At 47.6% G+C, this 57,671-nt stretch carries 53 protein-coding genes and 1 pseudogene (2 of these 54 only partly in view); 37 read left to right on the forward strand and 17 right to left on the reverse strand.

What is annotated here, in order from left to right:
- Positions 1–1,761, forward strand: the 3' portion of a protein-coding gene (locus QT397_13270) for a hypothetical protein (GenBank protein WNZ58261.1). It extends 783 nt beyond the left edge of the window; 1,761 of the gene's 2,544 nt are visible here — the last part of the coding sequence; its start codon lies beyond the left edge, outside the window; its stop codon occupies positions 1,759–1,761.
- Here QT397_13270 and yciH read toward each other — a convergent pair.
- The gene (gene yciH, locus QT397_13275) at positions 1,758–2,081 is read right to left on the reverse strand and encodes a stress response translation initiation inhibitor YciH (protein ID WNZ58262.1); all 324 of its coding nucleotides are present in this window, start codon (positions 2,079–2,081) and stop codon (positions 1,758–1,760) included. The two genes, QT397_13270 and yciH, sit on opposite strands and share 4 nt — an antisense overlap.
- A 166-nt stretch (positions 2,082–2,247) precedes the next feature.
- Here yciH and QT397_13280 point away from each other — a divergent pair, with 166 nt between their 5' ends.
- Complete coding sequence (locus QT397_13280) at positions 2,248–3,081, forward strand: ion transporter (protein ID WNZ58263.1); 834 nt, start codon at positions 2,248–2,250, stop codon at positions 3,079–3,081.
- Positions 3,082–3,144: 63 nt separating this feature from the next.
- Here QT397_13280 and QT397_13285 read toward each other — a convergent pair whose 3' ends face one another.
- Positions 3,145–3,609, reverse strand: coding sequence for a PaaI family thioesterase (locus tag QT397_13285; GenBank protein WNZ58264.1), 465 nt, complete (start codon positions 3,607–3,609; stop codon positions 3,145–3,147).
- Between the two features lie 110 nt (positions 3,610–3,719).
- Between QT397_13285 and QT397_13290 the strand changes: the two genes are divergently transcribed.
- The 11 genes from QT397_13290 (at position 3,720) to QT397_13340 (ending at position 16,744) form a co-directional block, all read left to right on the forward strand.
- The gene (locus tag QT397_13290; GenBank protein WNZ58265.1) at positions 3,720–4,862 is read left to right on the forward strand and encodes a serine hydrolase domain-containing protein; all 1,143 of its coding nucleotides are present in this window, start codon (positions 3,720–3,722) and stop codon (positions 4,860–4,862) included.
- Positions 4,862–5,089 (forward strand): SlyX family protein, encoded by a 228-nt coding sequence (locus tag QT397_13295; GenBank protein WNZ58266.1) that lies wholly within the window; start codon positions 4,862–4,864, stop codon positions 5,087–5,089. The genes QT397_13290 and QT397_13295 overlap by 1 nt, the downstream gene beginning before the upstream one ends.
- Positions 5,090–5,703: 614 nt before the next feature.
- Positions 5,704–6,351 (forward strand): OmpA family protein, encoded by a 648-nt coding sequence (locus tag QT397_13300; GenBank protein WNZ58267.1) that lies wholly within the window; start codon positions 5,704–5,706, stop codon positions 6,349–6,351.
- Between the two features lie 2,184 nt (positions 6,352–8,535).
- On the forward strand, positions 8,536–9,549 hold the full coding sequence (locus QT397_13305) for a helix-turn-helix domain-containing protein (protein ID WNZ58268.1): 1,014 nt from the start codon (positions 8,536–8,538) through the stop codon (positions 9,547–9,549).
- Positions 9,550–9,699: 150 nt separating this feature from the next.
- Entirely contained in the window at positions 9,700–10,785 is a 1,086-nt protein-coding gene (locus tag QT397_13310) for a PQQ-dependent sugar dehydrogenase (GenBank protein ID WNZ58269.1), read from the forward strand.
- Positions 10,786–10,984: 199 nt separating this feature from the next.
- Complete coding sequence (locus QT397_13315; protein ID WNZ58270.1) at positions 10,985–11,449, forward strand: hypothetical protein; 465 nt, start codon at positions 10,985–10,987, stop codon at positions 11,447–11,449.
- A gap of 309 nt (positions 11,450–11,758) precedes the next feature.
- Positions 11,759–12,325 carry a hypothetical protein gene (locus QT397_13320; GenBank protein ID WNZ58271.1) on the forward strand — a complete coding sequence of 189 codons (567 nt, stop codon included), beginning with the start codon at positions 11,759–11,761 and terminating at the stop codon, positions 12,323–12,325.
- An 81-nt stretch (positions 12,326–12,406) separates the two neighbouring features.
- On the forward strand, positions 12,407–12,775 hold the full coding sequence (locus QT397_13325) for an STAS/SEC14 domain-containing protein (GenBank protein ID WNZ58272.1): 369 nt from the start codon (positions 12,407–12,409) through the stop codon (positions 12,773–12,775).
- Positions 12,776–12,811: 36 nt separating this feature from the next.
- A complete protein-coding gene (locus tag QT397_13330) occupies positions 12,812–13,615 on the forward strand; it encodes a class I SAM-dependent methyltransferase (protein ID WNZ58273.1) in 804 nt (267 codons plus the stop codon).
- A gap of 220 nt (positions 13,616–13,835) precedes the next feature.
- On the forward strand, positions 13,836–15,356 hold the full coding sequence (locus QT397_13335; protein WNZ58274.1) for an amino acid permease: 1,521 nt from the start codon (positions 13,836–13,838) through the stop codon (positions 15,354–15,356).
- A 14-nt stretch (positions 15,357–15,370) separates the two neighbouring features.
- The gene (locus tag QT397_13340; protein WNZ58275.1) at positions 15,371–16,744 is read left to right on the forward strand and encodes a glutamate decarboxylase; all 1,374 of its coding nucleotides are present in this window, start codon (positions 15,371–15,373) and stop codon (positions 16,742–16,744) included.
- Between the two features lie 53 nt (positions 16,745–16,797).
- Here QT397_13340 and QT397_13345 read toward each other — a convergent pair whose 3' ends face one another.
- The 3 genes from QT397_13345 to QT397_13355 all read right to left on the reverse strand — a co-directional run bounded on the left by QT397_13345 (position 16,798) and on the right by QT397_13355 (position 20,405).
- The gene (locus tag QT397_13345; protein ID WNZ58276.1) at positions 16,798–18,354 is read right to left on the reverse strand and encodes a multicopper oxidase domain-containing protein; all 1,557 of its coding nucleotides are present in this window, start codon (positions 18,352–18,354) and stop codon (positions 16,798–16,800) included.
- 154 nt (positions 18,355–18,508) lie between these two features.
- A protein-coding gene (locus tag QT397_13350; protein ID WNZ58277.1) for an IS3 family transposase occupies positions 18,509–19,647 on the reverse strand; the annotation gives its coding sequence in 2 pieces (ribosomal slippage) (positions 18,509–19,398 and positions 19,398–19,647; 1,140 coding nt in all).
- Positions 19,648–19,718: 71 nt separating this feature from the next.
- The gene (locus tag QT397_13355) at positions 19,719–20,405 is read right to left on the reverse strand and encodes a hypothetical protein (protein WNZ58278.1); all 687 of its coding nucleotides are present in this window, start codon (positions 20,403–20,405) and stop codon (positions 19,719–19,721) included.
- Positions 20,406–21,113: 708 nt separating this feature from the next.
- Here QT397_13355 and QT397_13360 point away from each other — a divergent pair.
- Positions 21,114–23,006, forward strand: a complete 1,893-nt coding sequence (locus QT397_13360) for an aconitate hydratase (protein ID WNZ58279.1) — start codon at positions 21,114–21,116, stop codon at positions 23,004–23,006.
- A gap of 312 nt (positions 23,007–23,318) precedes the next feature.
- On the opposite strand, the gene QT397_13365 is transcribed toward QT397_13360, so the two are convergent.
- Entirely contained in the window at positions 23,319–24,332 is a 1,014-nt protein-coding gene (locus QT397_13365) for an ELM1/GtrOC1 family putative glycosyltransferase (GenBank protein ID WNZ58280.1), read from the reverse strand.
- A 648-nt stretch (positions 24,333–24,980) separates the two neighbouring features.
- Between QT397_13365 and QT397_13370 the strand changes: the two genes are divergently transcribed.
- A complete protein-coding gene (locus QT397_13370) occupies positions 24,981–25,730 on the forward strand; it encodes a sporulation protein (protein WNZ58281.1) in 750 nt (249 codons plus the stop codon).
- A 294-nt stretch (positions 25,731–26,024) separates the two neighbouring features.
- On the opposite strand, the gene QT397_13375 is transcribed toward QT397_13370, so the two are convergent.
- Positions 26,025–26,384, reverse strand: a complete 360-nt coding sequence (locus QT397_13375; GenBank protein ID WNZ58282.1) for a helix-turn-helix domain-containing protein — start codon at positions 26,382–26,384, stop codon at positions 26,025–26,027.
- Between the two features lie 110 nt (positions 26,385–26,494).
- On the opposite strand from QT397_13375, the gene QT397_13380 reads away from it, so the two are divergent.
- The 3 genes from QT397_13380 (at position 26,495) to QT397_13390 (ending at position 28,709) form a co-directional block, all read left to right on the forward strand.
- Positions 26,495–26,905, forward strand: coding sequence for a GFA family protein (locus QT397_13380; GenBank protein WNZ58283.1), 411 nt, complete (start codon positions 26,495–26,497; stop codon positions 26,903–26,905).
- Positions 26,906–27,735: 830 nt separating this feature from the next.
- Positions 27,736–28,035: a YciI family protein gene (locus tag QT397_13385; protein WNZ58284.1), complete on the forward strand. Its 300-nt coding sequence runs from the start codon at positions 27,736–27,738 to the stop codon at positions 28,033–28,035.
- Between the two features lie 380 nt (positions 28,036–28,415).
- Complete coding sequence (locus QT397_13390; GenBank protein WNZ58285.1) at positions 28,416–28,709, forward strand: YciI family protein; 294 nt, start codon at positions 28,416–28,418, stop codon at positions 28,707–28,709.
- A gap of 54 nt (positions 28,710–28,763) precedes the next feature.
- Here the strand turns inward: QT397_13390 and QT397_13395 are convergent, their stop codons facing one another.
- A complete protein-coding gene (locus QT397_13395; GenBank protein WNZ58286.1) occupies positions 28,764–29,498 on the reverse strand; it encodes an SDR family oxidoreductase in 735 nt (244 codons plus the stop codon).
- A 108-nt stretch (positions 29,499–29,606) separates the two neighbouring features.
- Between QT397_13395 and QT397_13400 the strand changes: the two genes are divergently transcribed.
- Positions 29,607–30,209 (forward strand): TetR/AcrR family transcriptional regulator, encoded by a 603-nt coding sequence (locus QT397_13400; protein ID WNZ58287.1) that lies wholly within the window; start codon positions 29,607–29,609, stop codon positions 30,207–30,209.
- Between the two features lie 49 nt (positions 30,210–30,258).
- Here QT397_13400 and QT397_13405 read toward each other — a convergent pair whose 3' ends face one another.
- Together QT397_13405 and QT397_13410 are read right to left on the reverse strand one after the other, a co-directional pair.
- Positions 30,259–30,807 (reverse strand): DUF934 domain-containing protein, encoded by a 549-nt coding sequence (locus QT397_13405; protein ID WNZ58288.1) that lies wholly within the window; start codon positions 30,805–30,807, stop codon positions 30,259–30,261.
- Complete coding sequence (locus QT397_13410) at positions 30,791–32,452, reverse strand: nitrite/sulfite reductase (protein WNZ58289.1); 1,662 nt, start codon at positions 32,450–32,452, stop codon at positions 30,791–30,793. The genes QT397_13405 and QT397_13410 overlap by 17 nt, the downstream gene beginning before the upstream one ends.
- A gap of 431 nt (positions 32,453–32,883) precedes the next feature.
- Between QT397_13410 and QT397_13415 the strand changes: the two genes are divergently transcribed.
- Positions 32,884–33,696 carry a hypothetical protein gene (locus QT397_13415; GenBank protein WNZ58290.1) on the forward strand — a complete coding sequence of 271 codons (813 nt, stop codon included), beginning with the start codon at positions 32,884–32,886 and terminating at the stop codon, positions 33,694–33,696.
- A gap of 351 nt (positions 33,697–34,047) precedes the next feature.
- Here the strand turns inward: QT397_13415 and QT397_13420 are convergent, their stop codons facing one another.
- On the reverse strand, positions 34,048–34,266 hold the full coding sequence (locus QT397_13420) for a DUF2970 domain-containing protein (protein WNZ58291.1): 219 nt from the start codon (positions 34,264–34,266) through the stop codon (positions 34,048–34,050).
- 4 nt (positions 34,267–34,270) lie between these two features.
- Complete coding sequence (gene metH, locus QT397_13425; protein ID WNZ58292.1) at positions 34,271–37,966, reverse strand: methionine synthase; 3,696 nt, start codon at positions 37,964–37,966, stop codon at positions 34,271–34,273.
- A 220-nt stretch (positions 37,967–38,186) separates the two neighbouring features.
- Here metH and QT397_13430 point away from each other — a divergent pair, with 220 nt between their 5' ends.
- The 11 genes and pseudogenes from QT397_13430 to QT397_13480 all read left to right on the forward strand — a co-directional run bounded on the left by QT397_13430 (position 38,187) and on the right by QT397_13480 (position 46,486).
- Positions 38,187–38,777 carry a TetR/AcrR family transcriptional regulator gene (locus QT397_13430; protein ID WNZ58293.1) on the forward strand — a complete coding sequence of 197 codons (591 nt, stop codon included), beginning with the start codon at positions 38,187–38,189 and terminating at the stop codon, positions 38,775–38,777.
- Between the two features lie 119 nt (positions 38,778–38,896).
- A complete protein-coding gene (locus QT397_13435) occupies positions 38,897–39,928 on the forward strand; it encodes an NADP-dependent oxidoreductase (GenBank protein WNZ58294.1) in 1,032 nt (343 codons plus the stop codon).
- A 33-nt stretch (positions 39,929–39,961) separates the two neighbouring features.
- Positions 39,962–40,642, forward strand: coding sequence for a type 1 glutamine amidotransferase domain-containing protein (locus tag QT397_13440; GenBank protein ID WNZ58295.1), 681 nt, complete (start codon positions 39,962–39,964; stop codon positions 40,640–40,642).
- 108 nt (positions 40,643–40,750) lie between these two features.
- Positions 40,751–41,341, forward strand: a complete 591-nt coding sequence (nfuA, locus tag QT397_13445; GenBank protein ID WNZ58296.1) for a Fe-S biogenesis protein NfuA — start codon at positions 40,751–40,753, stop codon at positions 41,339–41,341.
- A gap of 256 nt (positions 41,342–41,597) precedes the next feature.
- Positions 41,598–42,470: a patatin-like phospholipase family protein gene (locus QT397_13450; GenBank protein ID WNZ58297.1), complete on the forward strand. Its 873-nt coding sequence runs from the start codon at positions 41,598–41,600 to the stop codon at positions 42,468–42,470.
- A gap of 316 nt (positions 42,471–42,786) precedes the next feature.
- Positions 42,787–43,353: a patatin-like phospholipase family protein gene (locus QT397_13455; GenBank protein ID WNZ58298.1), complete on the forward strand. Its 567-nt coding sequence runs from the start codon at positions 42,787–42,789 to the stop codon at positions 43,351–43,353.
- A complete protein-coding gene (locus QT397_13460; GenBank protein ID WNZ58299.1) occupies positions 43,322–43,654 on the forward strand; it encodes a hypothetical protein in 333 nt (110 codons plus the stop codon). The genes QT397_13455 and QT397_13460 overlap by 32 nt, the downstream gene beginning before the upstream one ends.
- A gap of 239 nt (positions 43,655–43,893) precedes the next feature.
- Positions 43,894–44,769 (forward strand): patatin-like phospholipase family protein, encoded by an 876-nt coding sequence (locus tag QT397_13465; GenBank protein ID WNZ58300.1) that lies wholly within the window; start codon positions 43,894–43,896, stop codon positions 44,767–44,769.
- Positions 44,753–45,187, forward strand: coding sequence for a nuclear transport factor 2 family protein (locus tag QT397_13470; GenBank protein WNZ58301.1), 435 nt, complete (start codon positions 44,753–44,755; stop codon positions 45,185–45,187). The genes QT397_13465 and QT397_13470 overlap by 17 nt, the downstream gene beginning before the upstream one ends.
- Before the next feature lie 160 nt (positions 45,188–45,347).
- Positions 45,348–45,632: pseudogene (locus tag QT397_13475) on the forward strand (transposase).
- Between the two features lie 11 nt (positions 45,633–45,643).
- Positions 45,644–46,486 carry an IS3 family transposase gene (locus QT397_13480; GenBank protein ID WNZ58542.1) on the forward strand — a complete coding sequence of 281 codons (843 nt, stop codon included), beginning with the start codon at positions 45,644–45,646 and terminating at the stop codon, positions 46,484–46,486.
- A gap of 565 nt (positions 46,487–47,051) precedes the next feature.
- Here the strand turns inward: QT397_13480 and QT397_13485 are convergent.
- The 4 genes from QT397_13485 to hrpB all read right to left on the reverse strand — a co-directional run bounded on the left by QT397_13485 (position 47,052) and on the right by hrpB (position 51,448).
- Positions 47,052–47,414, reverse strand: coding sequence for a hypothetical protein (locus QT397_13485; protein WNZ58302.1), 363 nt, complete (start codon positions 47,412–47,414; stop codon positions 47,052–47,054).
- 272 nt (positions 47,415–47,686) lie between these two features.
- A complete protein-coding gene (locus QT397_13490; protein ID WNZ58303.1) occupies positions 47,687–47,830 on the reverse strand; it encodes a hypothetical protein in 144 nt (47 codons plus the stop codon).
- Complete coding sequence (locus QT397_13495; protein WNZ58304.1) at positions 47,827–48,681, reverse strand: hypothetical protein; 855 nt, start codon at positions 48,679–48,681, stop codon at positions 47,827–47,829. The genes QT397_13490 and QT397_13495 overlap by 4 nt, the downstream gene beginning before the upstream one ends.
- Positions 48,682–48,883: 202 nt before the next feature.
- Positions 48,884–51,448 carry an ATP-dependent helicase HrpB gene (hrpB, locus tag QT397_13500; GenBank protein ID WNZ58305.1) on the reverse strand — a complete coding sequence of 855 codons (2,565 nt, stop codon included), beginning with the start codon at positions 51,446–51,448 and terminating at the stop codon, positions 48,884–48,886.
- A gap of 125 nt (positions 51,449–51,573) precedes the next feature.
- Here hrpB and QT397_13505 point away from each other — a divergent pair, with 125 nt between their 5' ends.
- Both QT397_13505 and QT397_13510 read left to right on the forward strand, forming a co-directional pair.
- Positions 51,574–52,038 carry a cupin domain-containing protein gene (locus QT397_13505; GenBank protein ID WNZ58306.1) on the forward strand — a complete coding sequence of 155 codons (465 nt, stop codon included), beginning with the start codon at positions 51,574–51,576 and terminating at the stop codon, positions 52,036–52,038.
- Between the two features lie 200 nt (positions 52,039–52,238).
- Positions 52,239–53,189 carry an ATP-grasp domain-containing protein gene (locus QT397_13510; protein ID WNZ58307.1) on the forward strand — a complete coding sequence of 317 codons (951 nt, stop codon included), beginning with the start codon at positions 52,239–52,241 and terminating at the stop codon, positions 53,187–53,189.
- 153 nt (positions 53,190–53,342) lie between these two features.
- Here QT397_13510 and QT397_13515 read toward each other — a convergent pair whose 3' ends face one another.
- Positions 53,343–54,461, reverse strand: a complete 1,119-nt coding sequence (locus QT397_13515; protein ID WNZ58308.1) for a KamA family radical SAM protein — start codon at positions 54,459–54,461, stop codon at positions 53,343–53,345.
- Positions 54,462–55,472: 1,011 nt separating this feature from the next.
- Here QT397_13515 and QT397_13520 point away from each other — a divergent pair.
- From QT397_13520 to QT397_13535, 4 genes are all read left to right on the forward strand, one after another.
- Positions 55,473–55,802 carry a multidrug efflux SMR transporter gene (locus QT397_13520; GenBank protein WNZ58309.1) on the forward strand — a complete coding sequence of 110 codons (330 nt, stop codon included), beginning with the start codon at positions 55,473–55,475 and terminating at the stop codon, positions 55,800–55,802.
- A 315-nt stretch (positions 55,803–56,117) separates the two neighbouring features.
- A complete protein-coding gene (locus QT397_13525) occupies positions 56,118–56,624 on the forward strand; it encodes a DoxX family protein (protein WNZ58310.1) in 507 nt (168 codons plus the stop codon).
- 95 nt (positions 56,625–56,719) lie between these two features.
- Positions 56,720–57,157, forward strand: a complete 438-nt coding sequence (locus QT397_13530; GenBank protein ID WNZ58311.1) for a hypothetical protein — start codon at positions 56,720–56,722, stop codon at positions 57,155–57,157.
- A gap of 174 nt (positions 57,158–57,331) precedes the next feature.
- Positions 57,332–57,671: the 5' end (the start) of a hypothetical protein gene (locus QT397_13535; protein WNZ58312.1), read on the forward strand. Its footprint extends 407 nt past the window's final position; 340 of the gene's 747 nt are visible here — the first part of the coding sequence; it begins with the start codon at positions 57,332–57,334; its stop codon lies beyond the right edge, outside the window.

Here is a 57,671-nt window from a genome sequence, read left to right on the forward strand (position 1 = left end):
GAAGGTAAGGAGGTCTTGAAGTTAATTAATTCATTGGTCGATAAGCTAGGGCTGCCAAAGATCAGCCAAGTCTTTGTAAGTGCAGACTCCCATATTCTGTCCCAGCCGGGATTTCTCCAGGTTTTTAGGCAGAATTTACCACTTACAGTAGGGCTTGCCAGCGTCGCCTCATTGGATGGAAAGGAGGTCCTGGCACTCGTGGGTAGGGGGCTCGCCTTCTATCGCGGCCGTTTGCTCGGCGCACTTGGTTGGTTGACTTACGGCACCGTGCAGCGATTGGAACTGATGCAGTGGGCTTTTGAAAATGAGCGCAGTGTTGTTAGCCCGGAGAATGCCCCCGGAGCACTGGCCGGGCCATTTCACCGTATGCTAGTGACAGGTGGATATATTTTGCTCCCTATCTTGCAGCGCCTGGAGGCACTGCATTGCCGCTTAACCGCAGGCAGTGCCGTAATGCTACAGGAGAGGGCTGACGGTGTTGCGGCTCAGATAATAGGTAGTGATGCGTTGGCAGACTTCGCCAGGAAGTGGCATCGGTTAGTGCACGCAGATCTCTTAGTGACAGAAATTAATCGCGAAGCCCAGGCGCTGGGACGCAGTTGTGCAAATATTCCCGATGCCGTCCGTTGGATGCAGGAGAATCTGGATGTTGATACCTGCGATGTAGTTGAGGCTGCTATGACGCAGGCCAGGGACCCCTGGGATATTCAGCAGGCGATCGACAGTGAATGTGTAACGGTGTTGATTGAGCGGGAATTTGTGGGGCAGGTTAGATCTGCGATACCCCTGCAATCCATGTTTGTGGACTTTGCCGGGCTGGCAACCGCTGTGACGTCTGAAGTTGCTGGCAAAGACTGTGAGATGGTCGAAAACCGACTTTTACTGAGTTCAAGTAAGGAGTCAGAGGAGTCTGCTGAGGTACTGGACGAGTATTTCAATCGCCTGGCGCCCTTGGCCCTGATGCCTCTGCGCAGGCCATCCTCTGTGGAAATGCAGGCGCTGGATCTGCAGGGCACAATCGATTGGCTGCGCAGTAAACTGGTGGAGTTGCGTGATTTGCGTGGACGCCGGGAGGACTTGCAGGTCAGGGTTTTTACAATGCAGCTGGGAGCGGCGCTGATACGCGGTAAAATCCCTTTTACCGCTGAAGACTTTTGCTTGAAAGGGGCCAGCCTTGTAGGAGCTCAAGAGCAGATCGCTGTTAAGCGCGCTGAACTGGAGGAGTCACACAAGCAATTACAGCAGATTTATGGTGTTTTCTATCAGCGCCTGTGTCTATCCCTGGTAACTATGCCCACGGATCAGCGTCAGACAGCCAGGAATCAGCTGCGCCATTTGGCCGCCTACGATAGCTTGGCACCACATCTGGATCGGCTCGCCGGTTATAGCCACTCGCTGGCAATATTTGCCCAGCACCTATCACCAGAGTTGAATGAAAGGGAACTGCTGCAAAAATATACGGCGCTGTCTTTGCGAGAGACAGATGCCATAGTAGCGGCAGTGGAGAGTTCGGCTCTATTAAGAGAGCAAGGGGTGGCGGCGGCAATAAATTTGAAAGCTCAGGGGGAGCCTTTCAGGCAGCTGCCACAAGGGAGACAGGAAGTGCTGGATTCTCTGCAGGTTATGGAATCGCGTTGCAAACACATTCGCGCTGCGATTCTGGAACACTATCATATCCAGCTAGCCGCCTTGCTGAGTCAGTGTTTGGAGCGGGAAAAGCAGTTGCAGTTGAAGCCACTGCGACTGCTTAAGGCCGGCTAACCGCCGGCCAGTTTTACCGTGTGGTTGCGAGATTCCAGGAATGTTTTGATCTCAGTACGCTTGTCACCCTGAATCTCAATCACCCCATCTTTGAGGGCGCCACCGCAGCCACAGCGCTTCTTGAGCTCTGCCAGGAGCAGCTTGAGTTCGCTGTCAGTGCCTGGCAGCCCGCGCACGCAAGTCACCCCTTTTCCTTTGCGGCCCTTGGTTTCCCTTTGTATTCGAACTATGCCATCTCCATCTCGGCGCTTTTCTGTCCTGGATTCCTCTTTAATTCGACCGAGGTCAGTTGAATAGACGAGACGATTCTCCTTAGCCATGGTTGGGAATACTCCGTTGGTATTTGCTGAAAATGCCGGGAATTGTGCCCGAGGTGCGCAGGATGTCAAAGCCGCTGTAAACGATGTTGAAAATGGGGCGACCCCTGAAGCCTGAGAGGTTAGAATTTTGCCGCAATATGAAACAGCAGCGTAGTTGAGGTGATAGATGGCGTTGACGGGACGTCGCAAACTGCTCAATGAGGTAATTTTCGGAACCGAGACCCGGGCAGGGCGGAATTTTGATGTTTTTTTGATCTGGGCGATCCTGATCAGCGTGGGTTTGGTGCTCCTGACCTCCATAGGTACGGTGCGCGACCGCTATGAGCACTTACTCATCGGCCTGGAATGGGTATTTACTGGCCTCTTCACCATTGAATATATCGCCCGGATATATTGCACGGTGAATCGCCGCAAATATATTTTCAGTTTCTATGGGATTGTGGACCTGCTCGCAATTCTCCCCAGTTACTTGGCGCTTCTCTATACTGGCGCCACCTATCTTTTGGTGATTCGCCTGTTGAGGGTGCTGCGGATCTTCCGAATCCTGAAGCTGGTTCGCTACTTACGTGATGCCAACGTCTTGTTGCGAGCCCTCGGGCTGGCCCGGCGCAAAATCCTGGTGTTTTACTCCAGTGTTTTGGTTATGTGCATTATTTTTGGTTCCCTGATGTTTGTGGTGGAGGGGCCAGGCCACGGATTTACCAGTATTCCCACGAGTGTTTATTGGGCTATTGTGACCATCACAACCGTTGGTTATGGCGATATCTCTCCGCAAACGCCTTTGGGGCAGGGCATTGCTGCAATGACCATGCTGATTGGTTACTCAATTATTGCAGTGCCTACCGGCATTCTAACGGCGGAATTGGCTGGAGAAATGCATCGGGAGCGAGTGCAACAGCGCTGTGATAACTGCAGCCGTAGTGCCCATGACCCAGATGCGGAATACTGCAAATTCTGCGGCCATCGCCTGGAGGATATGGAAGAGAGCGAAGCGCTGTAAGTTATTCGCCCTTTGTCACCGCCGGCCAAAACAGGGCCGGCAGCCATTTATCAGCTTATGGTTTTACCACTCATCCGGGACGCGGACGGCTATGACTTCTGCCTTGGCGCAGAGGCGTCCATTGCTGGTGAGATTGCAGTGCAGAACAGTTTTCTTGGAGGAGCGCTGAACAATAGTGGCTTCGAGAATGACCGGTTTATCGATGGCAGCCGGTGCCAGGTAGCTAATATCCAGTTTGCCGGTGGCATACCAGATCTTGTCACCAGTGCCGACAGCTCGTCCGGCTTGCAGGTAACCATCGGCGATGGCTGTGCATACGGTATGGCAGTCGATAACCGTAGCGATAATTCCACCGTTTAAATATTGAGCAGGTCCAGCATTGTGATGGGAGCTGGGAAGGAACTCGCAGCGGGTTTGATCCTTCTCGGTCCAGTAGCTTTTAATACGCAGGCCCTGGTCATTGTCTGGACCACAGCCGAAGCAATGATTGCCCTGGATCTGATCTTGAATTGCGCTTTCCTGAGTCATATTTATCCCTCGCTATGAGCGCGCAATACTACCGATTTGCGCCGCAGAGTGGAAGAAACTACCCTTGCGGGCTTGCAACAGAGTTATCCGAATTATCTGGACGTAAATACATGGACATATACGGCTTTTGTGCCCCTGGTTTAGAGGCTCTTTACGATGCTTTTGCCAGAAATTTTCGCGAGTGCGGTGATACAGGAGCGGCCTTTGCCGTGCGCCAGCATGGAGAATTAATCTGTTCCTTATGGGCGGGAAGTGCGGATCGGGGTGCAGAGAGGCCATTTACTGAAGACACATTGGCCAATGTCTTCTCATCTTCCAAAGGCGTTCTTGCAGTTTTGGCGATGCAGCAAGTTGCCGCAGGCAAACTGGATTTGGATCGCCCGGTAGCGGATTACTGGCCTGAATTTGCCCCAGGCAAAGAAACTGTCACCGCACGCCAATTGCTGTGCCACCGCAGCGGACTTGTCGCTTTCCGTGAGCGGGTAAAAGACAGTTTGATTTACGATTGGCAGGCGGCTTGCGACCAGGTGGCTGGCAGCGAGCCTTGGTGGAAGCCCGGAAGTGCACAGGGTTACGCCCCATTTTTATACGGCTGGAGCTTGGGTGGATTAATTGAAAGGGTTGCCGAAAAACCCTTGTTGGAACTTTATCGGGAATTGCTAGCCAAACCCCTCAATCTTGATGGGGGCTTTGGGGCAAATGGACATCGTTCGCAGAGAATTGCCGATGTCAGCCCGCTGAAACAACCCTTACCAGAGCTTCGGGAAAATGCCATTGGCCGCGCCATAAAAGAAGACCGCAAAGGGCCTGTTGCGATGGCATTTAGCAACCCGGTGAGCTTGATGATGGGTACCAATAGCTCCGAGTGGCGCGGTGCTTTAATTCCTGCAGCCAATGGCCACTTCAGTGCGAGAGACCTGGCAGCGGTTTACGGTGAACTCACCTGTGACGAGCCGACTATTTTGCCCAAGCGGTTGATAGATGAAGCGGCAAAGGAGCAGAGTCATGGCCACGATAAAGTATTGCAGGCTGAGGTGAGTTTTGGTTGTGGCTTTATTCGCAGCAGTTCCGCGGCGGACTTGCGCTTTGGGGGTAGCCAGGGCTTTGGCCATCCGGGAGCGGGTGGTAGTGTCGGCTTTGCTGACCCGGAAAGAGGGCTGGGCTTCGGATACGTGACAACTCGTTTGGGGCAGAGCTTATTTATGGATCGTCGAGCGGTCGGTCTGGTAGATGTTCTTTACGGGTTGTTGTGATGACTGAAGAAATAAAGGCTCTGGTAGAGCGGGTCGATGAACTGGAGAGCCGTTTGGCTTTCCAGGAAGACACTATAAGCCAATTAAATGATGTGATTACTCGTCAGGATACGGATATTCGCACTCTACTCGCACATATGCGCGAGTTGGGCGAAAAGTATCGGACGATTGCTTTTGAGATGCAGGGGGCCGGCAAGCCGCTGGATGAAAAACCTCCGCATTACTAATTCAGTGGTTACAAAAGGGTTTTTATAGAAGTCCACAGGGGCTGGCACGAAATTTTTTTGTTACTAAGTGACAGACATAGAGGTATTCGCTGCCTCTTGGGGGTGACTTTAAAAACAAAAGCGTCTAAAAAAATTGCCTCAGTGGAGCGTGAGGCTATTGACAAACTTTTCCACATACGCAGTTGGTAAAATTTGCCCTCAAACAAGAAGATATCCACCGCTATTGGACGTCAAGGCAGATTTCTAACTTGTTGTTTTTAAAAGGAAAACTGAAGAGTTTAAAAAATGTGCAAAACGCTGTAGGCGAGAGTTTACGCCGGCTGGCGCCATGGATAGCTTATTAGTGCACAGTTTTATCCACAGATTTTGTGGAAGACCGGAAAGCTGATCACTTCTTGCTCGCTACTTTGTCCGTCATTGGTACGTAGTTATGAATAGTTAGTACGTAATGGGGACTAGTCAGTAGAACTGACAATAAATTCGCTTTAGTCTATGGAAAATTTCATTGGGTTGGTTCAGCCGCCAGTCAGATAGTGTGTTGAACAATACAGAGATTGCACAAGACATGTGTAGCTCAATACCCGTTACTTAAAAATGCGTTAGGAGAGCCAATAATGAAATATTGGGTAGCAGCCCTGGCACTGGGTTCGATGGTTGGTTGTTCCACATTGGACCCTTACACAGGTGAAAGTAAGACCAGTAATGCCGCCAAGGGGGCTGGAATTGGAGCTGTAACTGGAGCGATCGTTGGTGTCGCTACTGCCAGTAAGAAAGACCGTGGTAAGGGAGCCTTGACTGGTGCCCTGGGTGGCGCGGCGATCGGTGGTGGCATTGGTTACTATATGGATCGTCAGGAAATGTTGTTGCGTCAGCGCCTGGAAGGTACCGGCGTACGTGTTGAGCGTGAAGGTGATAATATTCGCCTGATCATGCCTGGTAACATTACCTTCGGTACTAACCGCGCAGATATTCGTACAGACTTCTATGACACTCTGGAATCGGTCACTGTTGTATTGCAGGAGTTTGATAAAACTGCAATTCGAGTCAGCGGCCATACCGATAGCACTGGTTCAGATGTGTACAACCAGAGCTTGAGCGAACAGCGTGCTAATTCCGTTGCTGGCTTCTTCAGCGGTCAGGGCGTTTCTGCAGGTCGGGTACAGGCGGTAGGTTACGGTGAGCGTTATCCTATTGCCAGTAATGACTCTGAAGCTGGGCGTCAGGCCAATCGCCGAGTTGAGTTGGAACTACTGCCTTTATAACGATCAGGTCAGATAATTTCTACCTTTAGTCGTTCTTTTGTTGATAGTGCCCAGATTGTTCGGTTTGGGCACTACACCCCTTCATAAATTCCCTTTATTATTCTGCTCAATTTCTTAACTATTCCCTTAATCCGCAATTTGTTTGTCCCTGCAAAGAGTTTCCGGCTTTGATCCCTGATTACTCAGAGGATGACGTATTGAGAGAAAGCTTTCTCACTTATCCTCTTGCCATCTTCAGAATCTTTTCCGAACTGTTTTTGTAGTTGCCGCTCAAACCATTCTATTTAGATCAAGGCTCATCTTTGGATTTCCGTGTTGTCTTGTTTTCAGACTTATATAAATCTAGCGACCCTAAGATTTAGCATTAGTTTGATTTCAGTAAATTTTTAGAGAATGTTTTGTGAGCCAAACGAGAGTGGTTATCAGTTCTTTGATGTCTCAGTTTGTTCGACTGCTAAAAATTAGACGTGCCAACATTTTTATAGAGATCATTTGCCAATCATATTTTCTACCTATGAATAATTGATTTTGTGGCCATGTATGCAGAGATAGATTTTCTTGCTTTTTGATTTTTAGAGCATTGGCCGTCAAGTAAGCAGGAAAGTCCGAAAATTAAGTTGTCTAGGGTTGGGTTGGCGCTAATAATAATTTCTTAGTTTTATTATTTTCTGGATTTGTACTTTATGTGATTTATATTTTTGACCAGCTTTTTATGTTGGTACACCTGTGCAAGTTGAGGTGGTGTGAGTCGTAAGTTTTTATTGTTTTTTCTGTCGCGGATATTTTTAGGTGTTTAGTTGGTGGAATCAGTTTTGATTGGTACCCCCAGGCAAAGGATCGCATAAATACTTCTAATTCGAAGGGTGTAGCGCCAGATTTTAGGGCTGTGTTAATAGTGGAGGTTGTTCCTTCCCTCATTCGCCACTTCGATTGGTAATTTAGTTGTTGGATGGATGGATGGATGGATGGATGGATGGATGTTTGTGTCTGTCTCGTCGGAGAATTAATTTGACACATTGAGGTGGGTAAAGAATTCCATAAGTATTATTTTTCATGGTTTCACTGCTGTAAATGGCTGATCTATACGCTGCAGAAATATAATAATGGTGATTGTGAACCTGGCTGGTTTTAAGAGGCGATAAAGTAAAATTTTGCAGGAAGCTTGTCCTTTTGGTTGGAAATGATGAGTCTTAAGATGTGGGCCTGTGATGATCGTCAAGCTTCATTACTTAAATGTTTTGTGAGATTCATATTGGGGCTGAGGGCTTCAAGCTCTTTTCATGAAGGTCTATGTCATTTTCAGTTCTTCACTAAAAGATTTTATCCATAAGATGGAAAGGCTATCTCGATAACTTTTGGTTGGTAATTAATAAGGGGTAGCGGTGATCTTGGCAGAAGGTGTTGGCTAAAAGTAGGTTCTGAGAAGAGTGCACAATGAGTTCTTAACTTAAAGCCTTGACTCTCCTCTTAAGGGAAGAGTTTAGAATTTTAGTGGCTCAGGTAAAGATAGGGGTCTCACTTAACATGCGGTAGATGTAGTAGCTGCGCCTAATTGCTGAATCGATCGTAAAGCTATTGATTGAGTGGTTGGATGTTAGAGTTGGTAAATAGTTCTTGGCTTTAGTGTTTTATTGCAATTTTATTACATTTAAATTTTTCTAGTAGGTTTTTGTTCTTTTTTTGTTTGTGATTTGGAGTTTTTTTAATTTTGGGTGATTTCTTTACACCCAGGCCCGGTCTGTGGGGTGGGGTGGAAAAATTGAGGCAGTGTTGTGGGTCCTTAATTGGCATTTTATTTAGATGTGTCAAAAAAACAGTCTTCAATCATTTGCTGGTGTGCATGCAAAAGACGCCAAAATTTTTAGGGTGGAAAATACTATTTATCGTTGTGTAAGTGAAATAATTATTGGTTCATCTGTACCAATTGAGGTTGTTAGTTTTATTGGTACAGCTTGTTAGTACAAGTGGGATGAAATTTGATCAGTTAAAAGGCCCCAAATTTTGGGTGACTGGTTATTCTTTAAGGTAATATCAATATCACTTTACAGAATATGCAAGGTTAGTACATCCTAACGCAAAGTCACTTAATTCCATCGAGTTATTTTGCCTTTTTACGCCAAGTTAGATTTGCGAGAAAACATAAAGAACCCTTCTGGGTTGATAAGTTAGTTGTAGGTGTTTGCCGTGAAAAGTAGTCTTCTATCGTCATACCAGGGCCTTAAAGAAAGTAAAAAGAGAACGATATCGATCATTATTTGCTCTGGTGCCCAGTGCCTGGATATCACAGGTCCAGCTGAGGTGTTTACGTTTGCTAATAAACAAATGGCCGATTTTGGGTATGGCGAAGATCAGCTGTATAAAATTGAATTTTTGGCTGCAAGCAAGGAGCCGAGGCAAGTAACTACTGGCCTGAAAGTACATCCAGATAAATGTTTTTACGAGGCCGATTCCATCCATACTCTTTTAGTTGGAGGTGGTACTGCGAAAAGTTGCCTTGATTTAACGGATGACAGTCTGTTTCTTGAGTGGTTGAAAGTTAAGGCAAAGGAAGTTGAGAGGATAGGGGTTAGCGGAAGTGGTACATTGGTACTTGCTAAGGCTGGAGTTTTATCAGGGCATCGGGCTACAACCCATGAAAAATACATCGGTGATCTAAAAAAATATAAAGATATTGAAGTAGATGACAAAGCGATTTTTGTGAGAGATAAGAAAATCTACAGTTCTGTAGGGCGAAGTGCAGGGATAGACTTGGCCTTAGCTATGGTTGAGGAGGACTTCGGTCGAAAACTGGCCCTTTTAGTTGCTCGGGAAATGATTTTGTACCTGAAGCGTGATGGTGATCAGAGTCAGTACAGTAGTTATTTGCAGGCACAATTAAAAAATAATAGGTTCTCCCCGTTGTTGGAATGGATAAACCTTAACTTAGAACAGTCTCTCAGTGTTGATTTTTTGGCCAAAAAACAAGCAATGAGCCCCCGAAATTTTTCTCGCTGCTTCACAAGCGAAATAGGTGTAACTCCGGCTCGGTATTTGGAGCAGGTTAGAGTTGAGAAGGCCTGTCAGTTAATATTGGAGGCAGGGATTAGTCAGGATGTAGTGGCAACCCAGTGTGGCTTTTCGTCGCAGGAACAAATGAGAAGGGCGTTTCTTCGGCAGAAAGGTATTCTTCCCAGTAAATACCGCAAACAGTTCGCTTGAAAATACTGGATTTCGTTGATTTTTGGCTTATCTTCGACATGGGGGGCGGCTTTTCAGGGTTTAAGCATGAATGCTCATGTATGCCTGAACCTCTGAGTTGATCAACATCTTCACTTTTAGTTAATATTTATATTTTGCAAGAATATAAATATGAAATACTTACTTTTGACCAGTTTGCTATTTGCAGCTTCTGCAAGTGCTGAGATAGACCTTGATTACCTCAAGGTACCCGAGGGCTTTAAGCTCAGCTACTTTGCAGAAGATGTTGAGACGGCTCGTCAATTGGCACGTTCTGAGTCGGGTACAGTATTTTCTGGTTCTTTCAGCGCGAAAAAAGTTTATGCTTTCAAGGACACAGATAATGATGGTGTAGCTGATCAGCGTTGGCTATTGATGGATGATTTAAAAGCGCCGACAGGTATTGCCTATAAAAATGGTGATTTATATGTGGCTGATGTCAATAAGATTATTCGCTTCCCCCAGATTGATAAAAATCTTGACAAACCGAAGTCTGAGGTTGTTTACGATCAGTTTCCAGCGGACAGGCATCATGGTTGGAAATTTTTGCGTTTTGATAGTGAAGGGCAGCTGATAGTGCCCGTCGGCGCACCTTGTAATATCTGTGATGCCAACGAAAATTACTCAAAAATATTTTCGCTGGACTTGCAATCTAAGAAAACAAAAGTGATTGCAAATGGGGTGAGAAACTCCGTTGGCTTTGATTTTCATCCGCAAACCAATGAATTGTGGTTTTCAGACAATGGTCGGGACATGATGGGTGATGATATCCCACCCTGTGAAATCAATAAGGTAAGCTTTGCAGGAGAGCATTTTGGCTATCCTTATTTCCACGGTGACGATATTGCAGATCCGGAATTTGGTCAGGGTAAGAAGGCCGCTGATTATTCCAAGCCGGTATTAAATTTAGATGCCCATGTGGCGCCTCTTGGAATTCACTTTTATCGCGGTGGGCAGTTTCCCAAGGAATACCAACAGAACTTGTTGGTTGCTGAGCACGGGTCCTGGAATCGAAGCAAAAAATCAGGTTACCGAGTAATGATGGCGACAGTTAAAGATGGTGAGGTCACGGATTACAAGCCGCTGGTCACTGGTTTTATGCGGGATGAAACCACCTATGGGCGCCCTGTTGCATTTTTAGAAATGCCTGATGGCAGCGTATTAATTTCTGATGATTTTGCCCATAAAATCTATCGCTTAACCTATACCGGTATTTAAATGGCCGATTTTATAGCTATCAGGGCTGCTCATTGAGCAGCCCGCTTGGTTATCCACTGTATTGGTTTTCACGCTAGAGGAATTTCTGCCAAATTTCCTCACCTCTTAGCTATCCTTCAGACTCTGTAAAAAAGAGTAAGCCGATCCTAATTACTTGTGCTATGTCTACTGCGATAAGAGCATAAGTAAGGAGAGGGTTGTGACGCAAAAAATATCCTGTGAGACATTTTCCAAAATCGTGAGTGTTATTTTATATCTCCTAGTGAGTAGCACGGCGCATGCGACTGAGGACATAGCTTCGGCATCTACTGCTCATTTGGAATTACGTTTTGCCCAAGCTGAGGTTGTGGCGCAAGTAGAAATTATTGATGTTCACAGGGATGTGGATAGCGCACTGTCTGAGGAGGGAATTACAGCCATATCAGGCTATATCTACTCTGCCGTTCCCAGCCAGGTTTGGAAGGGGCCAATGGGTGGAGAGATCACCTTCCGCCTGGGATTTGAATCCTGCGATTTAAAGCTGGAGCAAGGTGAAAACTATCTGATTTTTGCGAATTTGGATAGCTACGGAAGGTTACACCTGAGGAGTTGTGAGGCGGTTATTGCTGAGTCAGACGCCACCGCGATACTTGCCCAACTTAATAAGTTTATTAAACAGGGCTAAGAAGTTGCTTTCTTGCAGACCTGTTAGAACTATCAGTTGTAACTGGTTCTTTCTTTACAGCAATCCAACCTGCTACGAAGTGGCTCTCCCCCTTGAAGAACCCCAAAGGAGGGTTATTCTTATCAGTATTGGCGCGACCTTCTTTTACAGGCGCTGCATCTCATTAAGTTGCGCACCGTTGTAAACAGGCTGGAGTGTCAGGGTTTGGGATTGTTATCGAGAAAGTACACCGACCAGCACTGTGTAACCGGCTCGATTTTAATGATTAATGTCTTCTTTTGAGTTTGCCTGGGGTCGAGAGGTCCAGATATGAAGAAGTTACTGATTCCCCTGATCATTTTATTACTGATCATCGGTTATTTTATGTCGCGCAGCGGCGAGCATAAGGCTAAAGAAGCCTATAACTCGATGGAGCAGGAGCAGAAGAGTGAACAGATGAGGGGATCCTCTACCCCCTCTAGTGGAGGAAGTAGCGGTGGCTCAATGGCCCCAGCAGATACCTCGGATTCCCCTGATGGTATGGGCAATCCCGATTCCCAAATGCCCCAGGACTCTGACTCAACCGATCCCGCTCCTCCGGGGTCTTCAGATAACGGGAGCTCACCTGACGCTACTATGTCTGGGTCCGACAATATGGGTGCAGATGGCAACATGAGCCCGGATGCTAATGATTCTAGCGCCATGCCAGACGCGAGCAATAACTCGGGCGGCGACCTAAATCAGCAAGCGGATAAGGTCGTAGATGATGCTACGAAGGAAGCCAATGATGCTGTAGAGGGAGCGACTAACGATATGGATGCCTCTGCCGATGGCACTGAAACAGATACAGAGGCAGATACCGGTCAGGATGAGGGAATGGAAAGTAATGATAACTGACCAATAGTAATGACTCAGCTACATCGAGCTAAGCGAAAAGCAGGGCCGCACAGAAGTGTGGCCCTGCCGCATTCTCAAAATATGATTGAGCATATCTGGCATCAGGGTGATCGAATACTCGAGGTTAGACCAGTTGGGAAGTTAACCGTTGAGGACTTCCAGTTGCTAGCCGCGCAAGTTGATCCGATCATCAGTAAGCGGGGACGTATAGAAGGGTTGCTAGTCAATGCGGGAGATTTTGCTGGCTGGGAGAGCTTCGTCGCAATGATCTCTCATTTTCGCTTTATTCGAGAGCATCAACGACATATCCGCCGGATAGCCGTGGTTACCGATAATCCTATCCTCCGCTTTATGCCCAACCTTGCCTGTCACTTCATCAGTGCTGAGGTGCGTCCCTTTCCCGAAGAGGAGTCCGCTCAAGCTCTGGAATGGTTACAAAAACCGGGTTAGCATCGCCTCCCTTTTTCAATGTTACCTGGAGGGCAGGTGAGTCCATCGTTGGCTATTGTCGCTGCGGCGCCAGAATATGTTTCCGCAGCGGAAGAACTATCCGCTCAGTTAGATTACCCCCTCCTTGGAGCTATTTCTCCTGCTGATGTGGTCGACTTTCCCCAAGTGTTGTGTCTCGGAGAGCAACTGCAGTTATGTGCGACCGGGCGCAAAGCAGCCGGGCCAGTATGGGTGGATTTTGTTGCTGGAACACTTGCTCATCGCCGCAAGTATGGCGGCGGTAAAGCTCAACCGGTAGCAAAAGCTGTTGGTTTGCGTTCTGGCTTCCACCCCAAAGTCCTCGATGCCACCGCTGGTTTGGGTAGAGATGCCTTTGTTCTGGCGGCGCTGGGATGTGAGGTGCAGATGCTGGAGCGCAACCCGGTTGTTTTCCAATTGCTGAAAGATGGAATACGCCGGCTGCGACAGGCGTCTATCGGGGATGCTGAGTTGGCTGCAATTTCTGAGCGAATGAGCTTGGTGGATTGCTGTACGGCGGCGTCAGAGTGGCTCGCGCTGCAATCGGAGGAATCCATCCCTGTTATTTATCTGGATCCAATGTTCCCTGCGCGGGGGAAAGCTGCCAAGGTCAAAAAGGAAATGGCTGCCTTCCATCATTTGGTTGGGACTGATGAGGATGCGGATAGCTTATTGAGCCCTGCCTTGGCGGCCTGCTACTACCGCACAGTAGTTAAGCGCCCTAAGCTTGCCCCCTATTTGGCTGATATGAAGCCCAACCTTTCCTTGGAGGGGAAATCCGGACGCTTCGATATCTACACCAAACATGGGGTTCCAGGCTAACTGCCACATACCACTGCCCTAGCCGATTTCTCCTTGGGTGAAAGATGGTGTGGGCACCGACTTGCTATGAATTCTATGTTTCCATAAGTCCGTTGCTAAAAGGGCGGCTTATGCCTTGGTAGCGGCACCTCTGTTATCCCATCTATCCCGCAGGCTCCCACGATAGGCTTTGCTTCTTTGTACTGCCGCAAAAATATTGCACTCCAGGGAGGTCCCATCAGTGCGACCAAAAGGGAGCAGTGCATCGAGCACCCCGGATATTGCCAACAGAAAGATGTTTTCTGTGGCTGCTCTCGGGCTCCTAACTGCCGCAACGGTCGTTACCAGCTTGCGTACCCTGCCGATGATGGCGCAAGAAGAACTGACGATGTTTTTCTATATCGGCTTTGCGGCATTGTTGTTCTTGATTCCTGCAGGGCTCGTGTCGGCAGAACTTGGTAGCGCCTTTTCAGAGCGCACTGGGGGTGTCTATACCTGGGTTGGTGAGGCCTTCACCCCGAAGGTGGGTTTTGTCGCTATATGGTTGCAATGGATCGAGTGCATTGTTTGGTATCCCACAGAGTTGGGTTTTGCCGCAGCGGCGGTGGCTTATGCGGTGGGCGATAATACCATCGCCCAGAATACCTACTATATCGGTGGGTTTTGCATCCTTGCCTATTTGCTAGCGACCCTGATTGCTCTTACTGGAACCCGCTTTCTGGTAAAAGTGGCACAGTTTGGATTTCTGGTGGGTATCGTATTTCCCTGTTTGATTTTGATTATCCTGGCTGTTTGGTGGGTGGTGAGTGGTAATCCTATTGGCTGGGAGACCTTGACCGACCCGGAAGTAGCAGTGCGTCGGGATGGTTATGATCACCCGCGCTGGTTTCCCCATATTAACGGTTTGGGGGCTATTGCTTTTCTCGGGGGTATTTTACTTGCCTTTGCTGGGGTGGAAGCACAGGCCACGCATGTGTCGGAACTACGTGATACCCGTCGAGGATATCCAGCTGTAATCGCCATCGCCGCCGTTATTTCCATCCTGGTGTTCACTCTCGGCGCACTCTCTATTGCTGCAATTTTGCCCTATAAAGAGATATCTGTAGAAACTGGCTTATTTACAGCTTACGAAAGAGCTTTTGGGCAGCTACTTGGGGTTCAATGGCCCGTGCAAGCACTTTCCTGGCTAATTGGCTATGGTGCACTAAGTGGTGCCTTGGCATGGTTGGCTGGCCCCAGTCGAGGGCTACTGGCTACGGCCCAGGATGGGATGTTGCCGCCCTGGTTTCAGCGAGAAAACCGGGTGGGTGTACAAAAAAATATTCTCCTCGCACAGTTTGTAGTGGTAGCGGCAATCTCGTCCATTTATATTTTAATGGATAATGTATCTACAGCTTTTGTTTTGATTTCAGTGATGGCTATTAGCTTATATATCATTATGTACATAATGATGTTTGCTGCGGTTATTCGGTTACGGATCACGCAACCAGACTTACCCAGAAGTTTTCGTATCCCCGGAGGGCTGCCAGGGGTTTGTATTGTTGCTGGAATAGGCTTAATTTCCGTTGTTTTTGCCTTGGTAGTTTCATTTTTCCCGCCAGAACAGCTCACGATAAAAAATCCTGTAACTTATGTTGCTCTCAACCTGGCTGGAATTGCTATAGCGATCACCGTTCCCTTGTTAATTTTCTATTTTCACAATCCCTCCTGGCGGGGGGAGGGTGGCCATCAACAGCAGTCATTTTCTGATATTGATGAGTGAGCCGGAGGTAGGTAGTGAAAGAGCAATCTCCATTTGATAGGTTCTTTGACGAATACAATGAAGATATTCCAGAAAAGCACTTTCCCCGGTGTAGTATTTCAGCAGAGGCTGCCGAGGCTATCGTAACCAGTGAAACCTGGGCTGACGCAAAGCCTGCGATGAACTTATCTTCGTTTGTCACAACTTTTACTGAGTCAGAAGCATTTGAGGTCGCCAAGAAACATTACCTGAAGAACTATATTGATCACGACATGTATCCTCAGCTGTTTGCGATGGAAGCGCGAATGGTTCGCTGGTTACACAACCTCTGGAATGGACCTGAGGGAGTAGAGCCATACGGCGCAGCGACCATAGGCTCGTCAGAGGCCTGCATGTTGGCTGGTTTGGCGCACAAGTGGAATTGGCGTAAGAAGAGGCAGCAAGCCGGCAAAGACGGCTCAAAACCTAACCTGGTTACCGGAGCCAATGTGCAGATCGTTTGGGAAAAATTTATGCGCTACTTTGATGTGGAGCCGCGCATAGCACCGTTAAAGCCTGGTCATTACCGCTTTACCAGTGAACATCTGGATGAATTGGTCGATGAGAATACCATCGCTGTTGTCGCTATCGCCGGGCAAACCTTTACCGGTGAGGATGATGCATTTAGGGCGATTCAAAACTGGTTGGATAAGTATGAAGAGAGAACAGGAAACGATATCCCTATGCATATTGATGGGGCGTCGGGAGGATTTGTTAATCCATTTCTCTATCCGAATTACAAATGGGATTTTCGTTTGCCAAGAGTGAAATCTATCAATGCCTCCGGGCACAAGTTTGGCTTGGTGCCGCCGGGATTGGGGTGGATAATTTTTCGTGAAAGAGCAGTTTTTGATGAAGACTTGATGTTCTATGTTAATTACCTGGGTGGGGAGATGCCTACAGCCACATTGAACTTTAGCCGAAATGCATCGCCGGTTGCCTACCAGTATTACAACTTTATACGTCTAGGCTATGAGGGTTACAGGCAGATTATGCAGCACACCTTGGAGAATGCGCAGACTCTTCGTCAACTTCTGGTGGCCAGTGGGTACTTTGAAATAATGAATAAAACCCAGAGAATCCCGGTTGTTGCCATGACCCTGAATAAAAAATATAAGAATTTTAATGAATATGATATATCCAATAAAGTACGTGAACGGGGATGGGTTCTTTCTGCCTATTCGATGCCGCCAAACGCTCAGTCTGTAAACTCTCTGAGAATTGTTGTTCGCCCTCATCTCAATCAGAATGCAATCAGTGGCCTTGCAAAGGATATTATCCATGCTTGCGATTGGTTGAGTAAGCATTGTGGTAATGCAACTCCGCCCAAGTTACATGACCCGCAAAAAGTGGCCCCCAGTAAGTGTTAATTCTTACGGGACTTTAACGATCCTTGCATTCAATGACTGGATAGATAAGTGGGCTATTTTGGAATCTCAGAGGCATCTTTGACAACTCTAACATGCTGCATCATGCCCCCATCCTCATGATAAAGTAAGTGGCAATGCAGAGGATACTTTCCGGTAAAATCCTTGAAACGAGTACGGAATTTGACATGTCCATGGGGCGGTACTTGAAAGGTGTCGCACCAAAACGGTAGTTTGAGTGTGTGGTGCATGGGATCTTCTCCAGCCACCTCGATAACATAATACGGATTTACATGAATATGGATTGGGTGGGGGAATTCACTTTCATTAACCAAGGTCCACTCCTCTACTGCATCAAGCTCTACGTAATGATTAACCACTTCACACCCTTCGAATGGTGAATGGTCAATACTGACATTCAGCCCGCGATAATATTTTTGGGGGTCATCAAGCGTGTTGGCCTGGAAAGTGAGTCGACGTGTATTGGTGATCTCATCATCTGTAATAGGTTTCAGTAAGTCCACTTTAAAACTGCTGGGGAAGGGTGGGGGTGCACATCGGGCGGGTGGTTTGCTGGGGGCATAGATTGCCGTTCCGATTTCCTCCCCCTGGGCAATGGCAATAACAAAAAGTGGACTGTTGTTATGGTACTTATAATGCGGCATTTGTTGGAACTCAATCGCATTATTGTAAATGTAAAAATGAGCTCCCGGAGTGGCGGCTTCACTGATTTTTAAGAAAAGGGAGGCTCGATTAGCGGGGCCCAGGCTTACTCCGTCTTGTAGGCGGTAGTCATCAGTAGGGTTTCCATCAAACCCGTAGATATACATTTGCGCGAACCAAGGGCAATCGATATCTATCGATGTCCTGATGGTAGCATTGAGAAGTCTCAGATTGAGAAGCTCACCCACCGTTGCATGAATGATAGGGCAGTATTGTCCGTTAACGGTAATACAGTATTCACTATCTGGGAACTTAGCGACCTGGTGTTGATCCTCTACTTTTCCGTGCTCATCTACGGCAATATTCTGGAAGACAAGAATATGTTCCTTAACTCCCATTGCCTCAAATTCATCCCTTACGATTAGGGCACCTGCCATCCCGCTGCCGACTTGTATAGCGACAGAGCCGTGCTTATGGGGGTGGTACCAGTAGAGTCCTGGGGGTTGGTCCTTGGGAATGTCGTATTCGTAGGTATAACTTTCCCCTGGTTTGATCTTCATGCAGACATTGTCGGCCGGAGATTCTGGGGAGACGTGGAGCCCGTGAGTATGTAAGTTGTAGGTATTGAACTCATGGGGGAAGTTTATTGTAGCGGGTGTATTGAGGGGGTCTTCCTCTGGCAGCAGGTTGTTTGTCTGGATAGTAAGGTGGCTATCAGCGCGAATTTCAATGGTAGGGCCTGTCAGTGTGAAACCTGCTTCTTGAGTGATTGATGATGAAAATACACGGGTCCAGGTTGGTGTGTCATGGGTTTTGTAAAAACTGAAAATGTTATTCTTTTCGTACTGTACATCAAGTTTAAGTTCTAGTTTTCTATTTTCTTTATCCATTGAGTAAGCGGGTGGATTTTTTATTGGTTCTAGAAAGGAAATATGCTCTCTATTGCTCACTGTTAACTCCGAGGATTTTGTGGGAAGCAAGATTGGTAAGGGGTATTTTATGAACGAATATCAGTTTAGATTCTAAGGCTGGATTATTTCTGGATTTGCTCGCCATATGATTGTTAATTGAGAGTGTTGTGGTCAACTCCAACCGGACACTTCTTTAAGCACATTTCTCAAATTCGATAGGGGCTAGGTCTCCCAGTGTTGTATGTATTCTGCGTGAGTTGTAATAAGCAATATAGGCTCTTACATCTGCTACCGCATCCTCCCTTGTCGGATAAAGGTTTCCCGTTACCCACTCCCGCTTCAGGCTGCTGAAGAAACGTTCAGTCGGTGCGTTGTCCCAACAATTTCCCTTACGGCTCATTGAACACACCATCCCATGCTGACTCAATAACGTTTGGTAGGTATGGCTGGCATACTGACTGCCACGATCAGAGTGATGCAGGAGACCTTTTGGGGGCGAACGCAAATTGACAGCCATCATCAACGCACGAGTTACCAGGGCCGTTTCCATCTTGCGATCTAGATGCCAACCAATAATCCGGCGCGAATAGAGATCAATCACTACCGCCAAGTACAACCAGCCCTGCGAAGTCCAAATATATGTAATATCAGTCGTCCAAACTTGATTTTTAGCGCTCGGTGAGAACTCCCTATTCAGAAGGTTCTCTGCGACCGGCAGGTGATGTTTACTGTCTGTCGTCAGTGTAAATCGCTTCTTACGCTTTACTGCCAAGCCTAGCTTTTTCATGAGCTTGCGGACTCGATAGCGCCCGACTTCAAAGCCTTCTTTACGTAACAGCTTCATTAACCGACGACTTCCCAGGCTCTGTCTAGATTCTGCAAATAGGGCCTTCAAACGATGGCATAGTTGCCATGTTTGAGCATCTATTGAGCTATTACCACGGCAACACCAATCGTAATAACCAGTTTTACTTACTTGCATTACCCGGCAGAGCACCCTAACAGGAAAGCTGCCTTGCTGTTTTTCAATAAAGCTGTACTTTATTTCATTTCTTTCGCAAAGAAGGCGCTGGCCTTTTTTAGGATTTCTTTCTCCATCCGCAACTGCTTATTTTCACGTCGTAATCGCTCTAATTCTGCGCGCTCACCTACATCCAACCTCACACCGTCTTCTTCCTGCTTCAGTTCCTTTATCCAGCGTCGCAGGTTATTGGCTGTTGTTCCTACAACCTCTGCTGCTTTAGAAATTGAATACCCTTGCTCAGAGACTAGCGCTACGGCGTCTTTCTTAAATTCCGGCTTGAAATGCCGACGTGTACCTTTTGTTGTCATACTTCACCTCGCTTGGTAGTTTTACCATCTTAGCGAAGTGTCCGGAAGGATTAGACCACTACAGAGGCAAGTTAGGGTAGCAATAATCCTTCTGCAAAATTCATAATAATTCTCGCGACTTTGTTGGGGTGTGCCTGAGCAATAAAGTGCCCACCTGGAATATCAATGACATTGAGGTTGATGTATATCGCAGATATATCGATGGCAGCTTTTTTACTTACAAGTCGATCTCTATCCGGGCGGATATAGACGGCAGGGATTTCCAAATTTTGGGATGGTTTGGAGATAGAGGCGATATTATGAAGCCTTTGCTTTAGTTTGCCTCTGTTGGTATTTAGTAGGGCGTTATAGGTGCTGTCAATGAGTATGTCACTGCCTTTGCCATTGAAACCAAAGAAATTTAGTGTGATTTTGGTTAAAGATGGGCAGTCTATAAGCGAGATTGGAGCTAGTTGTGCCGCCTTGGATAGCAGCGAAGGAGAGCTTATAAAGCTAGCTATAAAGGTAATGCCTAAAATTTTCTCGGGAGCTAAAAGGGATAGCTCATATGCAACTCTTCCTGAATAGGATTCAGCAATAATGTAAGTCTTCTCATTGAGATAGCTCTTGGCGATTGATTGAGCTTGAGCCAGGTAACTATCCCCTGGGAGCTTGGAAAGGCAGATAGTTTCGGTTGTCCATTGTTTTGGTAGTGCCTTAATCAAACCTGAAAACAGTGTTCCTGTTCCATCAAGTCCTGGTAGAAGTAAAACTTTCAATTCCGAATATCCTGCTGGAATTTCCTATTAATTGAATATTAACATGCTTATGTTGAGTATTTCTCTATATATGACATTCAGCCAGGGTAATTCTTCTTGATGTTTGTACGGGACAAGCAATCTGGTAGTGCCGAAAGGTGAAGTTTTCTATCGTATGAGGCGGTTTGAGTTGCTGTGAAGGCTGTTGGGTGTGCATGTTTTAGATAAAAATAGTTTCTTTGATTTGAGCTTCTAAATATATTTAATTATTCTAATGGATATTTATTTATACTAATACGTTATTTCTAGTTATGTCGATAACGAAAACAGAATTGCTAGGCCAATAAGTTGTCTAGGTGGGTAAGTATTAGAGTTCGTTAGTGTAACTTAATGACAGGCCTAAACGTAGCTAGAAAGTTAATTGAAAGTCATTTGGTCAAAGGGAATATGGCTCCCCAAAGTGTTATCGAGCTTAAAATTGACCAAGGGAGCCTCTGAATAAACCTGTAATGCCTCTGCGGGTCTTGAAGGCTGCAGATGCTAGGCGCAGCTCGCCGCGAATGGCCGTAGCCCTTTGCAAGAGCTGCAACGCAGCAGCTGTGGTCTTCAAGGCCCGCCCTTCGGGGCTTGCAGAGCGATTCACACTCCGCGTTGCGACTTCTTGAAAGGTCTAGACATTCCTGCGAAGCCGCGCCTTGATTGTGAACCGCTCTGCATGCCAGAGGTATCATGGAGTTATTCAGAGGCTCCCAAGTCCTCAGTGAGGATGCCACCGGCACGTTAGTGATGTTGGAGCTTGAAGCTTTGGGGGCGAGGCAGGTGAAAGCAGAAATATGCGCTCAGTATGTGGATCACAATGTATTGAGGGCAGACCATAAGAATGGTGATGACCACGTGTTCCTGCAAAGTTCCTGTCGAAACTACGGGATATGGTACTCGCGACCAGGAAATGGTATTAGTCATCCTGTCCATATGGCTTGTTTTGGTATCCCCGGTAAAACCCTTTTAGGTGGGGATAGCCACTCATGTGCTGCGGGCTCGTTAGGTATGTTAGGAATAGGAGCCGGAGGAATTGAGGTTGCGCTTGCAATGATGGGATTTCCGCTCTCTCTGGTAATGCCAACTATTTTGGGGGTGCGTTTAGAGGGGGAGCTACAGCCATGGGTAAGCGCTAAAGATGTTATTTTGGAACTTGTACGTAGATATACATTGAGAGGTTGCTGGAACAAGATCGTTGAATATCACGGCCCTGGATTGGCAAACCTTACAGCAATGGATCGTCACGTAATCGCCAATATGGGGCAGGAAATGGGGGCCGTAACAAGTGTCTTTCCTGCTGATGATCAAGTGAGGCTTTTCTTGCGGCAGCAGTCGCGCGAGAACGACTTTGTCGAGTTGCTTGCCGATAAGGATGCAACCTATGATGAGGTTGCAACTTTAGACCTATCGAAAATTGAACCGATGATCGCTTGCCCCTCGCGGCCGGATAAGGTTGTTAAAGTTCGTGAAGTTGAAGGTAGGCCAGTTTCTCAGAGCTATATCGGTTCTTCGGCTAACCCTGGGTTGCGTGATTTTTCTATTCCCGCCCGGATGGTAAATGGTCTCTTTGTACCGCACGAGGTTTCTTTAGATATTAATCCCGCGTCGCGCCAACTACTTCATGAGCTGACTCATAATGGTGACCTTGAAAAACTGCTTGGTGCAGGGGCTTACTTGCATGAAACCGGCTGTGGTGGCTGTATCGGTATGGGGCAAGCCCCAGCTAGCGGGCACAATAGTCTTAGAACTGTGCCGAGAAATTTCCCTGGGCGTTCGGGAACTAAAGAAGATAGCGTCTATTTATGCAGCCCAGAGACTGCGACGGCCAGCGCCCTGAAAGGAAAAATAACTGACCCCAGAAATTTAGACATGGATTATCCGGTATTTGAAGAGCCTGAACATCTAATGGATATGCGGTCACTATTGGAGCCACCGCAGGAAATACCAGTGAAAGTTGAGGTTAGAAAGGGCCCCAACATCAAGCCTTTGCCAGTTCTGGAAAAAATGTTAAGTGTGATCGAAGGCCCTGCTCTTTTAAAGCTGGAGGATAATGTTTCAACCGATGATATTATTCCCGGAGGTGCGGATGCTTTGCCTTATTGGTCAAATGTCCCAGAGTTAAGCCGCTTTGCTTTTTCAAATGTAGATGAATCTTTTTATCAGCGGGCTTTGAGCACCGAGGAGGATATATTTCTTATTGCTGGCAACAGTTTAGGTCATGGGTCGAGCCGGGAGCATGCCTCAATTACTCTGCGATACCTGGGAGTGCGCTGCGTCATAGCCAAAAGTGTAGCTGGACTCTATCGCAAGAATCTTATTGACCACGGAATTCTCATTTTAACATTTTGTAATCCAAGCGATTTTGACGCATTTAGTAAAGATGATCAACTTCAATTTTATGATCTCTCAAGCTGTACAGGGGGTAACAAGATACTAGAGCTGAGAAATGTGACAAAAGGTATTAAGATTTGGTTGGAAAATGATCTTTCCCAAGAAGAAATTGAAATAATTAAATTTGGAGGCCGCATCAACTATATTAAGGGGTTGTTGAGAAGGTCTCTGGAAGATATGGGCTCATTTTAACAGTGTGCAGGGTGGTGTGGGGTTGGCTCTCCACGCAAAATACTTGCTTGTATTTTTTAGAACGATATTTTTAATTATGAATTGGCAGTTGATGTATAGATTAAAATTTAGGTTGGCTTTTGATGAAGTTCTACTCGCTTGATGAGGCTAGAGAGAATATTATTTTCTGCTAGTAGTTTTTGCTACTGCAATTGACTAGTTTGAATGTGCAGGATCTCTTGCCGTTAAAAGTTTGTCTCAGGTTATATATCAATAGATCTTTGTGTTAAAGTCCCTGTCGTCATGATGGTCAATTTAAGGGGTTGAGATCGCTCACCTACCATTGCTGCTGATGTCAAGCGCAGAGATAATTTCATCGTATCTTGCTTTAGAATGGTATCCATAATCTAAGTTGAAATCTTTTGATAGAGAATCATTAAAGGTCTTGGCCAGTTCGAAAATCTCCATCCTCTTTATATAAGTTTCACTGTAAAGTTTCTCAATGAGAGTTTTGTGGGCTCCGTAGATGTTATTCTCTTGGGGGACTAAAGTATATATAGGTTTAGATAGGGCAAGGGCCTCAGAAATCATTGATGAACTGTCTTCGGTTATAAAGACAGCTTCACTTGCACCGAGTATTTCTTCGAGGCTGGCATTGGGGGCCTCATAATCTAGCAAGTTGAAGCATGTATCAAATGGCATGTTGCTTTCAATTAGCTCAGCCACATATTTAGGGGTTCTTCTTGAGGTGCTAATTAGCCATGAAATATTTTGATAGATCGCTATTTTTTTTAGCTCTTCTATCAAGTCTATATAATCCTTCCGTGTGTATTTATAGCCGCTTCCATTGCCTCCGATAAGTAAAGTATAAAAGGGTTTGTGGTGTTTCTTCTTTAAGTTGTCGCCCAATGCTTTGCATAAATTTACATCTATGCGGCTAAATGGAAGGTATTGCCTAGATTTCTTAATGTCCTCTTTGGTAGATAGGGTTAGAGAGAAGTCGGTTTTCCTGAAGCTGTAAATATTTCCTATGGCAATATTCATGCATTGTGTTTTTTGGGTTAGTGCAACGTTCGCAGCAACGCTATTCCCACCAAATGAAATAATTAGATCTGGTTTTCTTTTGAAGGAGGGGTTTCTGTGAAAGAGCATGATAAATTTGTGTGCGTTTCTGGCGAGATGTCGAGTCAATAGTCTTATTGGTTTATTTAGGGCCTTTAAAACTGGTTTACTGGTGGTGATTTCATAAGAATATTTGCCCTTGGAGTGGCGGGAGAGTAGCTGGTATAGCCCCAGCGAAGGACTGAGATGGCCCGGTTTTCCATCGTAAATAATTAAAATGTGCATAACCTTGCTTAATGGTTTGAGAAATGTTTCTAGGGGGCTCTAAGTGAATAGGAGTACCCTAAATTGATTATTCTCAATTTTCTGTAGATGGAGTTTCTATACGTAGTGGCTGAGATGGAGAGTCTCAATTTGCAGATTTAAACTTACAATCTACCTTTAGTTTGTTATCGACTTCTGATGCTGCAGATAGTGGTCTAGCCCTTGCAGCATGATGTAGGTGTGAGAAGGTGTAATTTTGAAACTATTTCTGATCATATTTTTACTTCTTCGGTATAAATAGGGCTCAGATACTATGGTACTGCTGGAATTTTCTTAACAACAGTTAGGATTTTGCCGATATTCCAACGAAAAATGACACATTCAGAAAAAGTAAGTGGCCTTATTCAAGCATTAAATTTTTTACTGTTGGGGGAAATATGTAATAAAAATATCTCTTTTTAATCAGGCAAGCTCTCCCTGAACCTGGTAGAGGTAGGTATAGGTGTTATCAATTATTTATGTAGAAGTTCAAGACATAAATGAACTTATTGGGCCTGGTATTACCTAAATTGGATTTGTGTTAATGTTGGACACTATTTATTGGGCTAAGAAATAGGTTGAAGTCCATATTTTAAGGCCAGGTTGTTTGGTTAGGTGAGTACCCCAAGTATGTCTATGTTTCAAAAACTCAAAGCGTCAATAGGTATTGGTGCAGCTAAAGTTGATACAGTTCTACAAAACTCTGAGCAAGTTCAGGGTGGAATCATTGAAGGGGCTATCCATATCATTGGTGGTGATATCGACCAGCAGGTGGATGCTATAAGTTTAAAGCTCTGCACCGAGATCAAGGTGGAGACCGATGAAGGGGTAAGCCATGAGCGTTTTGTACTGAATGAATTACAGGTACAGGACCCTTTCACTATTGGCGCTGGAGAGAGCCGGGAAGTTCCTTTTCAGTTGGCGTTGCATGAAGAGACGCCAGTTACTGTTTTAAACACCCGTAGAAATAAAAGCTATGTGTGGCTGGAAACTTCCCTGGATATTGATTTTGCGCTGGATCCGAAAGACAGGGATCCCTTGCGGATAAGACCTTTACCCGTTGTAGAGAAGGTACTTTCCATGATCGAGGAAAGTGGCTTTAAAATGGTAAAAGCGGATGTTGAAAAGGGGCATTTGCGTGGAAGCAATTTTGTCTCCCGGTCTGGTTGCTACCAGGAGATAGAGTTTAAGAGTAGTGGCTTATTGACTTCAAAAGAGATTGAACTCTCCTTTATCGTTGATGGTGAACAGGTGCACTGTTTGGCTGAAATTGATCGCAGATTTGGTCTGCGGGGCGATGAATATCATTCGTTTTCATTAGCGCATGATGCGAGTGATAATGAGGTTGTCGCAGCGGTTCAGTCTATTTTGTCTCTATAGATGAGCTGATCCATAGAGTCTGGCGGCACTGAGCTGCCGGGCCCTTAGGGGCAAAAGTGTTCAAGTAAAACAGTATACTCTTAGTATCAACTGCCGCCAGGTTCGTTAGTGATTCAGGAGGGTTTCTTAATGAGATTGGGGGGAGCATAACAGGCAGAGTCAATATCATAAGCTTCTGGCCATTTATGGAGAGCAATTTCGGAGTAAAAATGCATAAAAGTTGCTGTTATTGCTAAATTTTCAGCTTAGCTTTGTCCTGCGGAATTGTTGCGCTTCTGGCCCCGAATCAAAGGGTTAGGTTTCCATAAACCACTTCGGGGGAATCCATGAGCCTTCAAAATATGTATTTCCCCATTTGGCGATTGCCTGAAGAATCGGTAAGACATCCTTGCCTTTCTGTGTTAGCAGGTACTTATATCGCTTAGGCTTTGATTGATATTGTACCCTCACCAACATTCCCTCTGCTTCTAGCATTTTTAATCTTTCTGCGAGTCTGTTGGTTGGTATTTTCTCTGGTGAGTCAGCTAGCTCGCTATAGGTCTCTTTACCACACAGTAAGTCTCTTAGAATAACTAATGTCCACTTATCGCCGAATACGTCCAGTCCGTTCACGATAGGGCATCCCGAACGTAAAAATTGATTATCAGGACTCATGCTCACACTCTTACTGCCAGAAAATGAAATACTAGCCTAGTTACTTGCGAAGTTGAAGTTATTGATTTAGGCTAAGGTTACTTCAACTTTGTAAGTAACAGGGAAAATTTATGTCCAAAATATCTGGAGAATGCCTGTGCGGTTATATTAGTTATTCTTGCTCTGAAGAGCCGGTAATGGCGGGTCATTGCCAATGTACAGATTGTCAGAAAATTAGCGGGGCTGGACACATCGCTAACATCGCTATTCCTCGCGGAAGCTTAGCCATTAGTGGCGATCTTGCATTTCATGAGAAGCAGACAGATAGCGGCAATACAGTAAGAAGAGGTTTTTGCCCTCGCTGCGGTTCGCATATTTATGCGGAAAATAGCGGTATGCCGCAGTTTGAATTTATCCGCGCTGGAAGTCTTCATGACCTGGAGCAATTCAACCCGACAATGGTGGTATATGCTGGTAGTGGTGCATTTTGGGACTATATGGACCCGGAATTACAAAAATTTGAAAAAATGCCAGAAATATGACCTTAACAATCAAAAGTAGGGGATGCAGCGCACAGCTGTTTTTGGGTTAAGGAAACTTCTGAAAATCACATTTCTCTCAATTTATCTCCCTGCAATCCCCATGACTCGCCGCTTACGGGCACAAAAAGGTAACCCATAAGAGTGCCCTTGAGAGCAGTGGTTTGTTGACCTCTAAAGAGATTGAACCCTCCTTAACCCTTGATGGTGAGCAGGTGCATTGTTTGGCAGAATTATTCGTAGATTTGGTTTACGCGGCGATTAATATTATTCGTTTTCGCTAGCGCATGATGCGAGTGATAATGAGACAGCCCTATCAGTTCAGTCCATTTTGTAGCGATAGTTGGCCTGCCTCCAAGAACCCAGCGGCATCTAGGCTGCAAGGCTCTTGGGTTTTGGTTTTTACAGAGTGTCCATTAGGCCTTGAGGAATTCCTCCCAGTTATTAGCCCATTCCCTCAGCGGATCAAGGGTTTCCATTAACGAAACCCCCAGATCTGTCAGTTGATATCCATTCGTACACTTATTAATCAATTTAGCTTCGCTCAACTGTTTGATTCTTGTATTTAGTACCGAAGGGGACATGGCATCACACTGGGCTTGGAGTTCCCTGAAGCTCCGGGGTGTGTTCCTCAGTTCCCACAGTATTCTCATATTCCATTTTCGCCCGAGCAGATCGAATACAGCCATAATGGCTATGCCGCTAGTCGAGCCTCTGACAGTTTTTTTCGGTAGAGGAGTTATCATGGTTCTTGCGCTTCTAAATTAGTAGCGTTACAGTTGCTACGAAATCAGTAGCAATCTTATAGTGTTTTTAGAGAAGAGGGAATGGGTATGTTTTTAGTGGATATGCATTTTAAGGATATGAAAAAGCTAACCCCAGAACTGACTGCGGAGCATAGGCTTTATCTGGAAGGAGAGTACAAGTCTGGAAGTTTACTCTTTGGAGGAAGGAAAAATCCCAGGACTGGAGGGGTTATTGTTTCTCGCCACAACAGTGAAGAAGCATTGCGGAGAGTGCTTGATGAGGACCCTTTTATAAAAAGTGGAGTGGCAGTTTATTCGCTAACCGAATTTGAGCCTGTTATGGCCTCTGAACAGTTTTTACACCTTCTAAAGATGAGTTCGCATTAACAGTCTAAAGAGTGAGCTCAAAGAGGGAGTGCCATCGCATTAATCCCCAAATGTTTTGAGAGGAGTTTGGTATGTGGCTTTGAGGGGGATACCATAGCCTGGAAGGCAGATGAAGTTCTTCAGGCCACATGTAACTTGATTAATCTGAAGTATCGTCTATTTAGCACTTTTGCCTAAAGAAAGGTACGTGATGGCACCATTAAATTAAATGATGCCCGATCATCAATCTCCGATGGTTTCCATTTAAACTACTGCTTGGGGATTATCCTCTACCGCCAAGATGAAAAGATTAGCTATCTATTAGTTTGGTGGAGGTTATTTCTGCAAGCTTAAAGTGGTGTAAAGAGTTGATATATAGCCCCTAAGGAGGGGGAGACGTTATGTTTTTAGTGAACTTGAATTTCCCGGATATTAAAAAACTGACCCCAGAGTTAATGGCGGAGCATGTGAGCTACCTGGAGGGACACTATAAATCGGGAGACCTGCTTTTTGGCGGGGCGAAAGAGCCTAGAACTGGCGCGATAATTATTTCACGTCATCCCTCCAAGGAGGTGCTGCGAAAGGTTCTGGAAGAAGACCCTTTCACAAAACATGGGGCGTCGACTTTTACGATCACTGAGTTTGTACCCGTTATGGCTTCAGAGGAATTTTCCAGCCTCTTGAAAGAACCCTAGATCGGGTTCCTTCGAGGCTTGTGTTACTTCTTACTCAGACAATCTTCGGCCGTGTTATTCGCTAAGGTCTGCGGTGATCACCGAATCAGAGAAGCTCTGATAAGCGGCTTCAAAAGTCTGCGACATGGCATCCGGGAAGAGGTGAAAATCCCCATTTTTTAGCGCGCCAACAATTTCCTCAGCTACTGCACTGGGGGATTCTCCGTCCTCCAGTCCAGCCTGTTTGGCCATATCTGTTTTGATGGGGCCGGGGTGAACACTCAATACTTGTACGCCTCGCTCCTGCAGCGTTTCTCGAAGTGCCTGGGTAATTGCGTAGCTGGCGGCTTTGGATGCGGAATAGGTGCTAACGTGTGGGAAGGTACGCAAGGATACTACCGAATTCATTTGTACCAGGGCGCCTTTGCTCTTTTCCAAATGGGGGGTGAATGCTTTGGCTACACGGACAAGCCCAAAGGTATTCACTTCCAGTTCCTGCTTAAGTGAGTCCTCTACATGGTCGCTTAGCGGGTCTGCGGGCGCAAGTACCCCGGCATTGTTCACCAGAATATCCAATTCCTGAATCGCCTTTGCCGCCGCCCCTACACTTTGGGCTTTTGCCACATCGAGTTCCAATGTGATGACTTTGTCGCCATATTTTTCTGTCAGCTCTGTCGTTGTTTCTGGGTTACGCACGGCCAGATAGACTTTTTTTGCGCCACCGTCGAGAAAGCGCTCGACAATTGCCTTGCCAATTCCGCGGTTTGCTCCAGTTACAAGGGCAGTTTTTCCTTCGATTGAAATGCTCAATTCCGTTCTCCTGTGAAGGGTTGATCAATATTGTACCGATCGGTAAGGTTTGAGCTAAGTCTTACCGATCGGTACAATATTGTCAAAACAATTTTTGGGAGATTGCCAATGGCGGGACGCAAGCCGGAGTTTGATAAGGCGCATGCGTTGGAATCAGCAACGAAAGTCTTTTGGAAAAAGGGCTATGTGGGCGCCTCAATGGCGGACCTGACCAAGGCTATGGGGATTAACAAGCCAAGTCTGTATTCTTCCTTTGGCAATAAAGAGAAACTGTTTGTTCTTTCATTGGGGCAATACCTGGATAGATATGCCAAAGATCGTATGCAGTTCCTGACGGAAGAGGGAGTGCCGTTACGGCAGCGATTGCATAGTTATTTGTTGGCTACCGTTAAAGGGCAAGCGGGGGAGGGAACCCCGAGGGGTTGTTATCTGGCGTTTGGATTATCAGAAACTGCCGGTGACGCTTTGCCCTCTGATGCCATTGACGCTTTAAAAGCTGCTGATGCAGAAGCGGTAAAGCAACTGGTTGACTTGTTTCGTTTTGATAAAGAGTCCCAGGCTATAGGGCTTGATCGGCGTGCCGAGGAGTGCGCTATGTACCTGATTACCCTGCTGCATGGCACAGCATCGGTATTGCGATCCGGGCGAGAACTCAAGGAGGTGGAACCCTCTTTGGAGTTTGCACTTAATGGATTGGGGCTGGAGGCGTGATGGAAGTGGAAATTTAGACCTCTGAGTATTCAGAGGTCTAAATTGAGCTTTAGAAGCGGCGACGGAACATGGGCAGCGGTTGGTCTACCCCTGTTTGGTAGCTATCGCCAAAATCGCTCATCGAGTCTTTAAGGCTTGCCAGAGGCTGCTCGCCTTCAAATGCGTAGGCATTGAAGCCGCAGCGTTGTAAATAGGTCAGCTGGTCTCGCATAAACCCGCCTACTGCGCGTAACTCTCCGGTAAAGCTGTAGCGCTCGCGCAGCATACGGCCTGCGGTAAAGCCTCGACCGTCGGCAAATGCCGGGAAGTGCACGGCAATTACCGGCAATTTGGCAGCTTCTTCCGCAATTTGCTCGGCACCTTCTTCACTGTCCAGCCAAACACCGACTTCGTCACTGCGGGATGACAGCGCATCGCGATGCGCCAGCCACTGTCGCAGTGGCAGGATAATTTTGCCGGAGGGCAGGGTGCTTGGGTCCAACTCCTCTCCCGCTTCCAGTTGGGGTACCAGCTGCCATTCGTTGGTCTTTACTTCACCATCGATGATCAGTTCTGCGGGGTTGCCCGGCTGTGGGCCCAGTTTAGCTGGCTTTGGCATAAACTCTCTCCTTGAAGGGCTGAAGGCCGATGCGGTTGTAGGTGTCGATAAAGGGCTCTTCCGTTTGGCGTTGCTCGACATAGAGGTCGAGGATTTTGCTGATCACGTCTGGCACTTCAGCGCGGGAGAAACTGGGGCCCAATACCTTGGCCAGGCTGGCCTCGTTGGATGCACTGCCGCCCAGCTGAATCTGGTAGAACTCTTCCCCTTTTTTGTCGACGCCGAGGATGCCGATATGTCCCACGTGGTGGTGGCCACAGGCATTCATACAGCCAGATATATTGAGGTTGAGATCACCCAGGTCGTACAGGTAGTCCATATCGTCAAAGCGACGCTGGATGGCTTCGGCTACCGGGATGGACTTGGCATTGGCAAGTGAGCAGTAGTCACCGCCGGGGCAGCAAATCATATCGGTCAGGGTGCCGATATTCGGTGTGGCGAAACCGTGCTTGCGGGCCTGTTGCCAGAGTTCAAACAGTTTGTCCTGTTCGACGTCTGCGAGTACCACATTCTGGTCGTGAGTTACCCGAGCTTCACCAAAGCTAAAAGTATCGGCGAGATCGGCAATAGCCTCTAATTGGGCATCGGTTACATCACCTGGGGGGACACCAGTGGGTTTGGTGGACAACTTAATCGCGCGATAACCGGGTACCCGGTGCGGGTAGGTGTTGCGTTCAAGCCAGCGGGCAAAGGCTTTGTCGCTGTCAGCTTGTTGTTGCAGTGCAGCTTCAGCAGCTGATCCGTCAAACTCGCGATATTCCGGGGCTGTGAAGAAGGATTTAGCCCAATCCAATGCTTCCTGGGTTAACTTTTCAGCGCCGTCTTTAATATGTTGCCACTCTTCTTCCACGCGGCGGCCGAACTCTTCCGGGCCGAGGGCCTTGACCAGAATTTTAATGCGCGCTTTGTACTTGTTGTCGCGACGACCCAGCTGGTTGTAAACGCGGACAATCGCTTCAAGGTAAGAGAGCAGGTCTTCTTCCGGCAGGAAGTCGCGGATGGTCTCGGCAATAACCGGTGTGCGGCCCTGACCGCCACCTACCAATACCTGGAAGCCAATCTCTTCACCGCGCTTGACGATCTGCACACCGATATCGTGTACGCGGATGGCCGCGCGGTCCTGCTCTGAACCACTGACGGCAATCTTGAACTTGCGCGGCAAGAAAGCGAATTCCGGATGGAATGTAGACCACTGGCGAATCAACTCGCAGTAGGGGCGCGGGTCGGCAATCTCGTCGAGTGCAATGCCGGCGAAGGGGTCCGAGGTGGTATTTCGGATACAGTTACCGCTGGTTTGTACCGCGTGCATTTCCACTTCCGCCAGCTCATCGAGAATAGCGGGTACATCTTCCAGCTGCGGCCAGTTGTACTGGAGGTTCTGGCGCGTAGTGAAGTGGGCGTAGCCTTTATCGTAGTCGCGGCTTACGCGAGCGAGACGGCGTAACTGGGCACTGTTGAGCAGGCCGTAGGGAACGGCAATACGCAACATGGGGGCCAGTCGCTGAATATAGAGGCCATTTTGCAGGCGCAGCGGCAGGAATTGCTCCTCGCTCAACTCGCCGGCAAGGTAACGTTCCGTTTGGCCGCGGAACTGGGCTACGCGATCGTTGATGATGGCGCGGTCCCGGTCGTCGTATCGATACATAACAGCTTGATTCCATTGCCTTTGTGCGCTGATGGTGGAGAAAGGGGCAGGCCCCGGACGATTCTCCGCTGGCGCATAACATACCAGCGCTCTTATGCAATAAATAACAATATTTTCCGCTATATCTGTAACCAACAGTTATAAGAGAGATTTATCAGCATAGTGCTTGTCTGTTGTTGCAGATTCGAGGAGCGTTGCAGTAATGGCTATCTATGCCGTCCTGTCTGTTTTTTAGCCGCAACTTACCTGTTGAGTGTAGCGACTCCACTTCGGGGCCCTGGCAAATCGACGCTAATTCAGTTAGCTGTGAATTGATACCGCCTCTCAGTTTACTTGCGGTGATATAAAGTGCGAATCGCCAGTCACATATGAGGCTGGTCAGTGGGTAAGTCAGTGAGTGAATTCCTAAAAAAATATAAGAGGTAAGCGGGATGGCTAAAGATATCCTTGCGGCGATGATTGAGTTTGATGATTCATCAAAGTTTACTGGTGTGAGTAACAGTAATTTCGATGTGTTTGAGGGGGCGTTGGCTCGCGCTAAAGCCATGATGCAAGAGTACTCCGACGATAAATATATAAAGATGTTGGTTGCGCCGGAGTATTACTTTTCAGGGTATGCCTCTAAAGCAAAAACTAATCACATCGACTCTTTAAGCAAGGGCTCCAAGAGTGATATTTATTCCGGCCTGCGCAGAGCTTCCCGTCAGTACCCGAACATTCTGATTGTTGCAGGGACTATTGCTTACACAAAAGGTGGTGGATGTTTTTCTTCAGCATCTTACTTGAGCATTGCTCCCATCCTGGCCGGTGGCAATTTCCTGCTGAAGAAATATAAAGTTGGCAATGATAAGTATCAGACAGATGATGCTTTTTCGACCAAGGCAGGTGACAGTACTTTTTCGTACAAGGGCTTAACTTTTGGCATTGATATTTGTTTGGATCATAACAATAGGATTCTAAAAAACTCGCTGGGTGGTAAAACTGTCGATGTACATATTCTGATTTCCGATGGCTCAAGCCCGAGTCCAGGTTCTCTGGCGACGAACAAGAGTGGTGGTGGAGCCGTGGTGTTTTGCAATATGACGAGTGTTAACAAGGGCAAAGGTGTTAATGGAATTATGTCAGTTTCCCCAAATAAATGGGGCAATCTGAATGTCGATGTTAACAGCCGTACACAGGTTGCTAAGACTGGCCAGGCTCTTACCGGAGGGTTTCATATTGCTCTCTATTCCGGGCAGGCGTAGAGTGGCAGTTGGGTCGGTAAGGTTGTTTGCCGGCCCCGCCTTGCAACTGATGACTTGATTTGCTCTACTTGGGTTGCCGCATCCAGCGGCCCAACTACTTTAAATAACAATAAAGAACGATCGGAGAGATTCGATGAATGATGAAGTAGCTGTAGTTTCTGAAGACGATAATGTAGTGGATGCAATTGCTGCTGTAGCACTGGTCGCAATTTTCGTAGCCACCTGTGTTTTTTGGGTGGCCACGCGCTAGCCCGCTGCTGGCCCGGAGTTGTGTAGTCCCGGGCATTAGCGATAGACATTTAGCTCGGCTTATTTGTATAGCTGCTAGCTGATGGAAAGCACTCTGCGCTCTTAGCCCATATTGCCGAGTACTATTTTCACAATAAGAGCCAATCCGATTACAAATACGGCGGTAAAAACAACGCCGGCAATAACGTACGTCATAATACTGCCACTTTGAAAATCCCTTTCGCGGTTTTTATCACTCTGCACGCCAATCGCGGCGGCCAGGGTACTGACTACCACCTGGCCGAAATTGGGCTTTTTCGCTTTCTTATTATTATCTTCCACAGGCTCACTCCTCGAGGTTGGGACGTAGCCAGCGCTCCAATTCCGGTTCGCTGACCCCTTTTCGTTTAGCCAGGCTTTGCAGCTGATCCCTGCCGATTTTGCCCACATTGAAGTACTTTGCCTGGGGGTGGGCGAAGTACCAACCGCTCACCGCAGCTGCGGGCATCATGGCAAAGTGCTCGGTAAGGCTGACGCCTGCATTTTGCTCCGCTTGTAGCAATTTGAACAGGGTAGCTTTTTCCGAATGATCGGGGCAGGCGGGATAGCCCGGGGCTGGGCGGATGCCCTGGTAGGCTTCCTTGATCAGCTCCTCATTGCTCAGAGTTTCGTCCTCGGCATAGCCCCAATATTCTTTTCGCACCAAACGGTGCAGTGTCTCAGCAAAGGACTCTGCCATACGGTCTGCCAGGGCCTTTACCATAATGGCGTTGTAATCGTCGTGCTTGGCTTCGTAGGTATCTGCCAACTCGTCTGCGCCGATGCCAGTGGTAACCGCGAAGCCGCCCACATAGTCTATTTGGCCGGACTCCAGCGGCGCGACGAAATCTGCCAGGGAGCGGCACAGGCCATCACCACCGCGTTTCTGTACCTGCTGGCGCATATGGTGAAGGCGAGCCAGCTCCTCACTGCGGCTTTCATCCTTGTAGACGATGATATCGTCGCCGACGCTATTGGCTGGCCATAGGCCGAATACGGCCCGTGCGCGCAATAGCTTTTTATCGATAATCTCTTTCAACATACGCTGGGCGTTGTCGTAGAGATCGGTAGCGGCTTCTCCCACAATTTCGTCTTCAAGGATTGCCGGGAATTTACCCGCCAAATCCCAGGAAATAAAGAAAGGCGTCCAGTCCATAGTGTCGAGCAGTTTCTCCAGAGGGAAATCGTCGATCACGGTAAGGCCCAGCTTGTTGGGTCGTGCTGGCTGGTAGTTTTTCCAATCAAATTCCGGAGCGGTATCCCGCGCTTCCTCGTAGGTTAAGCGGGTGTCATTGCGCTTGCGGTTGGCGGTGCGGGTGCGCACCTTGTCATACTCTGCCTGGATTTTTTCCACAAAGGCTGGGCGCAGCTCATTGGAAATCAGGCTGCTGGCCACGCCTACGGCGCGGGATGCATCGGCTACATACACCACCTGGTTGCGGTGGAATTGGGGATCAATTTTTACGGCGGTATGGGCTTTGGAGGTGGTGGCTCCGCCGATCAATAATGGGATATCAAACCCCTGACGCTCCATCTCGGCGGCTACGTGAACCATTTCATCCAGGGATGGGGTGATCAGGCCGGACAGGCCGATAATGTCACACTCCTTTTCCTTTGCTGTTTGCAGAATAGTTGCCGCTGGCACCATCACGCCGAGGTCGATCACTTCATAGTTGTTGCAGGCCAGCACCACGCCCACGATATTTTTGCCAATATCGTGCACATCCCCTTTAACAGTGGCCATCAGGATACGGCCGTTGGAGCGGCTGTCTTCGGTTTTTTCCGCTTCAATATAGGGTTGCAGGTAGGCTACCGCCTGTTTCATAACCCGGGCGGATTTCACTACCTGGGGCAAGAACATTTTCCCTTCGCCAAACAGGTCGCCAACGATATTCATACCGTCCATCAGTGGACCTTCGATCACGTCCAGTGGGCGTGAGGAACTTGCGCGGGCCTCTTCGGTATCTTCCTCGATATAGTTGTTAATGCCTTTCACAAGGGAGTGTGCCAGGCGTTCCTTCACAGGCAATTGGCGCCAGCTCAGGTCCTCTTTGCGTGTGGCACCGCCGCCATCCCCTTGGTATTTGGGGGCAATTTCCAGCAGGGCTTCAGTGGCATCCGGGCTGCGGTTGAGGATCACATCCTCAACTTTTTCCCGCAGCTCCTCTGGGAGTTCGTCGTAAACCGCCAGCTGCCCGGCGTTCACGATACCCATATTCAGGCCGGCTTTAATAGCGTGAAACAGGAATACTGAATGAATGGCTTCACGTACCGGGTTGTTGCCCCGGAAAGAGAAGGAAACATTGGAGACGCCGCCACTGATCTGGGCACCGGGCAGATTTGCGCGAATCCAGCGGCACGCCTCGATAAAGTCCACCGCGTAATTATTGTGTTCCTCAATACCGGTGGCGACAGCAAAAATATTCGGGTCGAAAATAATATCGGTGGGATCGAAGCCGACTTCATCGACCAGCACATCGTAGCTGCGCTTGCAGATCTCAATTTTGCGCTCGAAAGTATCCGCCTGGCCATCTTCATCAAAAGCCATCACCACCACAGCCGCACCGTAGCGCAGGCACAGTTGGGCCTTTTCGATAAACTCCTCTTTGCCTTCCTTGAGGCTGATGGAGTTCACAATGGGCTTGCCCTGGATGCATTGCAGGCCGGCCTCGATCACCTCCCACTTGGAGGAGTCCACCATAAATGGCACCTTGGCGATATCCGGTTCGGTAGCGGCAAGGTTGAGGAAGCGGCGCATAGCGGCGAGTGCATCCAGCATCGCCTCATCCATATTGAAGTCGATTACCTGCGCCCCATCCTCTACCTGGGCGGCAGCCACTTGCAGGGCGGTGTCGTAGTCCTCTTCAAGGATCAGGCGCTTAAATCGGGCGGAGCCAGTGACGTTGCAACGCTCGCCCACATTGACGAATAAGGCGTTTTCATCGGCGACAAATGGCTCCAGTCCGGACAGGCGCAGAGCAGGTTTTATTTCCGGCTGCTGTCGTGGGGGTATATCGGCCACTGCGTCGGCAATTGCACGAATATGATCGGGGGTGGTGCCACAACAGCCGCCGAGGATATTAATAAATCCGCTGCGGGCAAATTCCGCTACGATTGCGGCGGTCTGCTCAGGGGTTTCGTCGTATTCGCCAAACTCATTGGGCAATCCCGCGTTGGGGTGGGCGGAGACATTAGAGGTACAGGCGCCCGATAAGGCTTCCACATAAGGGCGCAATTCGGTGGCGCCCAGGGCACAGTTGAGCCCCACAGAAATTGGCTTTGCGTGGGCAACGGAATTGTAAAAAGCTTCAGTCGTTTGGCCGGAAAGGGTGCGGCCAGAGGCATCGGTAATGGTGCCGGAAATCATAATTGGCAATTCGAAACCCAGCTCCTCAAAGAGCTGCTGCATGGCATAGATAGCGGCCTTGGCATTGAGGGTGTCAAAAATGGTTTCGATTAAGATCAGGTCGCTGCCGCCTTCGACCAAAGCGCGGCCCGCTTCTACATAGTTTTCTACCAGTTCATCGAAAGTGACATTGCGTGCCCCTGGATCATTGACGTCTGGTGAAATACTGGCGGTGCGGGAAGTGGGGCCGATGACCCCGGCTACCCAGCGCGGGCGCTCTGGGGTAGAGAGTGCATCTGCTGCACGGCGCGCGATCTCTGCGGAGGCCCGGTTGATCTCTACTACCAAGTGTTCCATATCGTAATCAGATTGGGACAGCTGGGTCGCGTTAAAAGTATTGGTTTCGATAATGTCCGCGCCCGCCTCAAGGTACTCCCGATGAATCTTTTCGATTAGCTCCGGGCGGGTCAGGCTGAGCAGGTCGTTATTGCCTTTCAAGTCGCGTGGGAAGTCGGCGAAGCGCTCACCCCGGTAATCGGCATCTTCCAGTTTCTCCCTCTGGATCATCGTCCCCATAGCGCCATCCAGAATCAGGATACGCTGCGCAAGCGCGGCATTAATTTGCTCGAGACGTTGGTCGCGGGACTGCTGGGACATTTACCAATCCTTATATTGTCGATCTTTTGCCGATGGTGGGAATGGCGCCAATCTTAGCACAGTCACGCCCACTCACCGGCTGCGACTTACGCCTTTTTGGTTGTTCCACCACAATAACAGAGCAGTTTTGAATAAAGTTGAGCAATTTATAGATACTCTACAGCTCCTAATCACTATAAATCCCTAGACGACCGGTCTAGTTTTGCGTAGAGTGATAGGCATGAAAAGCAGCTATGAAGATACTCGCCAACATTTGTTGGATACCGGTTACACCGTGATGGCCGTAAAAGGTTTCTCCGGTGTAGGTTTGAGTGAAATTCTCAAAACCGCCGGTGTGCCAAAGGGATCCTTTTATCACTACTTTAAGTCCAAGGAGCAATTTGGCGAGGCTCTGCTGGAAGATTATTTTCGCAGCTACCTGGAACAGATGGACGTTGGCTTTTCCTCCCGGGATCAATCTGCCGCCGATAATTTATTGGCCTATTTTGATGCTTGGCAGAAGAGTAGTGGGGAGCGTTACGATGCACACCGCTGCCTGGTGGTTAAGCTTAGCGCTGAGGTGGCAGACCTGTCTGAATCGATGCGGGTTATCCTCAGAGATGGGACTGAGCATATTATTCAGAAGCTCCAGAATTGTATCGAGCTGGCAGGGGAAGACGGTTCTCTGCCTAGCACCCTCAATGCCCGTGCCACCGCAGCTTCCTTGTACCAGCTGTGGCTGGGAGCCAGCCTGTTGGCCAAGTTAAACCGCAACGATACGCCAATGGCAGAGGCGATGCTGGCGACCCAGGAGATACTGGGGAAACACTGAGTTTTTTACTGAGCCCGCGAGGGGAAAACCGTTGCGGGTATTTTTATGGCGCCTTTCTAGACGACCGGTCTAATTTGGCGACTTTGACTTCCATTTTACGAAGTTATGGAGAATAGAGAATGCAATCGAGCGATATAAACCGCCGCCTGGTATTGGCATCCCGCCCTGAAGGTGCCCCGACGACAGATAACTTCCGCCTGGAGCATGCCCCTGTGGTCAAGCCGGAAGTCGGCGAGGTGCTGTTGCGCACAGTATTCCTATCGCTCGATCCCTATATGAGGGGGCGAATGAGTGATGCGAAGTCCTACGCAGAGCCTGTTTCACTGGGAGAGACCATGGTTGGAGGGACGGTGAGCCGTGTGGTTGAGTCCCGATTGAATGGCTTCGAGGAGGGGGATTGGATACTCGGTTATAGCGGCTGGCAGGACTACGCCATTTCTGATGGTACCGGGTTGATTAATTTGGGTAAAAATCCGGATTACCCCTCCTTCTCCCTGGGAGTGCTGGGTATGCCGGGAATCACCGCCTACTTTGGTTTGCTGGAAATTGGGGAGCCAAAAGAAGGGGAGACTCTGGTAGTTGCAGCTGCTACCGGTCCTGTGGGGGCAACAGTTGGACAAATCGGCAAGTTGCAAGGGTGCCGGGTAATCGGTGTTGCTGGAGGTGAGGAAAAGTGTCGCTATGCGGTAGAGGAGTTGGGCTTCGACCTGTGCCTGGATCACCGCGCCGAAGATTTTGTCGATCAATTGGCTGCGGCTTGCCCTGACGGTATCGATATCTATTTTGAAAGTGTTGGTGGCAAGGTCTTTGATGCGGTGCAACCGCTATTAAATGATTTTGCGCGGATTCCTGTATGTGGGCTTATCTCTCAGTACAACGCAACCTCATTGCCGCAAGGCCCGGATCGGACCAGTTTGTTAATGCGGGATGTGCTGACCAAACGCTTGAAAATCCAAGGCTTTATTATTTTCGATTACTACGAACGTTTTCATGAAGCGGTACGTACATTAAGTCAGTGGGTTGCGGAAGGCAGTATTAAATATCTTGAGGATATGGTCGAAGGGTTGGAAGAAACACCCAATGCATTTATCGGGCTTCTGGAAGGAAAGAACTTCGGCAAGTTAGTTGTGCGCATAGGAAATGATGATTGAAGCAAAGCTGACAAAGTTTATAAGGACAGAAATATGAAAATACTGATGGTTTTGACTTCCCACGATGAACTGGGGAATACCGGCAAGAAAACGGGGTTTTGGCTGGAGGAGTTTGCCTCACCTTACTACATCTTCAAGGACGCCGGTGCTGAAGTGACCCTGGCCTCTCCAAAAGGCGGGCAGCCGCCTCTGGATCCCAAGAGTGATGAGCCAGATTTTCAGACGGAGGCGACTCATCGCTTTCAGGCTGACGCCGATGCTCAGCAGGTTCTGGCCAATACCCACAAATTGGCTGATATGAATGAGTCTGATTTTGATGCAGTCTTTTATCCCGGTGGCCATGGTCCCTTGTGGGATCTTGCGGAAGATCCGGTCTCAATTGCACTGATTGAGAACTTTTTTGCCGCAGACAAGCCGATCGGTGCTGTGTGCCATGCTCCGGGCATTTTCCGTCATACACGCCGCCAGGATGGCGCTTACCTGGTGTCGGGAAAAGGTGTGACCGGGTTTGCCAACTCGGAAGAGGCTGCGGTTGAACTGGTGGATGTCGTGCCTTTCCTAGTTGAGGATATGCTCAAGGGAAATGGTGGAAACTACTCCAAAAGTGGTGATTGGGCACCCTACGTAGTGGTAGACGGCAAACTGGTAACTGGTCAAAATCCGGCCTCTTCAGAGGAAACCGCCCAGACTCTTATGGGATTTATCCCCACCTAGGAGAGTGGTGAGGCCGGTCGGTCGAAAGGGTTCCAACTGACCGGTTTCCCTTGAGTCTTTCTGAGAGTAGAATACCCGACAAAGAAGCTTGGTTATTTGAGAGCCTATATGTCTGATTTGAATGTCACTATTACTGAACCCGCTCAGGAATACCTGAAAGAGCTGTTGGCCAAACAGGACTGTGAGGGAATTGCCATTCGCATGTTTGTTTCCAGTCCCGGCACACCTAACGCCGAGACTTGTATCGCCTACTGCCGCCCGGGAGAGGAGGAGGAAGGTGATGTGATGTTGGAAATGAACGGTCTCAAAGCTTACTTCGAAGGGCGCAGCGTTCCCTATCTGGATGATGCTCGGGTCGATTACTCTTCGGACAAGATGGGCGGGCAGCTGACGATTCGCGCGCCCAACTCCCGTATGCCGAAAATTACCGACGACAGCCCTATCCAGGACCGTATCAACTATGTTTTGTACAACGAGGTTAATCCGGGCCTGGCAGCTCACGGTGGCCAGGTAAGCCTGGTAGAAGTGACCGAGGATATGTTTGCTGTGTTGAAGTTTGGTGGCGGTTGCCAGGGCTGTGGCATGGTTGATATGACTTTGAAGGAAGGCGTGGAAAAGACTCTCAAAGAGAAAATCCCCGAATTAGCAGGCGTGAAAGATATTACTGACCACACCGACAAGTCCCAGGCCTACTACTGAGTTCCTGAGACCATTCTGAGTCGGCCAAGTGGCTCAAAAGAAAAAGGCGAACCTTGTGTTCGCCTTTTTTATTTCTGTGAACCTCTCAGGTTAGATCCTGCGTAAGCCTCCCTACGAACTACTCCCACACTGTATATATTTGAAATATTCCTCGGTGCTTTTGAGGCGCTGGGGCAATGTAAAGTGCCGGTGCAGCGATCCAGTGATTGGTCATGCTAGTGATTGCTTGTGCGCCAACTCCAGGGAAGAACAATCTATGTTTGACCAAGTGGTGTTTGCCGGTGGCGGCGTGCGCTGTACCTGGCAGATCGGCTTTTGGGAGTCGGTTGCAAAGGAAATTGATCTGGCACCCAGGGTGGTCAGTGCAGTATCCGCTGGCGCCCTGGTCGCCAGCCTGGTTCTGATGGACAGGTCACTCGATGGAGTGGATTACTTCGTTTCGGCATTTAAATCCAATGGGAAAAATATCCATTGGGGTAATATGTTCCGCAAAGATCCTGTATTCCCGCACTATACAATTTATCGTCGAGCATTAAGCGATTTATTTTCTGGGGGCTTTGATCAACTTAGGGAAGCCTCAGACCTACGTATTGGAGTCAGTACTTCGCCGAAATGGCTGCCTGGTCCGATCGCGTTAATGATTGGAGCAGCGATTGATTACTCTGATACTTATATTTTCCCGAACCTTCACCCCACTACTGCACTTAAATTGGGCTTCCGCCAATCTTTTTATAAAGTTCGTCACTGTTCGGATCCGTCCCAGTTAGAGAAGCTGGTTATTACTTCATCCTGCACGCCACCTCTGACGCCGCGTCTGAAGCAGGGCGGTGCAGAGGTATTGGATGGAGGGGTTGTAGATAGTGTGCCTATTGGTGGGCTGGATACCGCTGAAGGACGGGTGCTTATTTTGCTAACCCGACGTTTCCCACAGCTGCCGGACCGTTTTACGGTACAAAAATTTAACCAGGAATGGACATATGTTCAGCCCTCTGGACATGTTCCACTTAATGTTTGGGATTTTGCCAGTCCGGAAGAGGTGAAAGATACTTTCCGTATGGGGATTGCAGATGGCCGTGCATTTTTAGCGGCACTGAGTGGCGAAGGGCGGTTACTTGAGAGTCCTCCCTGATGTGACTGGGGATATCTTGAATTACTGATTGGAAGGTTACGATCTTAAAGTTACTCATAGGTTTGCACTGAGTGTTGAGATAAAGACACCTTTAGTCTCAATGCCTAGTTGGTTTGAAAAGTGAAGCCTTTTTTATATCTATTTGTATCAAGGTGGTTGGCAGGTTTGCTGATTGTGATGCGTAATAGTTGGGAGAGAGCCATTAACTGTGATCTCGCTTTAACGCTTGGTGGCGATAGAGACAAAAACTCCTGCCTAAAATTAAAACCAAAAATACCCGTATTTATTTCGATAGCCTTTTTTAGAGGGTGTCGTCATGTTTGATCAAATGGTTTTTGGTGGCGGTGGAAGCCGTTGCACTTGGCAGCTTGGTTTTTTGTTATCCCTAAGTCGCGAATTACCGATCCGGCCGAAAGTTGTTTGTGCTGCATCCGGAGGCAGCATGGTAGCGGCACTCATGCTTACGGATCGCTGCCGTGAGGGTGTTAATTACTTTCACTCTGTTTGCAAAAAAAATGAAAGGAATTTCTACTGGAATAATTCATTCCGCAAAGAACCAATTTTTCCGCACTTTGAGATCTATCGCAAAGGGGTACATGAATTTTTTCACGATAGTCTTGAGCCTCTGCGTCAATCTGCCGACCTCAGAATTGCAGTGACTTATCCCCCGGAATGGTTGCCTGTGCCTCTCGCTCTAACGCTGGGGCTGGCAATTTTCTACTCTAACAAACACATCTTTCACGACTTGCATCCAAATACAGCGTTACATCTTGGGTTCCGCCAAATGTTTCACCCCGTGAGTAAATGCAAAGATGGGACAGATCTTGAGCAGCTTATTTTGAGTTCCTGCTGTGCCCCCCATATCCCCAAGGTTGTCGCTTGATGGTGCAGAGGTGCTGGATGGAGCTCTGGTAGGTAATGCTCCGGTCGCTGGCTTGGATGCTAGCAAAGGGCGGGTTCTGATTTTGGATACAGGGAGCTTTCCACACCTACCGAACAGTTTCAGTGTGCAAAGGGGGGATCAGGTGTGGACTTATGTTCAGCCTTCCAGTCCGTTGCCCATCGGGATGTGGAATTTTGCTGACCCCAGTGCGATGAGGCACACCTTGAAAATTGGGGTTGCAGACGGTTATGCCTTTCTTGATGCGCTTGTGTCCGGTAAGGAACGCCTGGTGGAAATTTGAGTATTCAGTGAGTTCAGGATCAAGACGATCAGTTGCACAATGCTTGTGATTCGATTAGCTTATGCAATTAGTTGCATATTGTTGTCGTCATCAATATGTCATCATGAAGGCTGAAACTAATTGGTCAAAAGTGTCGGCGGTAACGCAAAGAGCGGCCTGAAACTGCACTTGAGAGGATGTAAAACACAGAATGGACTCAGGAAGTTCCAGCCGGAAGGCTGCTGCAGGGAAGCGCGATCATGTTTGACCAAGTTGTTTTTGCCGGTGGTGGTGGGCGGTGTACCTGGCAGATTGGCTTTTGGGAGTCCATAGCCAACGAAATTAGTCTTTCTCCGAAGGTGGTTACTGCGGTTTCGGCAGGGGGCCTAATGTCGAGCCTGGTGCTGATGGGTAAGACGGAGGAGGCTCGAGAGCATTTCTGGACTGCGTTCGAGACTAATGAAAAAAATGCTTATTGGGGAAACCTTTTTGGTAAAGAACCTGTGTTCCCCCAATATGGAATCTACCGCAATGCGATGTTAGAGCTGTTTCGCGATGGACTGGAGACCCTTCAGCAGGGCGCAGAGTTGCGAATTGCGGTTGTTCACCCACCAAAAGGCCTATCTGGAGGTTTGGCTTTTGGAGTGGGGGCCATGGCCTACTATGCCGATAAGCATTTTTTACGCAGCCTTCACCCCAAGATCGCCCAGCGCTTAGGTTTTAAGCAGCAATTTTATCGAGCCCGGGATTGTTCCAGTATTGAGGAGTTGGTGGACCTGATTTTGTGCTCCTCCTGTACGCCGCCATTCACCCCAAGACTTAAGTTGCGGGGGCGAACAGCACTCGATGGTGGGGTGGTAGATAACATCCCGGTGGCAGGGCTGGATAATGGAAAGGGAAGGGTGCTGGTGTTGTTGACCCGTCGTTACGATCAGTTCCCGGACATATTTACACAGCGCAAAGGCGATCAGGATTGGACTTATGTCCAGCCCTCGAAACCGCCATTCATCAGTGTTTGGGATTACACAAATCCTGAGCTAGCCCAAAAAACTTACGAGTTGGGGTGTGCTGATGGGAGAGAATTTTTACAAAAACAAGTGAGTGAAGAGGAAGTCTCCAATGAACAATTCCAATAATAAAATAGCGGAATCTATTGCCCTATGGCACGAAATGGTCGCTGCGCGAGATCTGAGTCGCTTACCAGCGATCGTTGCAGAAGATGCTGTTTTTCGTTCACCGGCATTTTTTAAGCCCTACCACAGTTCCGCTGCTGTGTGCCTGATTCTCAATACGGTGATGCAGGTTTTTGAGAGTTTTGAATACGACCGTGAATTTACTACCGAATCGGGACACGATCTGGCTCTTGAATTCGCAGCCTCCATCGGTGATAAGAGCCTGAAGGGATTGGATATTATCCGCTTTAATGATGAAGGTAAGATTATTGAGTTTGAGGTGATGATACGCCCGCTCAACGCCCTGCAAAAATTGGCAGAGGAAATGTCCGGGCGGCTTTCCCAGTATGTGACTCAATATAAGGAAACTCATCAGGCCTAACTTCTAGAAAACTATAGAAGTGTACATTTACAAGTCTTCCACTTGGTTGACTTTAAATTAGGCGTTATGGTTAAGACTTACCCACGTTTAGTAGACACCCTGTATAGTTAGGTTTAGGCCTAACACGGAGGTGTATCATGGGTAAGAAAAAACTCAGGCGTATACGGAGGAGTTCCGTAGAGAAGCAGTTAAGAGAGCGGAAAAGCCTGGAGTAACAACGGCTTCTGTGGCAAGAGAACTAGGCGTCAGCGCACAGCAGATCTACAACTGGCGTCGTCAATTTAATCGACTGTCTGATAAGCAGTTCAATAGTTTAGACGGTGTCGACTATTCCAAACAGGAAAGCGCTGAAGTTCGCAAGCTCAAGAAGGAGCTGCATGAAGCTCGTCAGGAGGTTGAGTTTCTAAAAAAGGCAGCTGCGTACTTTGCGAACCACCAAGAGTAAAGTACGCGCTGATACAAGAGCATGTAGGGTCATTCCCGGTTAGCTTGATGTGTCGGTGTTTAGAAGTCTCAAGATCGGGTTATTATCGATGGCGGGGGCGGTTGCCATCTGCTCGCACGATTAGAAAGATACGAACAATCGAGAAAATCCGAGAGACGTTTTCTGAGTTTAAAGGTCGTTATGGAGCGCCTAGAATCGCTTGCGAGCTTCAAGAATTAGGCGAGTCATGCTCGTGGAACTACGTCGCTAAGCTTATGCAACAGGAGCATATTAAAGCGAGAAACGGCAAAGGCTTTCGATATAGTCAGCCCGTAGAGAGGAATATCAATGTCGCCGCCAACCTACTTAAGCGTTGCTTCGATGTGGATCGACCAAATTGCCGCTGGACCAGTGACATTACGTATATCTGGGTTCTGGAGCGGTGGTTGTACCTCGCGGTAGTTATGGATCTGTACTCTCGACGTATTGTAGGTTGGGCATTTGACTCCCAGATGACCGATGAGTTGACACATCGAGCGTTGAAAATGGCCCTAGAGCGACGACAAATAAAGCCTGGACTAATAGTTCACTCTGACAGGGGTGTGCAATATCGATCGCAGAAATACCAGGATCTCTTGTCCGAAAGTAAGTGCAAGCCGAGTATGAGTCGCCAGGCTAACTGTTGGGATAATGCGGCAATGGAATCATTCTTTAGCAGGCTAAAAGTCGAGATGGTCTATGCCAGAGCATTCGAAAGCGAAGAGCAAGCAAAAGCTGCGGTGTTTGAATACATTGAGATTTTCTACAATAGGGTTCGTAGGCACTCTGCATTGGGCTATGTAAGTCCAGCAGAGTATGAGCGAAAATACGCATAGTTAGAGTGTCTACTTTTTGTGGGCAAGACCAGGTTATACAGCCGTTCAGCTTATGAGGGGCTGTATAACGGGTTAGTATTTATCTATTTGCGCAAATAAACTAGTTTGTAGGCTTTTGCCCAAAGCTTGATATTTCACAGCTTGCAGAGTCTGACTCTACATAACGGACAAACATCTTTGAATTTGAAGCTTTAGCTGCCAAGACGGTTGACCAAAATCGATTTTTACTTTCGGTTGTTGCGGAGTCCATATGGAAGGATGTGCAAACGTTATTGGTATCACCTGCGACATTGAAGACTTTTATAATCCCATTATCTGTGTAATTTTCAAGTTTCCAGTCTAACGGTATTGTATCTATCTCCCCTGCAAATGCGGCAGGTGAAAAAAATAACTGTAACCACTATGGTGTTAAAGATGTTTTTGTGCATTAGAACTTCCTTGAATTATTGGGTACTTTATTGATCAATTTAGGTATGGTATTGGGGGGTGGTAAACTTGGAAGCGATCTGGCCGGGATCCCTTTAATTAATCAGTCACAGCCAGATATAAGTGATTTTTAATTGAGCTAGCGTATGTCAATCATATGAGGCTTAGTCGCACTTTCCCAAGTTGGAATCGTACTGCAGGCGACACCATCTGGGTATTGGACTCTAATAGTGGTCTGAGAAAGTTTGGCTGACAGTATAATACTTAACCATGCATTACATGTACTACTGCTAACACCACTTTCTTCTCCTTCTGCGGGTCCTTCTACGGAGCATATTTTTCGCCCTTTATCATCCCCCCAAATTTCTTCGGAAGTAACCTGTAAGGTCCCTTCTGAGTTTACTTGAAAATTTGTAATAACACCGTCACAGTTAACATAAGCATTCGCATTTCCTGCTAATAAAAGGCCTGTTATTAATATACTCGGTATACTTTTATTCACGGATTATCTCTCCTTTTTGTTTCTATGATTTACGGCGAACATTACATAAATGATTTGGTGAGTTCAAGTAGAGGGTAGATTTCTATTGGGCGTGCAACTTAAAAAGTTGTGGTGCTGTGGCTCTACTCACCCACTTTGGGTTAAAATGCCAGTGCTTTGTTGTTTCTTGATGTTATGTTTCTATAGTCGAACGGCCGTCAAATAAATAGAGCTATCTTTGACTGATAGCCCCATAAAGCGTTTGTTTTGAGTTTCATATTTACTTGGAAGGATTAATCATTATTAGATTCAAAGTGTTCAAATGCATCGATTCCATCCATATAGGCCCCATCAAATCCTGCATCAACGATCATATAAATATAAGAATTATCGTTGCCGAAGATAATTTTCTGCCAGCCCTCCTGCCAGTACTTCACATAGTAATTGCCTGACTCACCGGGTACTCCCCCAGTAGCCATTCGGGAGGGGTGTTGTACCAATAGGATTTCCAGTAATAACGATCGTCTTGTGCCTCGCCGACATTGACATAGGCCAGCACTAGGCGGCGCCCACCATTTTCTTTTACCCTGAGCTGCTCAATTTGTTCTTCTGTGTAAGGTTCACCGTCAAAGAAAAAGTCGATTATCAATATGTCGTAATCGGTTTCACTCAGTTTATCGATGAAATCTTGAGGCGTAGAGTAGTTGCTGGTATTGGTAATATTGACAAAGTTTTTGGCTTCCTCAAGGTCATCAATGTCCAGAGAGTTAACATTGAAGGGCTCATCGGGATACCGAGGTATATCGTTCAGGAGTTCGTTATCTGCGGCAAAAGAAATATACCCAGCCTCTTCGTTATTCTCATATGACTCATCAATATCCCGCTCAATATTGGTGAAGTCCGTGATTAGGATTGTATCCCCTTCATCTTTCGCCAAATCCAGATAAGTTTGCAGGCGCTCGGTTTCAGACTCGCTGGTGGGCTCGTTGATATCACCATTTGCGCCAAAGAAGAGGGCCTCTTGTGCAATGCCGTCTGTGGCATCCAGGTAGGCTTCATCGACGGGGCCAGTGGTGGTAGTTGTCGTAGTAATCAACTCAACCCCATTCTGGGGTACGATGAGAAAGTGACGGTTGATGCCCTTGGCGTAGGCGCTGATATCCTCTACCAGGTAACGCATTTCCTTATCGTACTTGATAGTTGACTGATTCAAATCATCGGGAAGGTCATCGAGGCTACAGCCAAATATCAGTAATGGGCTGAGAGCTGCTAAGAGTATTCGGCGCAAAATACATCTCCATTGCTACGAGTTAGAGTTTGTTCTGGTTTTGGGGCGTCGCTGCGGGCCAAAATAAATCAGACTATCTCTATTGGCGCGAGTTCCTATCCCTTGCGGCAGCTTATGCTATCCGGTTGTTGCTGAATGTTAACTTAACCGCCGCCCAGAAAGTAATTTTGCTGCCTCAGGGGCAGTGAATCTAAAAAAAGAACTACCGTCCCATGTCCATTCTCTTCTTCGTTTTAGTAGTAGCCTCAGCCGTCAGGGGATCATCGGGCCAGTAGTGCTTCTGGTATTTGATACGCAACTCCTTCTTTACCTCTTGGTAAGTATTGGCCCAGAAATTCACCAGGTCACGGGTAATTTGAACGGGGCGCCGTGCCGGAGAGAGCAAATGAATCATCAATGGATAGCGGTTTTTTAGAATTGTTGGAGTTTGTGCTAATCCAAATAGCTCCTGCAGGCGCACAGCCAAAACAGGTGGAGTTTCTCCGTAGTCGATTCTTATCCGGGAGCCACTGGGAACCAGGTAGTGACTGGGGGCCAAGTCATCGAGTTTTTGTTGCAAGTCCCACTCAAGCTGTCCGCGCAAGATGCTTTGCAAGTCAAGCTGCCCTAGCTGCTCAAGTTTGCTGAACCCCTGCAAATGAGGCAGCAGCCAATCCTCCATGGTCTCCAATAGAGCCTCATCACTCCAGTTTGGTACTCGAATGTCGCCGAGCAAATCCCCGCACTCTTCATTTTGGCGTAAAAATTCCACTCGAAAACGTAACTGGTTAGCTTCTGTGTTCCAGGGGAGGGAGGAGAGGCCTTTCTTTCGTACGGCTTCTAATAATGCGTGACTGAGGGTCTCCGGTGGAATATCTGCTGCAGGCCGCTGGTGTAAAACCAGCGCCCCCAATTGCGTTTGCTGTAGGGCGACAGCGCGGCCGGTAGTCTCGTCCCAGCGAACTGAAATCTCTTCTTTGATCTGGGCGGCGAAATGCGACTTCAAAGCGGGCAGGGAAATCTCTGCTGCCAGCTGGATACTTGCATCTCGGCCCTGGCCATCCAGTTCGGCAATGACCAAGTATTCGCTTAAAGCTAGGGCGTCATCATGGGAGAAATGTGCGCCTCGGCCACTGGAGAGTAGAAACCGGCGGCCGGTATCACTGCGCGATTTCGCAATACGGTCTGGGTAGGCGAGTCCAAGCAGGGCACCAGTTTCATCGGAGTGATCGATAGTCTGTGGTGCAGGACTTGAACTTGACTCAAATTTCTTTAATTGAGAGAGCCAGGTTTTAGACTGCTGGCGTATTCTGTGAGCAGTACCGCGATCTACCCGCCGATCGTTGCCTTGGGACTGCAGAGCCTGGATCCGTTTGCTAATGTCCCGATCCCATCGTGCTTCGCCACGGAAAATATCCCGTTCAGATAGTAGCGCTGCCAGCAGGCAGGCCTGTTCCTGCAATCCCCAGCCGACACTGGCAACTAACATATGTGCGAGGCGAGGGTGGGCGCCAAAGGCGAGCATGGTATTCCCGTGAGGGGTAATACGCAGTTTGTCATCCAGTGCCCCCAGTTGCTGCAAGAGCTGCTGGGCCTGGGCCATAGGTCCTGGGGGTGGTGTGTCGAGCCAGTTGAGTTCGCTGACATCGGTAACCCCCCATTTGGCTAATTCAAGTGCCAGGGGAGCCAGGTCACTGCGGGTGATTTCCGCTGTATTTTTGGCGCTCAATGACCGCTGCCGGCCCTCACTCCAGAGTCGCAGACAGTAGCCGGCGCTGAGACGCCCGGCGCGCCCTGTGCGCTGAGTAGCTGAGGCCTGGGAAATTGCGCTTGTCACCAAACGATTCATGCCACAGTTGGGATTAAAGCGCGATTCACGCATTAATCCTGAGTCGATAACTATTCGGGTGCCTTCAATCGTCAGGCTGGTCTCGGCCACATTTGTAGCCAGTACGATTTTTCTCGTGCCTGGTGCCGTTGGTGCTATCGCCTGATCCTGCTGCTCACGGCTCAGATCCCCAAAAAGCGGTGCAATAATAATGCGGCCCTTTTCGGTTTCCTCAGATAGTCGCTCCTCCAATAAGCTCTCAACCTGTTTGATTTCGGCGACACCAGGAAGGAAGGCGAGAACACTACCTTCTTGTTTACCTAAGGATGCGACAACTTTACTTGCCATCAAAGCCGGGATTTGTCGTTTGTCCTCGGGCTCTTCTCGTTGGTTCAAGTATTCAATATCGACGGGATAGCTGCGTCCTTCACTGGATATGATGGGTGCGTTATTTAGTAGTGAGGAGATGCCGCTGGTATCCAGGGTGGCAGACATCACCAGAATCTTGAGATCCTCGCGAAGATACTCCTGGGATTGGAGACATAAGGCGAGGGAGAGGTCGGCTTGCAGACTGCGCTCATGAAATTCATCGAATATGACCAGAGCGCTGGATGCCAATTCAGGGTCAGCCTGTAAGAGGCGCGTGAGAATTCCCTCGGTTACAACCAGGATGCGAGTCTTCTTGCTTGACTTCCGCTCGCCCCGGACCTGAAATCCAACGGTATCACCAACTTTCTCACCCAGCTGGTTAGCCATGCGCGCCGCTGCCGTTCTAGCGGCCAAACGTCGCGGCTCCAGCATAATAATATTCTTTCCGCTCAACCAAGGCTCATCTATTAATGCCAGTGGTACGGCGGTCGTTTTACCCGCTCCGGGGGGCGCCTGGAGCACGACATTACTATGCCCTCTCAAGGCCTGGAGCAGTTCGGGGAGGATACTTTGAATAGGTAACTCAGACATGGGCGCGATTATAGTTATTTCGCAACATCGGTGATACCAGCACTGTCCGGTAAGCTGGCTAGCTGCTGGCTGAACTATATTCTCCCGTAACTAGATGGTTGCTGCCCAAGAGAGAGGAGAGTGCGATGAGTGTGAATGTCCGGCGAGTTGTTACAGGGCACGACCCAGAGGGAAAGCCAGTAGTGCTCATAGATGATCAGGGTTTGCATACCAGTAGTTGGCGGCCTCATATGGTTCAGCAGCAGTTATGGACTACCCAGGACTTGCCCGTAGAGCTTTGTGAAGATGGTAGAGACAACGGCGGGAGAAAATTTGATGGAACTACGATTCCGGGAGGCTCGGTTTTTAAGGTCGTAGAATTTGGGCCGGGAGTTACGCCACGATCTCACCAAACTGACAGCATTGATTATGCGGTGGTGATGTCTGGGAATATCGAGATGGAAATGGGAGATGAGGTTGTTGTGAAACTGTCCGCAGGAGATGCACTTGTCCAGCGGGGGACAGTTCATAATTGGGTCAACCGAGGTGAAGAACCTTGCGTGATAGCTTTTGTGCTAATTAGCTCTACGGGCAATACGGCATTTGGTTAGTTGTCTTTATTAATGGTTACTTGCAAGTACTTTCGACTTCAACCCTATCCAAAACTCAGGACTAATGAAGGTTATTAACTTCTTTTTTACGTTCACTTTTCCGGGTAGGGGCTGGGGGGCGTTAAAGTGAAAATCAGTTGCGTAGCTAATATTCCAGTCCGGCATTCGATAGATTATGTAGTGGCAGCGGAGCATGATTGATGCGTATCGGTATAGTCTACGACCTTCGTGATGATTATCTCGGGATGGGGTTTAGTGAAGAGGACGTCGCTGAACTTGATTACCTGGAGACGATAGATGCGATTCACGATGCGCTTACCTGCGCAGGCCACCATATCGAACGGGTCGGCAATATTTACAGGTTGGCGCAGCAACTGGTTGAAGGTAACACCTGGGATCTAGTGTTCAATGTTGCTGAGGGGATGTACGGAACTGGGCGTGAAGCACAGGTTCCCGCTTTGTTGGATGCCTGGAAGATACCGTACACATTTTCTGATCCATTTGCTAACACAGTGACTCTTAATAAGGAGATGACCAAACGCATATTGAGGGATATGGGTATACCAACGGCAGAGTTTGCAGTTGTTCGAAGCGTTACAGATGTCAATCGAATAGAGCTTGAATATCCCTTGATGACAAAGCCGCTCAGGGAGGGAACTAGTAAGGGGGTATCGCCTGAGTCCAAAGTTATCGACAAGGCAGCTTTGAAAAACCGCTGTGAATACCTTTTGAATCGGTTTAATCAGCCAGTACTGGTTGAAACATTCCTACCTGGCCGAGAGTTTACTGTAGGCTTTTTAGGAACGGGTGCAACTGCCGAGTGCATTGGCGTTATGGAAAAGTTATTGGGCGATGAACTTGTGTATTACAAGTATGATGGAGCTTTCCCCGGCCGGCTGGTTGACGATGGTCAGGCGCTTAAGGTTCGAGCAATTGCGCAGAAGACTTGGGAAGTTCTTGAGTGTCGTGATGGTGGTCGAGTTGATATTCGCTATGATGCACGGGGCGCCCCCATGGTTATGGAGGTCAATGTCTTACCGGGTTTGCGGCCTGAAGTTTCTGAACTGCCCGTGATGTGTGAATTGGCGGGTATTCAGTATGGGGCCATGATCAACCGCATTGTGGAATCAGCTATAAGCAGTCATTTATAGTTATCCTGGATCCTGCAAAACTCTACGATATATTGCGGTGCATACTATCGTTGCCAAACACTTGGTGTTTTGGGTATCTCAGGAACATCCAAAAAGGCATCAGCGCAATAAATTTGTGACTTATGATTACCTTCTCTGGTAGTTAGCACTTTGTTACTCCAGATATATACCCGTTTGTCCTCTGAAATTTCGAATGTGCCATTCGCCTTCGATATCGCCTTGTTTTACATATTCGTAGGGCATGACCGGGTTTTTGCCCAGCTCGGTAGTAAGTACATATTGAGGAACCGCAAAACCCGTGATGTGCCCCTGCAATGACTCATAAATCGCCTGCCCTTCCTTCAGGCTTGTCATAAAGTGAGAGACACCGACCACATTATCGCAGTGATAGAGGTAATAGGGCCTGACTCGTATTTTTACCAGAGCGAGCATCAATTGGCGCATAACATCCGGTGAATTGTTCACGCCTTTTAAAAGTACTGTTTGATTTCCTAGCGGAATGCCTGCCCTCAGCAAGCGGCCGCATGCAGCGGCGGCTTCTTCTGTGACTTCTTTGGGGTGATTGAAGTGTGTGTTCAGCCACACCGGATGAAATGATGCGAGCATTTCGCACAATTCGTCGGTGATACGTTGGGGGGCCAGTACTGGGAAGCGTGATCCAATTCGAATAATTTCCACATGATTTATTGCCCTCAGCTTCTCCAATAGTCTGGCTAAGCGGTCGTTGGAGTACATCAGTGGGTCGCCGCCAGTGAGTAATACATCGCGAATCTGTGGATGTGATTCTATGTAAGCAATATCCTCCTCCCAGCTGGTTGCTTCGCCTTGTTCAAAATAACTTTCCGGGCCCACCGTTGTGGTGTGAAATTTCCTTGTGCAATGACGGCAATAAACAGGGCAAACAGACGTTACCAGAAAGATGACGCGATCCGGGTACTTATGTACGACACGGTTGGTTTTACGAAAGTACTGATCACCTACAGGGTCAACGTCTGCACTGTCGGGTACGATGGTTTCCTCTAGTGAGGGAACTGCCTGCAATCTAATTGGACAATTAGGGTCGTCAGGGTCCATTAAAGAGGCGTAGTAGGGTGTAATACTCCACCGATAGATTCCTTTGAGCTTTTGGATAGCGTCAGATTCAGAAGTAGAAACATTGATCCATCGCTTCAGGCCATCCAATGTGCTGATGCGATTGCGCATCTGCCAGCGCCAATCAGACCAGGCCTCGTCAGAGTTTCCTGTTACGGAACGGACTATAATGTTGCGCATAAGTATCGCCGCTCTGTTGTGCATTCATTTGTTGCTGATGGTCTGCCTCGATATCCGAGATTGCCTGTAAGGGGCTTGAACATGGATTGCCTGTGAAGTAATCATTATGTGTAATGAAATCTGTGGAAGGATTTGATGTTCGTAATGCCTCAAATCTCTGTAGGGCTTTCTGCGATATTTTGAGCAGCCAACTTCTGAGCAACCAATTCCAGTGTATTTTGAGACCATACTACTTAGTTTCTTCAATACCCTTGGGAAGTAGGGGGGCTGTATTTTATCTACCGCCTTTCTAATAAAAGTAGAAGATGCGATTTTCAGCTGGTAGGTACTAAGAATACTGCTTTTTCGATAGCTTGGGAGATAAGTGTTTTGCGCTCTAAACGCTAAATCGAGAAAGTTGTAATCATCGTGATTGTATGCCTGTAGTAACACAGATCTAAAAAGGGGTGCGTCATTGGCGATAAAGGGTGTAACCACACAAATTATACCAAGTATCGGTTTCACGATATTTCAATCCTATATCCCAAATATCATTTAGTTGTTGCTCTATGCAACTTGCCTGCTACGTGAGGTAGATGTTATATGGTCCGCACTCCTCTGTTTAATAAATATTTGCACACATTGAGTATTTTTCAACAAGTCAGTAATCGCTGGTATGGGGCCAATATGAGTGTAAAATTAGTCACGATTGTTTCTGGAGGAGTATAAAAAACAGCTGTAATACTACAATTAGATCTATTGGTATCGATAGGCTAGGTAGTTGTCGGGGCTGAAATCTAGCTCTTCTTTTATTGCTGATTTGTCAATGGGAAGACATGAGTTATCTTGGGTAGCCAGAGGGCTGACTGCTGACTGCTGACTGCTGACTGTAAAGTCCAGCATTGTATTTCGTACAGCCGCATAGTAAATAGCAGAATCCCCGCTATTTTCCAATAGCGCTATTCGTCATAAATTTGATAGTATCTAGCTGATCAAGTGATTTGACTACAATAAATTCTAATGGAGTAGAACTTGACCTATTTGTTTTTATTTTTTGCAATCATTACCGAAGTTACAGCTACCCTACTACTTAAGGCTTCCAACGGTTGGGAAAAGTGGTGGCTGGGAATGGCCTCTATCTTTTTTTATTCTCTGGCGAGTCTATTTCTTGCGTTTGTACTAAAAAATATGAATGTGGGAATGACTTATGCCATCTGGTCAGGCGTCGGTATTGCTCTTGTTTGTGCAGCTTCTGTGGTTATTTGGCAGCAAAAGTTTGACGTATACGCTGTGAGTGGAGTTGCTTTGATATTTATGGGTACGGCTCTAATTACTATAAAATCCACTGTATTTGAGCAGTAGCTTTTTCCTAAAGCTTTTATAGGGCGGCTTTACTCAGAGAAAGGCCGGTGAGATTGGATTTACGGTGTAAATGCATCAATGAATTGCTGGCCTCCTCCGAAGAATAGGTTTGTGGCATTCTTTGAAGTGCCTCTTTTGTCATTTAGGTAAACCTGGTTTACTGCAATAATATATATGGTGTTGCGAATTAGGCAATTTTTGCGGTTCAACGGGGTGGGCTTGGCCTATTATTATAGATGACTGTAAACCCTTTTATGATATCTCTTAAAAGGGAATGTATGGCTGTGGTTGAGTTGTGTGTTAAGGAAGTGTTATATGAAGCAGAGCACGCACGAAAGCTATGAGACTGCAGCTGATTTACAGTTGGCCTTGATTCGAATTTATATCGGGCTCAATTTTACCCATCATTTTGCTGAGAAGTTTGGTCTGCTGGGCGCAGACGCTTACAATTTTGTTGTTCATTATTTTGAGGGGATTGGATACTCATCCTCTATGGTGATTATCTCTGGTATTTGTGCGTTCTCTGCATTTGTTGGATTTACTTTCGGTTTGTTTACGCGGTTTGCCGCTGTTGGGACTGCTCTTTATTTGATGATTGCATTATTTGAAGGGCGGCATTATCTTGCAGGTTTTTCATGGGCAAGTCATGTCAGTGGTATAGATATTAGTGGAAATATACAAACCGTTTATGGGGGGTGGGAATACCCTCTTTTTTGGGCTTTTATTTGCTTATCTTTTGTGTTAACTGGTGGCAGAAAGTGGTCTGTAGATCAATATTTGAGGAAGACAAATTCTTCGGTGTTACAGTTTCTAAGTCGGTGATCTGGATTGTCTGAAACTAGGGGTAACCTATGGATAATTAGTGATTTATCGATGAGGCAATTTTTAGATTTTGCTGATGAGGTGAGATACTCGTAGTGCAAGAAGAAATCGTTCGCCAAGATTTTTATCATCTTTGGTATGATAAAAGAGGAAGGTCAAGAACCACTGTAGGACATTTTTCAGATTTTGAATTGATTCAATACTCCAATCCTGTGCCCGAATATCACTATCGTGATTTGCCTAAAGTTATTCGAAGTGAGTTTGCAATTTTGCCTCCTGGGTGGAAAAGCGATTTTCACTCTACTCCGAACCCTCAATGGGTTATTACATTATCTGGCTGTTGGCGTACGACAACTCGGGACGGTGTTGAGGTGATATATAGGCCTGGAGATGTTCATTTTGGGGGAGACACGCCTGTTAATGGTATAGCTATTGACCAGCAGGGGCATTGTACGATTAATCCCTCCAAAACAGATCCCGCGAAATTACTTATATTAACTGTCGACTCTTTGCTTCCTGCTCCTGAAGAGTGAGTATCTAATAGTTTGCCTGATAGACTCCGGATCATATTTCCTGTAGCTATTGAAAGCTATTTTTGATTAAAAAATCGCATATTTTAAACATTTACTTTGGCTGTTGGGTGGAATACGATTTTTCTCGAGATAATTCTATTTGTTAACTTAGGCTTTGAAAGCTGGGGAGGGTTTATGCCTGCAAAGGAGTTTTTCAGTAATGTCAAAAGTGCTTTAAAGGATTATTTTGGTAACAAGGCAACAGCGCTTTGGCATACCTTTGATGATTCTGAAGTGGCGGTGGCAGGGAACTATCAGTGTATAGATCTTGATGGTCGTGCTTGGTTGTGGACTCCTCGTGGAATGACAACAAACCGGTTAATTGTAACTGCTCACGGGTATCGCAGAACCATATCCAGTTTCAAAATAGAGCACAATGTTAACCTGCATTTTTACTCGCGTGATAAATTCAGTGTGAATGACCCTGGACTTGGGAGGTTTTATGATCGGGGGGCCAATTCTGTTGAAGATTTAG

Origin of the sequence: Microbulbifer sp. MKSA007, from assembly GCA_032615215.1 — a bacterium.
GTDB lineage: Bacteria > Pseudomonadota > Gammaproteobacteria > Pseudomonadales > Cellvibrionaceae > Microbulbifer.

Excerpts from the sequence above, each read along its gene's own strand:
- yciH (WNZ58262.1), bottom strand. The coding sequence starts at position 2,081 with ATGGCTAAGGAGAATCGTCTCGTCTATTCAACTGACCTCGGTCGAATT.
- QT397_13280 (WNZ58263.1), top strand. The coding sequence starts at position 2,248 with ATGGCGTTGACGGGACGTCGCAAACTGCTCAATGAGGTAATTTTCGGA.
- QT397_13285 (WNZ58264.1), bottom strand. The coding sequence starts at position 3,609 with ATGACTCAGGAAAGCGCAATTCAAGATCAGATCCAGGGCAATCATTGC.
- QT397_13290 (WNZ58265.1), top strand. The coding sequence starts at position 3,720 with ATGGACATATACGGCTTTTGTGCCCCTGGTTTAGAGGCTCTTTACGAT.
- QT397_13295 (WNZ58266.1), top strand. The coding sequence starts at position 4,862 with ATGACTGAAGAAATAAAGGCTCTGGTAGAGCGGGTCGATGAACTGGAG.
- QT397_13300 (WNZ58267.1), top strand. The coding sequence starts at position 5,704 with ATGAAATATTGGGTAGCAGCCCTGGCACTGGGTTCGATGGTTGGTTGT.
- QT397_13310 (WNZ58269.1), top strand. The coding sequence starts at position 9,700 with ATGAAATACTTACTTTTGACCAGTTTGCTATTTGCAGCTTCTGCAAGT.
- QT397_13320 (WNZ58271.1), top strand. The coding sequence starts at position 11,759 with ATGAAGAAGTTACTGATTCCCCTGATCATTTTATTACTGATCATCGGT.
- QT397_13325 (WNZ58272.1), top strand. The coding sequence starts at position 12,407 with ATGATTGAGCATATCTGGCATCAGGGTGATCGAATACTCGAGGTTAGA.
- QT397_13360 (WNZ58279.1), top strand. The coding sequence starts at position 21,114 with ATGGAGTTATTCAGAGGCTCCCAAGTCCTCAGTGAGGATGCCACCGGC.
- QT397_13365 (WNZ58280.1), bottom strand. The coding sequence starts at position 24,332 with ATGCACATTTTAATTATTTACGATGGAAAACCGGGCCATCTCAGTCCT.
- QT397_13370 (WNZ58281.1), top strand. The coding sequence starts at position 24,981 with ATGTCTATGTTTCAAAAACTCAAAGCGTCAATAGGTATTGGTGCAGCT.
- QT397_13375 (WNZ58282.1), bottom strand. The coding sequence starts at position 26,384 with ATGAGTCCTGATAATCAATTTTTACGTTCGGGATGCCCTATCGTGAAC.
- QT397_13380 (WNZ58283.1), top strand. The coding sequence starts at position 26,495 with ATGTCCAAAATATCTGGAGAATGCCTGTGCGGTTATATTAGTTATTCT.
- QT397_13385 (WNZ58284.1), top strand. The coding sequence starts at position 27,736 with ATGTTTTTAGTGGATATGCATTTTAAGGATATGAAAAAGCTAACCCCA.
- QT397_13390 (WNZ58285.1), top strand. The coding sequence starts at position 28,416 with ATGTTTTTAGTGAACTTGAATTTCCCGGATATTAAAAAACTGACCCCA.
- QT397_13400 (WNZ58287.1), top strand. The coding sequence starts at position 29,607 with ATGGCGGGACGCAAGCCGGAGTTTGATAAGGCGCATGCGTTGGAATCA.
- QT397_13405 (WNZ58288.1), bottom strand. The coding sequence starts at position 30,807 with ATGCCAAAGCCAGCTAAACTGGGCCCACAGCCGGGCAACCCCGCAGAA.
- QT397_13410 (WNZ58289.1), bottom strand. The coding sequence starts at position 32,452 with ATGTATCGATACGACGACCGGGACCGCGCCATCATCAACGATCGCGTA.
- QT397_13415 (WNZ58290.1), top strand. The coding sequence starts at position 32,884 with ATGGCTAAAGATATCCTTGCGGCGATGATTGAGTTTGATGATTCATCA.
- metH (WNZ58292.1), bottom strand. The coding sequence starts at position 37,966 with ATGTCCCAGCAGTCCCGCGACCAACGTCTCGAGCAAATTAATGCCGCG.
- QT397_13430 (WNZ58293.1), top strand. The coding sequence starts at position 38,187 with ATGAAAAGCAGCTATGAAGATACTCGCCAACATTTGTTGGATACCGGT.
- QT397_13435 (WNZ58294.1), top strand. The coding sequence starts at position 38,897 with ATGCAATCGAGCGATATAAACCGCCGCCTGGTATTGGCATCCCGCCCT.
- QT397_13440 (WNZ58295.1), top strand. The coding sequence starts at position 39,962 with ATGAAAATACTGATGGTTTTGACTTCCCACGATGAACTGGGGAATACC.
- nfuA (WNZ58296.1), top strand. The coding sequence starts at position 40,751 with ATGTCTGATTTGAATGTCACTATTACTGAACCCGCTCAGGAATACCTG.
- QT397_13450 (WNZ58297.1), top strand. The coding sequence starts at position 41,598 with ATGTTTGACCAAGTGGTGTTTGCCGGTGGCGGCGTGCGCTGTACCTGG.
- QT397_13455 (WNZ58298.1), top strand. The coding sequence starts at position 42,787 with ATGTTTGATCAAATGGTTTTTGGTGGCGGTGGAAGCCGTTGCACTTGG.
- QT397_13465 (WNZ58300.1), top strand. The coding sequence starts at position 43,894 with ATGTTTGACCAAGTTGTTTTTGCCGGTGGTGGTGGGCGGTGTACCTGG.
- QT397_13470 (WNZ58301.1), top strand. The coding sequence starts at position 44,753 with ATGAACAATTCCAATAATAAAATAGCGGAATCTATTGCCCTATGGCAC.
- hrpB (WNZ58305.1), bottom strand. The coding sequence starts at position 51,448 with ATGTCTGAGTTACCTATTCAAAGTATCCTCCCCGAACTGCTCCAGGCC.
- QT397_13505 (WNZ58306.1), top strand. The coding sequence starts at position 51,574 with ATGAGTGTGAATGTCCGGCGAGTTGTTACAGGGCACGACCCAGAGGGA.
- QT397_13510 (WNZ58307.1), top strand. The coding sequence starts at position 52,239 with ATGCGTATCGGTATAGTCTACGACCTTCGTGATGATTATCTCGGGATG.
- QT397_13515 (WNZ58308.1), bottom strand. The coding sequence starts at position 54,461 with ATGCGCAACATTATAGTCCGTTCCGTAACAGGAAACTCTGACGAGGCC.
- QT397_13525 (WNZ58310.1), top strand. The coding sequence starts at position 56,118 with ATGAAGCAGAGCACGCACGAAAGCTATGAGACTGCAGCTGATTTACAG.